Origin of the sequence: Amnibacterium endophyticum, from assembly GCF_042680685.1 — a bacterium.
Lineage (GTDB): Bacteria > Actinomycetota > Actinomycetes > Actinomycetales > Microbacteriaceae > Amnibacterium > Amnibacterium endophyticum.
Window position 1 is genome coordinate 57,672 of record NZ_JBHUEA010000006.1, and the last position, 56,999, is coordinate 114,670.

A 56,999-nucleotide genomic window follows, 5' to 3' on the forward strand; every position below is an offset into this window, starting at 1 on the left:
CGTCGCCGGCGGTGCGTCGGCGGCGAACGCCGCGGACGGCGTCGATGACGGCGCGGTCCTCAACTTCGCGCTCAACCTCGAGTACCTCGAGGCCGAGTTCTACCTCCGCGCCGTCACCGGCAAGGGCCTGAACATGTCCGACGCGGCCGGCTCCGACGGCAAGGCCGGCGCGGTCTACGGCGGCAAGGAGGTGCCCTGGAAGTCGAAGGCGCTGAAGATGTACGCCCGCGAAATCGCCCGCGACGAGCGCGAGCACGTCCGCTTCCTCCGCAAGAACCTCGCGAGCGCGGCCGTCGCCCGCCCCACCATCAACTTCGACAAGGCGTTCACCGCCGCCGCGACCGCGGCCGGCGTGATCAAGAAGGGGCAGAAGTTCGACGCGTTCGCGAACGAGACGAACTTCCTGCTCGCGGCCTTCCTGTTCGAGGACGTGGGCGTCACGGCCTACAAGGGCGCCGCCGGGTTCATCAAGAACAAGACCTACCTGGACGCCGCCGCCGGCATCCTCGCGGTCGAGGCGTACCACGCGGGCGCGGTGCGCACCATGCTCGCGCTCGAGGCCGAGAAGAACAACAAGATCTACGGCATCGTGCAGAAGCTGTCGAACGCCCGCGACCTGCTCGACGGCAAGGGCGACGACGACCAGGGCATCTACGACAGCAGCTACGGCGACAAGATGCCGATCAACCACGCGAACCTGACCCCGACGGACAAGAACGGCATCGCCTTCGGCCGCACGCCGGGCCAGGTCCTCAACATCGTGTACCTGAACACGAGCAAGGACTCGGTGAGCAAGGGCGGCTTCTACCCGAACGGCATCGGCGGCTACTTCACGAAGAGCGACGCGAAGTAGTCCGACCCGACGAGGGCCCCGTCGATCGCCTCCGCGGTCGACGGGGCCTTCCTCGTCCGCACCGGCGTGTCGGAGGCCGGACGTACCGTTGACTCCATGAAGACCACGCGCGCCGTCCGACCCTTCGAGGTGGTCAGCGAGTACACGCCGAGCGGCGACCAGCCCGCCGCCATCGCCGAGCTCGCGCAGCGCGTGAAGGCGGGGGAGCCGGACATCGTGCTGCTCGGCGCCACGGGCACCGGCAAGTCCGCCACGACGGCCTGGCTGATCGAGCAGGTGCAGCGGCCGACGCTGGTGCTGGCGCACAACAAGACCCTCGCGGCGCAGCTCGCGAACGAGTTCCGGCAGCTGCTGCCGAACAACGCGGTCGAGTACTTCGTCTCGTACTACGACTACTACCAGCCCGAGGCGTACGTGCCGCAGACGGACACGTTCATCGAGAAGGACTCCTCGATCAACTCGGAGGTCGAGCGGCTGCGCCACTCGACGACGAACTCGCTGCTGAGCCGGCGCGACGTCGTCGTCGTGTCGACCGTCTCGTGCATCTACGGCCTCGGCGCCGCGGAGGAGTACCTGGAGGCGATGGTCGCGCTGCACGTCGGCGACCGGATCACCCGTGACCAGCTGATCCGCGGCTTCATCGGGATGCAGTACCAGCGCAACGACTTCGACTTCTCGCGCGGCCGCTTCCGCGTGCGCGGCGACACGATCGAGATCATCCCGGTCTACGAGGAGCACGCCGTGCGCATCGAGATGTTCGGTGACGAGGTCGAGGCGCTCTACTCGCTGCACCCGCTGACCGGCGAGGTGATCAAGCGGCTCGACTCCGTCTCGGTGTTCCCGGCGACCCACTACGCGGCGAGCCCCGACACCATGCAGCGGGCGATGGGGACCATCCGGACGGAGCTCGACGACCGGCTCGGGGTGCTCAAGCGCGAGAGCAAGCTGCTCGAGGAGCAGCGCCTCCGGATGCGGACCTCCTTCGACCTCGAGATGATGGAGCAGATCGGCTTCTGCAACGGGATCGAGAACTACTCGCGGCACATCGACGGCCGCGCGCCCGGTGAGGCGCCGCACTGCCTGCTCGACTACTTCCCCGACGACTTCCTCACCGTCATCGACGAGTCGCACGTGACCGTGCCGCAGATCGGGGCGATGTACGAGGGGGACGCGAGCCGCAAGCGGGTGCTCGTGGAGCACGGCTTCCGGCTGCCCTCCGCGCTCGACAACCGGCCCCTGACCTGGGAGGAGTTCTCCGAGCGCGTCGGGCAGACGGTCTACCTGTCGGCGACGCCGGGGCGATACGAGCTGGGCATGGCGGACGGCGTCGTCGAGCAGATCATCCGGCCGACGGGGCTCGTCGACCCCGAGATCGTGATCAAGCCGTCGAAGGGCCGCGTCGACGACCTGCTCGAGGAGATCCGGGCGCGGGCGGAGCGCGACGAGCGCGTGCTCGTGACGACCCTGACCAAGAAGAGCGCCGAGGACCTGACCGACTTCCTGGGCGAGGCCGGGGTGCGGGTGCGCTACCTGCACGCCGACGTCGACACCCTGCGCCGCGTCGAGCTGCTGACCGAGCTGCGGCAGGGCGTCTTCGACGTCCTGATCGGCATCAACCTCCTCCGCGAGGGGCTCGACCTGCCGGAGGTGTCCCTGGTCGCGATCCTCGACGCGGACAAGGAGGGCTTCCTCAGGTCCTCCACGTCCCTGATCCAGACGATCGGGCGCGCGGCCCGCAACGTGTCGGGCCAGGTGCACATGTACGCCGACACGATCACCGACTCGATGGCGAAGGCGATCGACGAGACGAACCGGCGCCGCGAGAAGCAGGTCGCCTACAACCGCGAGCGCGGCATCGACCCGCAGCCGCTGCGGAAGCGGATCGCCGACATCACGGACCAGCTCGCCCGCGAGGCGGCGGACACCGACCGGATGCTGTCGAAGCGCAACGACGGCGGCGGCCGGCGCGCACCCGTCCCGAACCTGCGCAGGGAGGGGATCGCGGCCGGCGGCGCCGCCGAGCTGGAGGCGGTGATCGGCGACCTGAACCAGCAGATGCTGCAGGCGGCGAGCGAGCTGAAGTTCGAGCTGGCCGCGCGGCTCCGCGACGAGCTGTCCGAGCTGAAGGGCGAGCTGCGGCAGATGGAGAAGGCCGGCCACCTCGTCTGAGGAGGGGCGGCGCCCGCCGCCGACCTCGCGGCCGGGCCGCTGGATACAGTGATCGGATGCGACGGCTGCTGATCGACCTGCGCCGGCGCGCTCAGACGAACGTGCTTCGGGCGGCGCGCGGCAGCCGGTTCTTCCCGCGCACCCTCGTCGACCGGCAGGGCGACGACCTCGAGCTGCAGGACGCCTCGATCGACGCCGCCGTGATGGTGTACTTCCCCGGCGCGCTGGACACCCTGTACCAGATCACGCCCTGGCTGCCGACGTTCGAGGCGGTGCACGACGCGCACCGCGCGGTGATCGTCTGCCAGGACTCCCGGGTCGCCGCGCACCTGCGACGGACGTGCCGGGTCCCGGTGCTCACCGTCGCGCGCTACGGCACGCTCGACGGCCTGCTCTCGCGCAGCGACGTCGGCCTCGCGCTGTACGTCAGCCACCTGCCGCGCAACTTCGAGAACCTGCGCTTCTCCTCCCTGCTGCACGCCTACATCGGGCACGGCGACAGCGACAAGGGCGTGTCCGCGTCGAACCAGCTGAAGGCCTACGACTACTTCTTCGCGCCCGGCGCCGCCGCCGTCGAGCGGGTGGCCGCCCGGCTCATGCGCTTCGACGCCGAGGGGCGGGCCCTCGTCGTGGGCCAGCCCGTCACCCTGTCCGCGCCGCCCGCGGACGGACCGCCTCCCGCCGTGCGGTCGACCGTCCTCTACGCGCCGACCTGGGAGGGCGCGCAGCCGTCGGTCGCGTACAGCTCCGTGCTCAGCCACGGCGAGGCGATGGTCGGGGCGCTGCTCGCGGACGGGCGCTACCGCGTCCTCTACCGGCCGCACCCGCTCACCGGCGTCACCTCGCGCCTGTACGCGGTGGCGGACCGTGCGATCCGCGAGGCGATCGGCGCCGCGGGCGCGGATCACGAGGTGGTCGACGCCGACGCGGAGCCCGTGGAGGCGACGATGGCGCGTTCGCACCTGCTGGTCGCCGACGTGTCGGCGGTCACGACGGCCTGGCTGCCGTCGCTCCGGCCGCTGGTCGTCACGGAGGCGGGAGGGGGTGCGCAGAGCGCCGACTCCGGTCTGCTCGGCGCGGTGCCCCGGCTGCCCGCCGACCGGGCCTCCCGGGTCGCGGAGGTGCTCGCCGAGGCCGCCGCGGACGTCGGAGCGCGGGAGCGCCGTCGTCGGCTGGTGGAGCACTACCTGTCGCCGTACTGGCCGGAGGGGTGCGAGCACCGCTTCGTCGAGGTCGTCGGGCAGGTGCTCGAGGAGCGGGCGCGGCTCCGCGCGGTGCTCACGGCAGGGGGAGCGACGGGGGTCTGACCCGGGCCTCCCGGAAGCGGTCGACGACCTACCCGGTCGGCGACGCGCGGAGCTCCCATCGTCCCCGGCCGGCGAGCACCGGGTCGCGCTCGAGCTCGGCCGCCGACGCCGGATCGAGCTGCAGTCCGCTGCCGCGCACCTGCAGGTACGCCGCGCCGCTGTGCAGGTAGCGGACGGCGCGGCGCTGCCAGCGCGGGTCGTCCAGCCGGCCGCCCGGGACGTCCCTGCCGATCGCCAGCACGTAGCCGCTGCCGCTCAGATCGGACTGGAAGGGGCATCCGCGGGCGAGGTCGGACGAGAGCCGGTTCAGCACGATGAGGATCGTCGGGTCGTCCGCCACGACGCACCCGTCGACCGCGGCGGTCGCCTGACGCAGCTGCGCGATCGGCGGCCGCGCGTCGAAGCGGTGGGTGTTGGCGCCCGCGGACAGGCCCGCGACCGCGCCGACGACCAGCAGTGCGACCACGCCCTTCGGCAGCGGGCCGTCGACCCGGGCGAGCAGCGCACCGACGCCGGCGCCGACGACGAGCGCGAGCGGTGCGGCGGTGAGGCCCGCGTACTGGAGGAAGAACGAAGGCGTCAGCAGCAGCAGCGCGAGCTCGGCGGCGAGCAGTGCGACGAGCACGCGGGTGCGCTTCTCGAGCAGCGCCGCCACGGCGGCGCCGAGGACGGCGAGGGCGAGCAGCTCGGTCAGCGACCGGACCGGCACGCCCGGCAGCGGGTCGCCGTCGGGCGGCACGTTCACGCCCAGCAGCACCTCGAGCCGCATCCGCGTCCCGAGCGAGCTCGGCGGCCGCCCCAGCTGCGCCAGGACCACCTGCTCCCACATCCGGGCGGGCGCCGTGACGAAGAAGGGGACGTAGACCGCGAGCACCGCCGCGGTCGCGCCGACCGCGAAGCGGAGCCGCCCCCGGCGCGCGAACAGCAGCAGCACGAGCGCCGGCACGAGGTTCCAGATCTTCACGCCGATCGCACTGCCCGCGAGCAGGCCCGCGACGACCCACCAGCCCGGGCGGTGCCGCTCCGCGCGCTGCATCACGAGCAGCGCGAGCAGCACCGAGGTCGTGCCGAGCGGCTCGAGCAGCAGGGTGCGCGACACGTAGACGCCGGGGAAGAAGAGCGCGAAGACCCCGCCGCCGACGAGCGCCGCGGCGGTGCCGGAGCGCCTGAGCAGGAGGGCGACGAGCGCGGCGTCGAGCGCGCCGAGCAGGCAGAAGGCGATGCGGGCGAGCGCGAACGCGCGGGCGTCGCCCACCAGGTCGGTGAGGGCCGCGAACGGCGAGAGCGCGAGCAGCACCCCCGGCGGCTGCAGGAACAGCACGTCGCGGTAGGGCAGCCGCCCGTGCAGCAGCGCCACCGCGGTCGAGAAGTGGACGCCGTCGTCGTACGTGCCGACCGCGAGGTAGCCCATGCGGTGCAGCACGTCGAGCCGGAGCAGCGCGGCGGGCACGGCGACGGCGAGGCCGAGCAGGACGAGTCGCACCGGTCGAGCGGAGGCGACGCTGCGGAGGGTCGCGGTGCGCACGCTCCAAGGGTGTCGCATCGGCCGGGTCGGGATCGCGCGCAGCGCTGTCGGGGGCGCTCTCTACACTTCCCGGGTGCCGATCTCGCGGGTGGGGACCAACGCCAAGCTGAGCGTCAAGGGGGCCCGGGTCCACAACCTGCGGGACGTGGACGTCGAGATCCCGCGCGACTCGCTCGTGGTGTTCACGGGGCTGTCCGGCAGCGGCAAGTCGTCGCTCGCCTTCGACACGATCTTCGCCGAGGGGCAGCGGCGGTACGTCGAGTCGCTCTCGGCCTACGCGCGGCAGTTCCTCGGCCAGGTCGACCGGCCCGACGTCGACTTCATCGAGGGGCTGTCGCCGGCGGTGTCGATCGACCAGAAGTCGACGAACCGCAACCCGCGCTCGACCGTCGGCACGATCACCGAGATCTGGGACTACATGCGCCTGCTATGGGCGCGCATCGGGGTGCCGCACTGCCCGATCTGCGGCGAGGTGATCGCGAGCCAGACGGTGCAGCAGATCGCGGACCAGCTGATGGAGCTGCCCGAGCGCACGCGGTACCAGGTCGTCGCGCCGGTGGTGCAGCAGAAGAAGGGCGAGTTCGCCGACCTGTTCAAGGAGCTGACGGCGAAGGGGTTCGCCCGCGCCGTCGTCGACGGCGAGACGGTGCAGCTCGCCGACGCGAAGCCGCTGAAGAAGTCGTACAAGCACGACATCGCCGTGGTGGTCGACCGCCTCGTGGCGAGCCCGGACCTGCTGACCCGCCTCACCGACTCGCTGGAGACGGCGCTGTCGCTGACCGACGGCGTCGTGCAGGTGAACTTCGTGGACGAGGAGGGGCCGGCCGCGTGGCGCAGCTTCTCCGAGAAGCTCTCCTGCCCGAACAACCACCCGATCCAGCTGACCGACGTCGAGCCCCGCACGTTCTCGTTCAACGCGCCCTTCGGCGCGTGCCCGGAGTGCTCCGGGCTCGGCACGCGGATGGCGGTGGACGCCGACCTGCTGCTCGGCGATCCGAGCCTCTCCATCCGCGAGGGCGTGATCGTGCCGTGGAGCAACCAGGGCAAGCAGCTCTACAACTACTACGAGCGCATGCTCACGGGGCTCGCGCGCGACCTCGGCTTCGACCTCGACAGCCCCTGGGAGGCGCTGCCGGACGACGTGCGCGACGCGGTGCTGCACGGCAACAACTTCGAGGTCCGGGTGCGGTGGAAGAACCGGTACGGCCGCGAGATGACGTACAGCCAGGGCTTCGAGGGCGTGATCCCGTACCTGGAGCGCAACTGGCTGCAGGCCGAGACCGACGTGCAGCGCGCGAAGTGGGCGGAGTACCTCCGGGAGGTGCCGTGCGCGGTGTGCGGCGGCAAGCGGCTGAAGCCCGAGGTGCTGGCGGTGCTCGTCGACGAGCGCAGCATCGCGGACGTCGCGGACCTGTCGATCGCCGACGCGGCCGCCTTCATGGACACCGTTCGCCTCACCGAGCGACAGGCGCGGATCGCGGCGCAGGTGCTGCGCGAGATCCGGGTCCGGCTCGCCTTCCTCACCGAGGTCGGGCTGACGTACCTCACCCTGTCGCGCTCCGCCGGCACGCTCTCCGGCGGCGAGGCGCAGCGCATCCGGCTCGCGACCCAGATCGGCTCCGGGCTGACAGGGGTGCTCTACGTCCTCGACGAGCCGTCGATCGGCCTGCACCAGCGCGACAACCGGCGCCTGATCGACACGCTCGTGAAGCTGCGCGACCTCGGGAACACGCTGATCGTCGTCGAGCACGACGAGGACACCATCCGCACGGCCGACTGGATCGTCGACATCGGCCCCGGCGCCGGCGTGAACGGCGGACGGGTCGTGCACTCGGGCGACTACGACTCGCTGCTCGCCGACCGGGAGTCCGTCACCGGCGACTACCTCGCGGGCAGGCGCGCGATCGCGGTGCCGCACGCGCGCCGGAAGATCGACCGGAAGCGGCGGATCGAGGTCGTGGGCGCGTCCGCCAACAACCTAAAGAACGTGACCGTCGGGTTCCCGCTCGGCGTGATGACCGCGGTGACGGGCGTCAGCGGCAGCGGCAAGAGCTCGCTCGTGAACGACATCCTCTACCGGGTGCTCGCGAACCGGTTGAACGGGGCGCGGAAGGTGCCGGGCAGGCACCGCCGCGTCACCGGCACGGAGGAGCTGGACAAGGTCGTGCACGTCGACCAGGCGCCGATCGGCCGCACCCCCAGGTCGAACCCCGCCACCTACACCGGCGTCTTCGACCGCATCCGCACCCTGTTCAGCGAGACGGTCGAGGCGAAGGCGCGCGGGTACCTGCCGGGCCGCTTCAGCTTCAACGTCAAGGGCGGCCGCTGCGAGCACTGCCAGGGCGACGGCACCATCAAGATCGAGATGAACTTCCTGCCCGACGTGTACGTGCAGTGCGAGGTCTGCCACGGCGCGCGCTACAACCGCGACACCCTGGCCGTGCACTACAAGGGGCGCAGCATCGCCGAGGTGCTCGACATGCCGATCGCCGAGGCGGCGGAGTTCTTCGAGCCGATCACCGCGATCCACCGCTACCTGAAGACGCTCGTCGACGTGGGGCTCGGGTACGTGCGCCTCGGGCAGAGCGCGACCACGCTGTCCGGCGGTGAGGCGCAGCGGGTGAAGCTGGCGACCGAGCTGCAGCGCCGCACCAACGGCCGCAGCGTCTACGTGCTCGACGAGCCGACCACGGGCCTGCACTTCGAGGACGTGAACAAGCTGCTGCAGGTGCTGAACGGGCTGACCGACAAGGGCAACACGATCGTCGTCATCGAGCACAACCTCGACGTGATCAAGAGCGCGGACTGGATCGTCGACATGGGGCCGGAGGGCGGCGCGGGCGGCGGCACGGTCGTGGCAGAGGGCACGCCCGAGCAGGTCGCCGAGGTCGCGGAGAGCTTCACCGGCCGCTTCCTCGCCGAGGTCCTCCCGCAGCCGGCGCTGGCCGCCAGCGCCTGATGGCGGCGCCGAGGACGGGCGAGACCGTCGCCTGGCGGCCGAAGGCGGGGGAGATCCCCACCTCACCGGGCGTCTACCGGTTCCGCGACCCCCGGGGCCGCGTGCTCTACGTCGGCAAGGCGAAGAACCTCCGTGCACGCCTGACGAACTACTTCCAGCCGCTGCGCTCCCTGCACGAGCGCACCCGCCGAATGGTGCTGACGGCCGCGGGCGTCGAGTGGACCGTGGTCGGCACGGAGCTCGAGGCGCTGCAGCTCGAGTACAGCTGGATCAAGGAGTTCTCGCCGCCGTTCAACGTGCAGTTCCGGGACGACAAGTCCTACCCGTACCTCGCGATCACGCTCGGCGACGAGGTGCCCCGGGTGCTGATCACGCGGAACCGGCGGCTGAAGGGGGCCAAGTACTTCGGGCCCTACACGAAGGTGTGGGCGATCCGGGAGACGCTCGACCTGATGCTGAAGGTCTTCCCGGTGCGCAGCTGCTCGGACACCACCTACCGGCGGGCGGAGCTGACCGGGCGTCCCTGCCTGCTCGGCGACATCGGCAAGTGCGCGGCGCCGTGCGTCGGCCGGATCCCGCGTGCGGCGCACCAGGACCTCGCCCAGGACCTCGCGGCGTTCATGGGCGGCGGCGACCGCCGGTTCCGCGCCGACCTGACGAAGCGGATGCAGGAGGCGTCGGCGGCGCTCAACTTCGAGGAGGCCGCACGCGTGCGCGACGCCCTCGGCGCGATGGACGCGGCGCTCGCGAAGACGGCGGTGGTGCTCGGCGAGGACGTGGACACCGACGTCTTCGGCATCGCGGACGACGAGCTCGCCGCGAGCGTCGTGCAGTTCATCGTCCGCGGCGGCCGCATCCGCGGCACGCGCAGCTGGGTGGTCGACAAGGAGCTCGACGTCGCCCTGGGCGAGCTGGTCGAGACGGTGCTGCGGAACGCCTACGACGAGGACGCCTACCCGCCGCGCGAGGTGCTCGTGCCCGAGCTGCCCGACGACGCCGACGAGCTGGGCGTGTGGCTGTCGCAGCGGCGCGCCGAGGGACGCGAGGCGGAGGGGCTGCGCGGGAGCGGCCGCACCCGCCTGCACGTGGCGGAGCGAGGCGAGAAGGCGGCGCTCGCCGAGACGGCGTCGCGGAACGCCGCGCAGGCGCTGATGCTCTACAAGACCCGCCGCAGCGCCGACTTCACGGCGCGCTCGCAGGCGCTGGCCGAGCTGCAGGAGGCCCTCGGGCTCGACGAGGCGCCGCTGCGCATCGAGTGCTTCGACGTCTCGCACCTCGGCGGGACGAACGTCGTGGCCTCCATGGTGGTCTTCGAGGACGGGCTGCCCCGCAAGGGCCAGTACCGGCGGTTCAACGTGGCGAGCACCACCGACGACACCGACTCCATGCGCCAGGTGCTGAGCCGGCGCCTCGCCCACCTCGCCGACGAGGACGCGGCGCCCGCCGTGCAGGGCGAGCGCTTCGCCTACCGGCCGAACCTGCTGCTCGTGGACGGCGGGCAGCCGCAGGTCGCGGCGGCGAAGCGGGCGCTCGACGAGGCGGGCGTCACGGGGATCGCGCTCGCCGGCATCGCGAAGCGGCTCGAGGAGCTGTGGCGGCCCGACGACGACTTCCCCGTGATCCTGCCGCGCAACAGCGACGCGCTCTTCCTGGTCCAGCGGCTGCGGGACGAGGCGCACCGCTTCGCGATCACCCATCAGCGCACGCGGCGGAAGCGCGACATCGCCTCGCAGCTGGGCGAGATCCCGGGGCTGGGGGAGGCGAGGGTGCGGCAGCTGCTGCGGCACTTCGGCTCAGTGGCGCGGCTGCGCGCCGCGTCGGAGGACGACGTGGCCCAGGTGCCCGGGTTCGGCCGCGTCCTCGCGACGTCCGTCGTGCAGCGGCTGCGCGGCGCCGACCCGGAGGCCGACGTGATGGAGGCGGAACCCGACGTCGCGGAGGGCGGCCCGGACGGCCTGGTGCACGAGGCCGAGGGCGCGCCGGAGCCGGCCGCGACCGCCCGCTAGGCTTCAGGCGATCGCATCGCCGAACCCAGGAGCGCGCTCGAGATGGTGGACGCCGCGGAGGCACCGGTCACGACCGGGCAGGACGTCGCGCGCTCGGTGCTCGTCGTGACCGGCATGGCGGGGGCGGGGCGCTCGACCGTCAGCAACGCGCTCGAGGACCTCGGCTGGTACGTCGTCGACAACCTGCCGCCGCAGATGCTCCGGCCGCTCCTCGACCTCGCCGGCCACTCCGACGACCGCCTCGCGCGCGTGGCCGTCGTCGTCGACGTGCGCGGCGGACAGCTGCTGACCGAGCTGCAGGACGCGGGGGAGTCGCCGGGCCCGCGGCCCCAGCTGAAGCTCCTGTTCCTCGAGGCGAACGACGCGGCACTGGTGCGACGGTTCGAGGCGGTCCGCCGGCCGCACCCCCTGCAGGGCGACGGCACCATCCTCGACGGCATCACCGCGGAGCGGACGATGACCGCCGCGGTGCGCGAGCAGAGCGACATCATCATCGACACCTCCGAGCTGAACATCCACCAGCTCGCGAACCTCGTCAACGAGCTGTTCGCCGACGACGACCGGCCGGGCGTGCAGGTGACGCTGACCAGCTTCGGCTTCAAGTACGGGGTGCCCACGGACGCGGACATGGTCGCGGACGCCCGGTTCCTGCCGAACCCGTACTGGGTGCCGGAGCTCCGCCCGCACACGGGCCGCGACGCGGACGTGCGGGACTACGTGCTCGGGCAGCCGGGTGCGCTCGAGTTCGTCGAGCGGTACGCGGACGCGCTCGGGCCGGTGCTCGCCGGCTACCAGCGGGAGAACAAGAGCCACGCGACCATCGCGATCGGCTGCACCGGCGGCAAGCACCGCTCGGTCGCCGTCGTGGAGCGGATCGCGGACCTCATCGCCGCGCAGCCCGGCGTCGCGGTGCGCGTCAAGCACCGCGATCTCGGTCGCGAGTAGCACATCCTCCCGACCCCCGGCCGAGGGGCGCTCGGCGTGCAGCACCCCCGCTCGGATGCGACACTGGTGCGGTCATCGGACGCGCCAGGGGAGGCCGGTCGGGGACGAGACGGGGCAGAGACGGGGAGTCGCGAGCATTGGCACTGACCGCAGAGGTGAAGGACGAACTGACCCACGTCGACGTCGGCAAGACGTCGGTCCGGGCGGCTGAGCTGGCGACGATCCTGCGGTTCTCGGGCGGCCTGCACCTGATCTCCGGACGCATCGCCGTGGAGTCGGAGCTCGACACCCCGCTGCTCGCCAGGCGCGTGCGCCGCGACCTGCACGAGCTGTACGGCGTGCGCAGCGAGATGACCGTCCTCTCGGCGAGCGGGGTCCGGCGCGCGAACCACTACCTGGTGCGCGTCGTCGACGGCGGGGAGACCCTCGCCCGCCAGACCGGACTGCTCGACGCGAAGCGCCGGCCGATCCGCGGGCTGCCGAACCGGCTGACGACCGGGTCGCCCGACGAGATCGAGGCCGTGTGGCGCGGGGCGTTCCTCGCGCACGGGTCGCTCACGGACCCCGGGCGCTCGGCATCGCTCGAGGTCACGTGCCCGGGCAACGAGGCGGCGATGGCGCTCGTCGGCGCCGCCGGCCGTCTGCAGGTGCCCGCGAAGGCCCGCGAGGTGCGCGGCGTGCACCGCGTCGTCATCCGCGACGGCGAGGCCATCAGCGACATGCTCGGCCACATGGGCGCGCGACGCAGCGTGCAGAACTGGGAGGAGCTGCGCCAGCGCCGCGAGGTGCGGGCGAACACCAACCGCCTCGTCAACTTCGACGATGCGAACCTGCGCCGCAGCGCCCAGGCGGCGGTCGCCGCGTGCGCGCGCGTCGAGCGCGCGCTCGAGATCCTCGGCGACACCGTGCCGGACCACCTGCAGTACGCGGGCCGGCTGCGCCTCGACCACCGTGACGCGAGCCTCGACGAGCTTGGGCATCACGCGGACCCGCCGATGACGAAGGACGCGGTCGCGGGCCGCATCCGCCGCCTGCTGGCGCTCGCCGACAAGCGCGCGATCGAGCAGGGCATCCCGGGCACGGAGTCCGCGGTCCCGGCCGAGATCGAGGCCTGAGACCCCGCCGGTCGAGCGCCACCTCTCGCGCCTCGAGCCGGCGCGCGACGCCCCCGCGGGCGGGGGTGCAGCGCTGCGGCCCAGGGTCCTTCAGGGCGACGGGGCCACGATGGGTGCGACCCGTTCAGGAAGGACCACCATGGCCGTCTACACCCTGCCCGACCTGCCCTACGACTACGCGGCGCTGCAGCCGAGCATCAGCGCCCGCATCATGGAGCTGCACCACGACAAGCACCACCAGGCCTACGTGACCGGTGCGAACACGGCGCTCGAGCAGCTCGAGGAGGCCCGCGGCAGCGGGAACCTCGCGAACGTGAACAAGCTCACGCGCGACCTGGCCTTCAACCTCGCCGGCCACGTGAACCACTCCGTCTTCTGGACGAACATGTCCCCGGACGGCGGGGACAAGCCGACCGGCGACATCGCCTCGGCCATCGACGACTTCTTCGGCTCGTTCGACGCCTTCACCGCCCACTTCACGGCGGCCGCGATGGGCGTGCAGGGCTCCGGCTGGGCGGCGCTCGTCTACGACTCGATCGGCAAGCGGCCGATCATCGTGCAGTTCCACGACCAGCAGCAGGACTTCCCGGTCGGCGTCGTGCCGCTGCTGCTGCTCGACGTGTGGGAGCACGCCTACTACCTCGACTACGCCAACGTCCGGGCCGACTACGTGAAGGCCTTCTGGAACGTCGTGAACTGGCAGAACGTCGAGCAGCGCTTCCAGACCGCCCAGAAGCAGACCGAGGGCCTGCTGCTAGCGTGATCGGCGGCGCCGGCCGCCCTCCGCGGCGGCCGGCGCGACGACCATCTCCCGCCATCCGGCGCTCGTCAGACGGAGGACCCGTGACCACCCGCATCGGCATCAACGGCTTCGGCCGCATCGGCCGCAACTACTTCCGCGCCGCGCTCGCCAAGGGCAGCGACCTCGAGATCGTGGCGGTGAACGACCTCACGGACAACCGCGCGCTCGCCCACCTGCTGAAGCACGACTCGACCGCGGGCGCGCTGAAGGAGTCCGTCGAGGTCGACGGCGACCGCATCGTGGTCGACGGCAAGGCCGTGCAGGTGCTCGAGCAGCGCGACCCCGCCCAGCTCGGCTGGGGCGACCTAGGCGTCGACATCGTGATCGAGTCGACCGGCCGGTTCACCAAGGCGGACGACGCCCGCAAGCACCTCGAGGCCGGCGCCAAGAAGGTCATCATCTCCGCGCCGGCGACCGGCGAGGACGGCACGTTCGTGATGGGCGTCAACGAGGGCAGCTACGACCCGTCGTCGATGCACATCCTGTCGAACGCGTCGTGCACGACCAACTGCCTCGCCCCGCTCGCGAAGGTGTTCAACGACGCGTTCGGCATCGAGCGCGGGCTCATGACCACGACCCACGCGTACACGGCCGACCAGAACCTGCAGGACGGGCCGCACAACGACCTGCGCCGCGCCCGCGCCGCCGCCCTCAGCATCATCCCGACGTCGACCGGCGCGGCCAAGGCGATCGGCCTCGTGCTGCCGGAGCTGAAGGGCAAGCTCGACGGCTACTCGCTCCGCGTGCCGGTGCCGGTCGGCTCCATCACGGACCTGACCGTCGAGGCGTCCCGGACCGTGTCGATCGACGAGATCAACGCGGCGTACCAGGAGGCCGCCGAGGGCCCGATGCAGGGCATCCTCAAGTACTCGACCGAGCCGATCGTGTCCGCCGACATCGTCGGCGACCCGCACTCCTCGATCTACGACGCCCCGCTGACGAAGGTCATCGGCAACCAGGTCAAGCTCTACAGCTGGTACGACAACGAGTGGGGCTACTCGAGCCGGCTCGTCGACCTGACCGACTACGTCGCCGCGCGCCTCTGATCGATGGCGCTGCGCACCCTCGACTCGCTGGGTGACCTCGCCGGCCGCCGGGTCGTCGTCCGCTGCGATCTGAACGTCCCGCTCAGGGACGGCCGGATCACGGACGACGGCCGGGTCCGCGCGAGCCTCCCCACGCTCCGCCGCCTGCTCGACGCCGGCGCGACGGTCACCGTCGTCTCGCACCTCGGGCGGCCCGACGGCTCGCCGGACCCCCGCTACAGCCTCGAGCCGGTGGCCGCGCGCCTCGGCGAGCTGCTCGACCGGGAGGTCGGGTTCGTGCCCGGCGCCCCGGGCGATGCGCAGCCGGGCTCGGGCGCGGTGACGGTGCTCGAGAACCTGCGGTTCGACCCGCGGGAGACCAGCAAGAACGCGTCGGAGCGGCGGGCGTTCGCCGAGGCGCTCGCGCGGCACGGCGACGTCTTCGTCTCCGACGGCTTCGGGGTCGTGCACCGCAAGCAGGCGAGCGTGTACGAGCTCGCCGAGGTGCTGCCGAGCGCCGCGGGGCTGCTGATCGCGGACGAGCTCGAGGTGCTCGAGCGCCTGACAGAGCGGCCGGAGAAGCCGTACACGGTGGTCCTCGGCGGATCGAAGGTCAGCGACAAGCTGGGGGTCATCGACCACCTGCTGCCCCGGGTCGACACGCTGCTCATCGGCGGCGGGATGCTCTTCACCTTCCTGGCGGCGCAGGGCCACGCGGTGGGGAAGAGCCTGCTCGAGCAGGACCAGATCCCGACGGTCCGGGAGTACCTGGAGCGCGCCGAGCAGCTGGGCGTCACCCTGCTCGTGCCGACGGACGTGGTCGTCGCCTCGGGGTTCTCCGCGGACGCGGACCACGAGACGGTGGCGGCCGACGCGATCGAGTCGACGGCCTTCGGGGCCGACGGCATCGGCCTCGACATCGGGCCCGAGACGGCCGAGGCGTTCGCGGGACGCATCGCAGGCTCGCAGACCGTGTTCTGGAACGGGCCGATGGGCGTCTTCGAGTTCCCGGCCTTCGCGGCCGGCACCAAGCGGGTCGCGGAGGCGCTCACCGAGACGGCCGGGCTGTCGGTCGTGGGCGGCGGCGACTCCGCGGCCGCCGTCCGGGCGCTCGGGTTCGCCGACGACCGGTTCGGGCACATCTCGACGGGCGGCGGGGCGAGCCTCGAGTTCCTCGAGGGCAAGCGGCTGCCGGGCCTCGAGGTGCTCGGCCGGGAGGGGACGGCATGACCGGAGCGACGGAGCGGCGACCGCTGATCGCCGGCAACTGGAAGATGAACCTGGACCACCTCCAGGGCATCGCGCTCGTGCAGAAGCTCGCGTGGACGCTGAAGGACGCCGGCTTCGACTCCGGCGCCGTCGAGGTCGCGGTCTTCCCGCCCTTCACGGATCTCCGGAGCGTGCAGACGCTGATCGACGCGGACCGCTACGCGCTGGCCCTCGGCGCCCAGGACCTGTCCCCGCACGACTCGGGCGCGTACACGGGCGACGTGTCGGGTGCGTTCCTGAAGGCGCTCGACTGCGCCTACGTGCTGATCGGGCACTCCGAGCGGCGCACGGGTCACGGCGAGGGCGACGAGGTCGTGCGCGCCAAGGTGCAGGCCGCGGTGCGGCACGGCCTCGTGCCGGTGATCTGCGTCGGCGAGACGGAGGCGGAGCTCGAGGAGCACGGCACCAGCGCCGTCCCGGTCCGTCAGACGAAGGCCGCGCTCGAGGGCGTCGCCGCCGGCACGCCCGTGGTGATCGCCTACGAGCCCGTCTGGGCGATCGGCACCGGCAAGGTCGCCACCCCCGAGACGGCCCAGGAGGTCTGCTCGGCGATCCGGAACGCGGTCGCCGAGGCGCTCGGCGATGCAGACGCCGCGGCGACGCGCGTGCTGTACGGCGGTTCGGTGAAGAGCGGGAACATCGCCGGCTTCATGCGGCAGCCGGACGTCGACGGTGCCCTCGTCGGCGGCGCGAGCCTCGATGCGGCGGAGTTCGCGGGCATCGCCCGCTTCCGCGACCACGTCGGCGCCTGACGGCGCCCGCGGCGCCCCGCCCGTCCGCTCCTGCGGATCGGCGGGGCGCCGTTATACTTGTCGCTGCTGGGAACGCGCTGCGACACGGGAAGGAGACCGGCCATGGACATCCTGAGAGCCGTCATGCTCGTGATCCTCGCGGTCACTAGCGTGCTGCTGACGCTGCTGATCCTGCTGCACAAGGGGCGGGGCGGCGGTCTGTCCGACATGTTCGGCGGCGGCGTCACGAGCAACCTGGGCGCCTCGGGCGTCGCGGAGCGCAACCTCAACCGCATCACCGTCGGCCTCGGCCTCGTCTGGTTCGCCAGCGTCGTCGTCCTGGGGCTGATCACCCGCTTCACCGGCGTCTGAGCGCCGCACCGATTTCAGCAGGAGGCACACATGGCGTCTGGCGGCAGTGCGATCCGGGGTTCCCGGGTCGGCGCAGGACCGATGGGGGAGCAGGACCACGGGCACCACGCGGAGCGCGTGGCCGTGTCCTACTGGGACGCGCTCGGCAACGAGACCGTGCGCTACTTCGCGGCGAACCTGCCGGCCGATGAGATCCCGATGACGATCGACTCGCCGTCGAGCGGGCTGCCCGCCGGCCGCGACAAGGCGAACCCGCCCGCGATGCAGAAGACGGAGCCGTACAAGACGCACCTCGCCTACGTGAAGGAGCGTCGGACGGACGAGGAGGCCGCGGTCCTGCTCGAGGACGCGCTGAAGCAGCTGCGCATCCGCCGGGGCAAGATCTCCGCCGACAGCTGACACCGGTCCACGAAGGGCCCCGCGCACCGCGCGGGGCCCTTCGTGCGTCGCGGGCGCCCGCGCCCCGATGGTCGAGGTGCGACGAAGGAGCCTCGAGACCATCAGCACTCGCGGGATCAGCCGGCCTCGAGTCCCTCGGCCGGGAACACCGCCCGTGGGGCCCATCGCTACGGTCGCACCTCCACCAGCGGTGGTGCGGATGCGGGCAGGGGTGGTCTCGAGGCTCGCTACGGTCGCACCTCGACCAGCGGTGTGGCGCGAACGCGGCCGGGGTGGCCTCGAGTCCCTCGGCCGGGAACACCGTCCGTGGGGCCCATCGCTACGGTCGCACCTCGACCAGCGGTGTGGTGCGGATGCGGGTGGGCCGGCGCGGAGCGCTCGGCGCGGACGGGGCCTGCGCAGCAGGTCGCGGCCGCACCGCACAGCACCCGCGGAGGGCGCGAGCGCCCCGGCGGCTCATGCCGCCGAGAGCTCGGCGGAGCGGAGCGGAGCCGAAGCGTCGGTGCCGAGGCCGGCCGAGCGCAGCGAGGCCGGTCACGGCTCCGCCGCTCCGATGGACTCAGTACTGGCTGGCGATGAGGTCGGCGGGCACGTGGCTCGCGGCGTCGCCGTCGATGAAGAAGACGGTGCGGAGGCGGCCCTCGGCGCCGGCGACCGGGACCTCCTCGGGCGATGCTCCGGCGAGGGCGAGGCCGAGCGCCGACGCCTTCTCGGTGCCGGCGAGCACCATCCAGATCCGCTGCGAGCTGTTGATGACGGGAAGGGTCAGGCTGAGGCGGCGCGGGGGCGGCTTCGGGCTGTCCTCGTCTGACACGACGAGGTCCTGGCCGTCGCGGGTGACGCCGTGCTCGGGGAAGAGCGAGGCGATGTGCCCGTCGGGTCCGACGCCGAGGAAGGTGATGTCGAAGCGGGGCACCGGGAGGCGCAGCGCCGGGTCGGCGTGGTCGCGCAGCTCCTGCGCGTACGCCTCCGCGGCGGCGTCGATGTCCTCGATCTCGTCGGAGGCCGGGAACGGGTGGATGTGGTCCTCGGCGGTCGGCAGGTGCTGGAGCAGCGCCTCCCTGGCCTGCACCTCGTTGCGGTCGGGGTCGTCCTTCGGCACGAAGCGCTCGTCGCCCCACCAGAAGTGCACCCGGGTCCAGTCGATCGCGGAACGCATCGGCGACGTCGCGACGGCCTTCTGCACGGCCTCGCCGAGGGTGCCACCGGTGAGGACGACGTTCGCCTCGTGGTGCTCGTCGAGCAGGTCGGTCAGCTTGGTCAGGAACCGGGCCGAGACCGCGGCGACCAGCGCGTCTGCGTCCGGGTGCACGAGCACCCGTCGTTCGTTCGTCATGCTCCTCCTGCGCCCGTCGCCGGGCCTCGGTCGAGTGCGGCGAGCCCGCGGGTGAGCACGTCGCCGTACAGGTCGTCCGGCCCCTGCCTGCGCAGCTCCTCGGCCAGGCAGTCTCGCAGACTCCGCCTCGGCAGCGACACGTCGTGCACCGGCTGGTCGGGCTGCGTGAGGGTGGCGACGTCGGGCACGGCCCGCTCCAGGTGGATCTCGCCGCTCGCCCGCCGCATCCGGACGCCGTGGATGCCGCTCGAGCCGGTGGAGCGGTCGGACAGCACGACTGACACGGGCACCTGCAGCGCCAGGCCGAGCCAGGCGGCGAGCAGCTCCGTGGAGGCCGAGTCGACCGCGCCGGACACCTCGACCGACTCGACCGGCTCGTAGGGCGCCTGGTCGAGCGTGGCCGCGAGCACCGCGCGCCAGAGGGTGAGGCGCGTCCAGGCCAGGTCGGTGTCGCCCGGGCGATAGGTCTCGGCCAGGCGGTCGACGGTCTCCTGCGGGTCCGGATGCGCGGCGGCGTCCGTGATGCGCCGCTGCGCGATGCGGCCGAGCGGCGACTCGGCGACGACCGACGGCGTGTCCGTGCCGGGCCACCACGCCACGACCGGGGCGTCCGGCAGCAGCAGGCCGGTGACGAGCCCCTCCTCGTCGGCGCCGGCGGGCCCGGCGGCGCGCAGGACGATGACCTCGCTGGCGCCGGCGTCGCCCCCGACCCGGATCTGGGCGTCGAGGCGGGGCGCGCCAGCGGGGTCGTCCCGCACGACGGCGACGACCCGCATGGGGTGCTCGCGGGAGGCGTCGTTGGCGGCCTGGATGGCCTCCTCCTCGGTCCCGCTCGTCGTGCTGATGATGAGCGTGAGCACGCGCCCGAGGGCGACCGCGCCGCCCTCGTTCCGCACGTCGACGAGCGCGCGGCTCACCTCCGCGGTTGTGGTGTCGGGCAGGTCGACGATCACGGGCGCCTCCATTGCCGGCCGTCGCGGGCCATGAGGAGATCTGCGGACTCCGGCCCCCAGGTGCCCGGGCGGTACTGCTCGGGGCGACCGGCGGACGCCCAGTAGCGCTCCACCGGGTCGAGGATCTTCCAGGACAGCTCGACCTCCTCGTGCCGCGGGAACAGCGGCGGGTCGCCGAGCAGCACGTCGAGGATGAGCCGCTCGTACGCCTCCGGGCTCGCCTCGGTGAAGGCGTGGCCGTAGCCGAAGTCCATCGTGACGTCTCGGACCTGCATCCCCGCGCCCGGCACCTTGGAGCCGAACCGGATCGTCACGCCCTCGTCGGGCTGGACCCGGATGACGAGCGCGTTCTGCCCGAGCTGCGCGGTCTGGGCCTCGGCGAACAGCTGATGCGGGGCGCGCTTGAACATGACGGCGATCTCCGTCACGCGCCTGCCCAGCCGCTTCCCGGCGCGCAGGTAGAACGGCGCCCCTGCCCAGCGGCGCGTGCCGATGTCGAGCTTCAGCGCGGCGTAGGTCTCGGTGGTGGAGGCGGGGTTCATCCCGTCCTCCTCGAGGAACGCCTGCACGTGCCTGCCGCCCTGCCAGCCCGAGGAGTACTGCCCGCGGGCGGTCGCGGCGCCGAGGTCCTCCGGCAGCCGCACGGCCGACAGCACCTTCTCCTTCTCGGCCCGCAGGTGGGCCGCGTCGAAGGACACCGGCTCCTCCATCGCGGTCAGCGCGAGCAGCTGGAGGAGGTGGTTCTGGATGACGTCCCGGGCCGCGCCGATGCCGTCGTAGTAGCCGGCCCGGCCACCGACGCCGATGTCCTCGGCCATCGTGATCTGCACGTGGTCGACGTGGTTCGCGTTCCAGATCGGCTCGAAGAGCGTGTTGGCGAACCGGAGGGCGAGGAGGTTCTGGACCGTCTCCTTGCCGAGGTAGTGGTCGATGCGGAAGACGCTGTCGGGCGGGAAGACCCGCTCGACGACGTCGTTCAGCTCGCGCGCGGTCGTGAGGTCGGAGCCGAACGGCTTCTCGATGACGACGCGGCGCCAGTGCCCGGGGCGCTGCGTCGACAGCCCCGAGGCCTCCAGCTGCTGGGTCACCTGCGGGAAGTCGCGCGGCGGGATCGACAGGTAGAAGGCGGTGTTGCCCATCGTCCCGCGCGTGCGGTCGAGCTCGTCCAGGGTGTCCCGCAGCCGGTCGAAGGCGGCGGCGTCGTCGAACGTGCCCTGCACGAAGCGGACGCCCTGCAGGAGCTGCTGCCAGACCTCCTCGCGGAACGGGGTCCTCGCGTGCTCCTCGACGGCGTCGTGGACGACCTTCGCGAAGTCCTGGTCGTCCCAGTCGCGACGGGCGAAGCCGACGAGCGCGAACCCCGGTGGCAGCAGCCCGCGGTTGGCGAGGTCGTAGACCGCGGGCATCAGCTTCTTGCGGGCGAGGTCGCCCGTCACGCCGAAGATGACGAGGCAGGAGGGGCCGGCGATGCGGTTGAGCCGCCGGTCCTCGGGGGAGCGGAGCGGGTTGCGGCCGGGGCCGATCGGGACGCTCATGCGGGCACCGGGCAGAGGCCGGGCCCGGCCGGAGCCGGGCCCGGGGCGCTGTGCGGGACCACTCAGCCCTTGCCGAGGGCGCCGGCGACCGTGTCGCTCAGCTCGTGCCAGGACACGATGAACTTCTCGACGCCCTCGCGCTCGAGCTGCTCGGTGACCTCGTCGAGGTCGACGCCGGCCTCCTTCAGCTTCGCGAGGTCCTCGCGGGCCTCGTCGTACTTGTCGACGATCGTGTCGCCCTTGATGTCGCCGTGGTCGGCGACGGCGTCGAGGGTCTTCTCCGGCATCGTGTTGACGACGCCGTGGGTGACGAGGTCGACCACGTAGAACGTGTCGGGCAGGCTCGGGTCCTTCACGCCGGTCGAGGCCCACAGGGGCCGCTGACGGTTCGCGCCCTGCTCCTGCAGCTCGATCGCCCGCTCCGTGCCGAACGCCTCCACGAAGACCTCGTAGGCGAGCCGGGCGTTGGCCACGGCCGACTTCCCCTTCAACGCCTTCGCCTCGTCGGTGCCCGCGGCGTCCAGGCGCTTGTCGATCTCGGTGTCGACCCGGGACACGAAGAACGAGGCGACCGAGTGGATCGTCGAGAGGTCGATCCCCTTCGCGGCGGCCTGCTCGAGCCCGGTCAGGTAGGCGTCGATCACCTTGCGGTACCGGTCCAGCGAGAAGATCAGGGTGACGTTGACGCTGATGCCCTCGGCGATCACCGCCGTGATCGCCGGGAGACCCTCGACGGTCGCCGGGATCTTGATCATCACGTTCGGCTTGTCGATCGTCGACCACAGGCGCTTCGCCTCGGCGATGGTCGCGTCGGTGTCGTGCGCCAGCTCGGGCGAGACCTCGATGGAGACGCGCCCGTCGTAGCCGTGCGAGGCGGTGAAGACCTCGGTGAAGATCTCCGCCGCGTCGCGGACGTCGCGCGTGGTGATGTCGAAGATCGCCTGGTCGACGTCCCCGCCCTTCGCCTTGATCTCCTCGACCTGCTCGTCGTAGGACTCGCCCTTGGCGAGCGCGGCCGCGAAGATCGTCGGGTTGGTGGTCACGCCGACCACGTTCTTCTCGGCGATCAGCTGCTGCAGGTTGCCGCTGGTGATGCGCTCCCGCGACAGGTCGTCGAGCCAGATGCTCACGCCGGCGCGCGAGAGCGCGGCGGTGTTGGAGTCGGTTGCGGTGTCGCTCTCGGTGATGCTCATTCGTGCTCCTTGTCCGTCTGCTGGAACCGGCTCAGCGGCCCAGCGATTCCTTGGCCGCGGACACGACGTGCTCCGCGGTGATCCCGAACTCCTGCAGCAGGAAGTCGCCGTCCGCGCTGGCACCGAAGTGGTCGATGCCGACCGCACGGCCCTGCTGACCGATGTACTTGGCCCAGCCCAGGGTGGCGCCGGCCTCGACCGCGACGCGGGCGGTCACGGCCTTCGGCAGCACGTGCTCCTTGTACTCGTCGCTCTGCTCGTCGAACCACTCGAGGCAGGGGGCCGACACGACCTGCGCGTCGATGCCCTCGTCCGCGAGGCGCTGGCGCGCGTCGACGGCGACCTGCACCTCCGAGCCGGTGGCGATGAGGATGACGTCCGGCGTCCCGTTCTTCGCGGCGGCGAGGACGTAGGCGCCCTTCGCGACGCCGTCCGTCGACGCGAAGACGTCGCCGGAGGCCTCGCCGTCGCCGCGCTCGAACACCGGCAGGTTCTGGCGGCTGAGCGCGAGGCCCGCGGGCCCCATGCGGCGGGACATGACCTGCTTCCAGGCGGCCGCGGTCTCGTTCGCGTCGCCCGGGCGGATGACGTCGAGCTGCGGGATCATCCGGAGGCTCCAGAGTTGCTCGATCGGCTGGTGGGTCGGGCCGTCGCCGCCGAGCGCCACCGAGTCGTGCGTCCAGACGTAGATCGTCGGGGCCTTCATCAGGGCCGCGAGGCGGACCGCCGGGCGCATGTAGTCGCTGAAGATCAGGAACGTCGCGCCGAAGACGCGCGTGTTCCCGTGCAGCACGATCCCGTTCAGGATGTTGCCCATCGCGTGCTCGCGGATGCCGAAGTGGAGCACGCGGCCGTACGGGTCCGCCTTCCACATCGCCGTCCCGCGCTCGGGCGGCAGGAAGCTGCCGTAGCCCTCGATGGTCGAGTTGTTCGACTCGGCGAGGTCGGCCGAGCCGCCCCAGAACTCGGGCACCTTCGGCGCGATCGCGTTGATGACCTTGCCGGAGGCCACGCGGGTGGAGACCGCCTTGCCGGCCGGGAAGACGGGCAGCTCGTCGAACGCGTCCTCCGGCAGGTCGCCCGCGAGCACGCGGTCGAGCAGCGCCTTGCGCTCCGGGTTCGCGCCCGCCCACGCGTCGAAGCCCTGCTGCCACTCGGCGTGCTGCTGCTGCCCGCGCTCGACCGCCTTGCGCGCGTGCTCGAGCACCTCGGGCTCGACGTGGAACGACTGCTCCGGGTCGAGCTCCAGCGCCTCCTTCAGGCCCTTGATCTCGGCGTCGCCCATGGCGGAGCCGTGGATCTTGCCCGTGTTGCGGAGCGTCGGGGAGGGCCAGCCGATGATCGTCTTCAGCACGATGATCGACGGCTTGTCGGTGACCCGCTGCGCCTCGAGGGTGGCGGCGTGGAGCGCCTCGACGTCCTCGTGGTACTCCTCGCCGGCCTTCCAGTCGACGACCTGCACGTGCCAGCCGAGCGCCTCGTAGCGCAGGGCGACGTCCTCCGACAGGGCGATGTTGGTGTCGTCCTCGATGGAGATCTGGTTGTCGTCGTAGAACAGGATCAGGTTGCCGAGCTGCTGCGTGCCGGCGAGCGAGGAGGCCTCGTTGGTGACGCCCTCCTCGATGTCGCCGTCACCGGCGATCACGTAGACGTAGTGGTCGAAGGGGCTCTCGCCCGCCGCGGCGTCCGGGTCGAAGAGCCCGCGCTCGAAGCGGGACGCGTACGCGAAGCCGACCGCCGCGGCGAGGCCCGAGCCGAGCGGGCCGGTGGTGATCTCGATCCCGTCGGTGTGGCCGTACTCCGGGTGGCCCGGCGTCTTCGAGCCGTACTGGCGCAGCTGCTGCAGGTCCTCGATCTCGAGGCCGTAGCCGCCGAGGAAGAACTGGATGTACTGCGTCAGCGACGAGTGGCCGTTCGACAGGATGAAGCGGTCGCGCCCGAGCCAGGTGGAGTCGGACGGGTCGCGGCGCATCACCTTCTGGAACAGCAGGTAGGCGAGCGGCGCGAGGCTGATGGCGGTGCCGGGGTGGCCGTTGCCGGCCTTCTGCACGGCGTCCGCGGCGAGTGCCCGCGTCGTGTCGACCGCCTTGCGGTCGAGCTCCGTCCATTCGAGGGTGCCTTCACGCGTCTGCAGGTCGGTCACGACGATCCTTCCGTCGGTGGATACGTAAGCGGTGGCTGAGCGAGCGCCGAACACCGAGTCTATTGATGGCGTGACGCTGCCGAACGACCACTCGATGGTGTCCCCTCCGCTTGTGCGCCCGCTTCGAGGCCCGCCCGATTCCCATAGAATTGCCACCAGTGAGCACCGCAGTCGAGGCGTCGGAGGGGCAGGTCGCCAACGGCGACGGGTCCCGCTCCGTGCCGTTCCGTCGTCAGGTCCGCGGCTACGTCGCGCTGATGAAGCTGCGGGTGGTGGAGCTGCTGCTGGTCACCACGGTGCCCGTGATGCTGCTCGCCGCCGGCGGCGTCCCCGACCTGCGCGTCGTCGCGGCGACGCTCGTCGGCGGCACGCTCTCGGCGGGTGCGGCGAACGCGTTCAACATGGTCATCGACCGCGACATCGACCGCGTGATGCACCGGACCCGGCACCGGCCGCTCGTCACGGGCGACCTGACGCCGCGGCAGGCCGTGGTCTTCGCGACGCTGCTCACCGTCGCCTCGACCCTGCTGCTCGGCTTCGGCGGCACGTGGCTCGCGGCCGCGCTCTCGGTCGGCGCGATCGCCTTCTACGTCGTCGTCTACACGATGTGGCTCAAGCGCCGCACGAGCCAGAACATCGTCTGGGGCGGCCTCGCCGGCTGCTTCCCGGTGCTGATCGGCTGGGCCGCGGTCACCGGGTCCCTGTCGCCGGCGGCCTGGGTGCTGTTCGCGGTGATCTTCCTGTGGACCCCGCCCCACTACTGGCCGCTGTCGATGCGGTACCGGGAGGACTACTCCTCGGTCGACGTGCCGATGCTCGGCGCGGTGCGCACCCCCGCGCAGGTCGGACTCCAGACGGTCCTGTACGCCTGGGCGACGCTGGCCTGCTCGCTGCTGCTGATCCCGGTCGCCGGGATGGGGCCGCTCTACGCGGTGGTCGCGCTCGCGGCCGGCGGGTGGTTCGTGCTCGAGACCCACCGGCTCTACGCGAGGGCCGTGGCCGGCGAGCGCGTCGCGCCGATGCGGGTCTTCCACGCGAGCATCGGATCGCTCTCGCTGCTCTTCATCGGCATCGCGGTCGACGCCCTGCTCCACTGAGCCGCGCCCGCGTCCGGGCGTCGACGGCGGGTCCGGGCGTCAGTGGCGGATCCGGGCGCGATCGGACAGCCGTTCTCGCCCGGATGTGCCGATGCCGCCCCATCCGCGCCCGGCTCCTTGCGCGGGCGGCTTCCGACCGCCCGGGCGGCTGGATGCGCCCGTCCTGTCGCAGCTCGCCCGGCCGGCGGGTGAGCGGGCGCCTGGAAGTCCTGTGGGTCGCCTTCCCGTGCCCCGGCTGACCGCGGACGACCGCGGGCCGGGGCGGTCTCGAGGCTCCGCTGCGCTCCGCACCTCGACCAGCGGGGGTGCGCGCCCGCCCGGCGCGGGAGCGGTCCGACCGGGCTGGGCGGCGCGTCAGGCCTCGATGCGCTCCGGGCGCTCCTCGAAGACGTCCGCGACGGGGCGCCGCAGGTGCACCACGACGTTCGCGGCGGCGGCGGTCAGGCACGCTGCGAGGAAGACGTGCACGATCACGACGCCCGCGTTCCAGTCGAGCGCGACCTGCGTCACCCCGACGGCGATCTGCAGGGCCTCGACGGTGAGCAGCAGCGTCGCCGGGCGCTGCAGCGGGAGGCGCCGCGCGGTGCTCCAGACGACGAGCGCCGCCGTCAGCGCGAACAGCACCCACGCCGAGGTCTCGTGGACCCCGACCAGCACCGTCGCGTCGAGGCCGTTACGGGCGGACGCCGCGTCGCCGGCGTGCGGGCCGGAGCCCGTCGTCAGGATCCCGAGCAGCACCACCACGGCGGTCACGGGGGCGATCGCGACCCCGAGGGCGGCGAGCGGAGCGGGCACGGCGAGCACCCGCTCGCCCGGGCCGGTGCGCACCCGGTGCAGGAAGACCGTCATCACCACGACGAGCGCGAGGGAGATCAGCAGGTGGGCGGCGACGGTCCACGGGTTGAGCCCCGTCCAGACCGTGATGCCGCCGAGGACGGCCTGCGCCGGGATGCTCAGCAGCTGCACGAGGGCCGGCCACCAGAGGTCGCGGCGGCGCTTCCGCATCCGCCACACGGCGGCCAGCGTGAGCACGGCGACCGCGACGAGCGCGAAGGTGAGCAGCCGGTTGCCGAACTCGATGACACCGTGCACGCCCATCTCCGGCGTGGTCGTGAAGGAGTCCGCGGTGCAGCGGGGCCAGGTCGGGCAGCCGAGTCCGGAGCCCGTCAGCCGGACCGCCGCGCCCGTGCCCACGATCAGGATCTCGGCGACGAGGGACGCGACGGCGGCGACGAGCACCCGCCGTCCCGTGCCCTCGGGCAGGGGGCGGCGGCGAGGGGGTGCGGCTGGGCTGGTGAACACGGGCGGGGACGCCTCCGGGAGGTCGCACGGCGGTAGAGTCGGCGGTCGGCCGGCACCGGTCCTGGAGCCGATCCGGGTCCGCCGGCCGCGAGCCCGACCGGGTGCGGCCTGGGCTGCGACACGAATCGTACGGCCGCGCCGGCGATGGAATGCGCTCGGCGTCCGCCGGGTTCACCTGAAGCGACGAGAGGAGCACCGACGTGTCAGACGTGCTGATCGACCGCCCAGAGCTGGAGGGCCTCGGGGTCTACGAGTTCGGCTGGGCCGACTCCGACTCCGCCGGGGCCTCCGCGAAGCGCGGACTCTCCTCCGCCGTCGTGGAGGACATCTCGCGCCGCAAGGCCGAGCCCGAGTGGATGCTGAAGAACCGGCTCAAGGGGCTCTCGATGTTCGAGCGCAAGCCCATGCCGACCTGGGGCGCCGACCTGTCCGGCATCGACTTCGACAACATTAAGTACTTCGTCCGCTCCACCGAGCGCCAGGCGCAGACGTGGGAGGACCTGCCGGAGGACATCCGGAAGACCTACGAGCGGCTCGGCATCCCCGAGGCCGAGCGCCAGCGCCTCGTCGCGGGCGTCGCCGCGCAGTACGAGTCCGAGGTCGTCTACCACCAGATCCAGGAGGAGCTGGAGGCCAAGGGCGTCATCTTCATGGACACCGACACGGCCCTGCGCGAGCACCCCGAGTTCTTCACGGAGTACTTCGGCACCGTGATCCCCGCGGGCGACAACAAGTTCGCGTCGCTGAACACGGCGGTCTGGTCGGGCGGCTCCTTCGTCTACGTGCCGAAGGGCGTGCACGTCGACATCCCGCTGCAGGCCTACTTCCGCATCAACACCGAGAACATGGGCCAGTTCGAGCGGACGCTGATCATCGCCGACGAGGGCTCGTACGTGCACTACATCGAGGGCTGCACGGCGCCGATCTACAAGAGCGACTCGCTGCACTCCGCGGTCGTCGAGATCGTCGTGAAGAAGGACGCCCGCGTCCGCTACACGACCATCCAGAACTGGTCGAACAACGTCTACAACCTCGTCACCAAGCGCGCGATCGCGCACGAGGGCGCGACGATGGAGTGGGTCGACGGCAACATCGGCTCCAAGGTCACGATGAAGTACCCGTCGATCTACCTGGTGGGCGAGCACGCCAAGGGCGAGACCCTCTCGGTCGCCTTCGCCGGGCCCGGCCAGCACCAGGACGCCGGCGCGAAGATGGTCCACATGGCGCCGCACACGCAGTCGTCGATCGTGTCGAAGTCGATCGCGCGCGGCGGCGGCCGGGCGGGCTACCGGGGCGAGGTGCGGGTCGACCCGAACGCGCACCACTCCGCGAACACCGTCCGCTGCGACGCGCTGCTCGTCGACACGATCAGCCGCTCCGACACGTACCCGGCCATCGACATCCGCGTCGACGACGTGCAGCTCGGCCACGAGGCGACGGTCTCGAAGGTGTCCGAGGAGCAGCTCTTCTACCTGATGAGCCGCGGCATGCCGGAGGACGAGGCGATGGCGATGATCGTCCGCGGCTTCATCGAGCCGATCGCGCGCGAGCTGCCGATGGAGTACGCGCTCGAGCTGAACAAACTGATCGAGATGGGCATGGAAGGGAGCGTCGGCTAGATGGCGCGGACCCCAGCGAAGGACGCGGAGTCCACCGACGTCGTCGACTCGCTGTCGACCGACCCGGTGCACCCCGCGACCGGCGACGACATCGAGGACGTCACCGGCACGGGCGGCCGTCCGGCGATCGTCGCGGACGCGACGTCCGGCCACGGCGTCGTGCCGGTGCAGACGCGCAACGCGCGCTTCAGCTCCACCGACGTCGCCGACTTCCCGGCCGTCACCGGCCGCGAGGCGGTCTGGAAGCTGACGCCGGTCGCGGAGCTGCAGGACCTGATCGACGGCGACCTCGACGGCGGCCGCTACGACGTCGAGACGACCGCCGACGGCGGCGCCTCCGTGTCCTGGGTCGGCCGGGACGACGAGCGCATCGGCACGGCGGGCATCCCGGAGGACCGGGCCGCGGCGAACGCCTGGTCGTCCTTCGAGGAGGCGCTGGTCGTCGAGGTCCGCGGCGAGGAGCCCTCGGCCGCGACGGTCCGACGGGCCGCGCTCGGTGCGGCGCCCCGCGCCGCGCACACGATCGTCGACGCGGCGCGGTTCTCGAAGTCGGTCGTGGTGCTCGACAACGCGGGCGACGCGCGGCTCGCGGAGAACGTCGAGATCCTCGTGCGCGACGGCGCCGACCTCACCGTCGTCACGGTGCAGGACTGGGACGACGACGCGCGCCACGTGGCGAACCACTTCGCCCGGGTGGGCCGCGACGCGCGCCTGAAGCACGTCGTGGTCTCCTTCGGCGGCGGCGTCGTGCGCGTGAACCCCTCCGTGACGCTCGCCGGCTCCGGCGCCGACGGCGAGCTGCTCGGCGTCTACTTCGCCGATGCGGGACAGCACCTGGAGAGCCAGGTCTTCCTGTTCCACCAGGCGGACCACACGAAGGGCCGGGTCGAGTACCGGGGCGCGCTGCAGGGCGAGGGTGCGCACACGGTGTGGATCGGGGACGTGCTGATCGGCCCCGACGCGACCGGCACCGACTCGTACGAGCAGAACCGCAACCTGGTGCTCACCGAGGGCACGCGCGCCGACTCGATCCCGAACCTCGAGATCGAGACGGGCGACATCGAGGGCGCCGGGCACGCCTCGGCGACCGGTCGCTTCGACGACGAGCAGCTCTTCTACCTGCAGGCGCGCGGAATCCCGGAGGACCAGGCGCGCCGGCTCGTGGTCCGCGGCTTCCTCGCCTCCATCGTGCAGAAGATCGGCGTGCCCGAGCTGCAGGAGCGGCTGCAGGAGGCCGTCGAGGCGGAGCTGGCCGGCGAGGCCCGCCCGTGACCGCCGAGCGCGTCTGCGGGGTGGACGACCTGGAGCAGGACACCGCCCTGCGGGTCGTCGTCGGCGGCGTGCCCGTCGCCGTCGTGAAGGACGGCAGCGGGAACGTCTTCGCGATCGGCGACACCTGCACGCACGGTGACATCTCGCTGTCCGAGGGCTTCGTCGAGGCCGACACCCTCGAGTGCTGGGCCCACGGCTCCAAGTTCTCCCTCACGAGCGGGCGCCCGCTCACCCTGCCGGCCTACCAGCCGGTACCCGTCTTCCGAGTCACCGTGGAGGGCGGCGACGTGCTCGTCGACCCCACCCCGGTGCCCGCCTCCTCGCTGCCCGAATAGGGCAGCGATCACCACAGCGCCCTCCTGACGGAAGGAACCCGATGTCCACCCTCGAGATCCGCGACCTGCACGTCTCCATCGAGACCGAGCAGGGCACGAAGCCGATCCTCCGCGGCGTCGACCTGACGATCCGCACCGGCGAGACCCACGCCGTGATGGGCCCGAACGGCTCCGGCAAGTCGACGCTCGCCTACACGATCGCGGGCCACCCGCGGTACCAGGTCGACTCCGGGTCGATCACGCTCGACGGCGAGGACGTCCTCGCGATGAGCGTCGACGAGCGCGCCCGCGCCGGCCTCTTCCTCGCGATGCAGTACCCGGTCGAGATCCCCGGCGTCACCGTGAGCAACTTCCTGCGCACCGCGAAGACCGCGATCGACGGGCAGGCGCCCGCCATCCGCGGCTGGGTGAAGGACGTCCGCGAGTCGATGGACAACCTGCGCATGGACCAGGCCTTCGCGGAGCGCAACGTCAACGAGGGCTTCTCCGGTGGCGAGAAGAAGCGCCACGAGATCCTCCAGCTCGAGCTGCTGAAGCCGCGCATCGCCGTGCTCGACGAGACCGACTCCGGGCTCGACGTCGACGCGCTGAAGATCGTGTCCGAGGGCGTGAACCGGGCGAAGTCCTCGTCCGACCTCGGCGTCCTCCTGATCACGCACTACACGCGGATCCTGCGCTACATCCGCCCCGACTTCGTGCACGTCTTCGTGAACGGCCGGGTCGCGGAGGAGGGCGGCGCCGAGCTCGCCGACCGGCTCGAGGACGAGGGCTACGACCGCTACCTCACCGCCGCGGCGACGGCCTGACGATGGCCACGCCGCTCGCGCCCGAGCGCTTCGACGAGCTGCAGGAGGCGCTGAAGGACGTCGTCGACCCCGAGCTCGGGGTGAACGTCGTCGACCTCGGCCTGATCTACGACCTCGGCTGGGACGACGAGAACGACGCGCTCGTCATCAACATGACGCTCACCTCGGCCGGCTGCCCGCTGACGGACGTCATCGAGGACGAGACCGCGCAGGCGCTCGACGGGCACGTCGAGCGGTTCCGCATCAACTGGGTCTGGATGCCGCCGTGGGGCCCGGAGCGGATGACGGACGACGGCAAGGACATGATGCGGGCGATCGGCTTCCAGATCTGACCCCTGCTCGACCCGCAGGCGCCTGCTCGATCGGTGTCCGTGCTGCTCCGACGACGTCGGAGCAGCACGAGCACCGACCGATGCGATCAGCCGCGGAGGCGGGTCGCCCCGCGCCAGGCGAGCGGCAGCAGCAGGCCGGCCGCGACCGCCTTCACCAGGTCGCCCGCGAGGAACGGCACGAAGCCGGCGCCCCACACCGCGGCGGCGAGCGAGTCGTAGCCGAGCGCCCCGTGCCACACGGACGGGCCGAGCCGGCCGAGCACCGCCGCGAGCCAGGGCAGGCCGAAGGCGTACATCACGGCGGTGCCGGCGAGGAACGAGACGACCGTGCCGACGACGCGGCGGTCCCACGCGCGTCGCGCGAGCCCGCCGACCAGCGCCGCCGCGACCACGAAGCCCACGACGTAGCCGCCCGAGGTGAGGGCGAAGAGGCTGCCCGAGGCGCCCCCGGCGAAGACCGGCAGCCCCAGGACGCCGACCGCCAGGTAGAGCGCCATCGAGAGCGCCCCGCGCAGCGGTCCGAGCACCGTGCCGACGAGCAGCACCCCGAACGTCTGCCCCGTCATCGGCACCGGCCACATCGGCACCGTCAGCTGCGCGAGCCCCGCGGTGAGCGCCGCGCCGGCCACCACCAGCGCGGCGTCGACGGCGAGCGAGCGGGGCAGCACGCGGTCGACGAGGACCGGGCGCACAAGGGCGGGCGAGAACGACGACACGGGGCTCCTGACCGGGCGCGGCGGAAGGAGGCCGGCCCCGACCTAAACTAGGGAGTCCGCCGCCACGCGCTCCTGTGCCCGTCGCACACGCCTCCGGCGGAATCGTCGTCGATCCCCTCCAAGGAGCTCGCTCTGCTCGCCGTGCATGATCTCGAGATCACCGTCGGCGCCCGCCGGCTGATGGCGGACGTCGAGTTCCGCGTCTCCGCGGGGGACAAGGTCGGGCTGGTCGGCCGCAACGGCGCTGGCAAGACCACCCTGACGAAGACCCTCGCGGGGGAGACGCAGCCGACCGCGGGCCGGATCGAGCGGTCGGGGGAGATCGGCTACCTGCCGCAGGACCCGCGGGCCGGCGACCCGGAGCAGCTCGCCCGCACCCGGATCCTCGACGCCCGCGGGCTCGGCTCGCTGCAGCTGCAGATGGCCGAGGCGACCGAGCGGATGGGCTCCGACGACCAGGCGGTCGCGCAGAAGGCGATCAACCGCTACGCGCGGCTGGAGGAGGAGTTCACCGCGAAGGGCGGGTACGCCGCGGAGGCCGAGGCCGCCTCCATCTCGTCGAACCTCGCCCTGCCGGACCGGATCCTCGACCAGCCGCTCCGCACCCTCTCCGGCGGCCAGCGCCGGCGCATCGAGCTCGCGCGGATCCTGTTCAGCGACGCCGGCACCCTGATCCTCGACGAGCCGACGAACCACCTCGACGCCGACTCGATCATCTGGCTGCGCGAGTTCCTGAAGACCTATCGCGGCGGCGTCATCGTGATCAGCCACGACGTCGACCTCGTCGGCGAGGTCGTCAACCGGGTGTTCTACCTCGACGCGAACCGGCAGGTGCTCGACGTCTACAACATGGGCTGGAAGCAGTACCTGCGCCAGCGGGAGACGGACGAGCAGCGTCGCAAGCGGGAGCGGCAGAACGCGGAGAAGAAGGCGTCCGCCCTGCAGCTGCAGGCCGCCAAGATGGGCGCGAAGGCGACGAAGGCCGTCGCCGCGCAGAACATGGTGCGCCGCGCGGAGCGGCTGCTCTCCGGCCTCGAGGAGGTCCGCCAGGTCGAGCGGGTGGCGAAGCTGCGCTTCCCCGACCCGGCGCCGTCGGGGAAGACGCCGCTGATGGCGAGCGACCTGTCCAAGTCCTACGGCTCGCTCGAGATCTTCTCCGCGGTCGACCTCGCGATCGACCGCGGCAGCAAGGTGGTGGTGCTCGGGCTGAACGGCGCCGGCAAGACGACGCTGCTGCGCATCCTCGCGGGGGTCGACCGGCCCGACACCGGCCAAGTGGAGCCCGGGTACGGCCTGCGCATCGGCTACTACGCGCAGGAGCACGAGACCATCGACGTCGCGCGGTCGGTGCTCGAGAACATGCTGTCCGCCGCGCCCGCGCTGTCGGCGACGGAGGCCCGCCGGGTGCTCGGCTCGTTCCTGTTCACCGGGGACGACGGCGACAAGCCAGCGGGCGTCCTGTCCGGCGGCGAGAAGACGCGGCTCGCGCTCGCGATGCTCGTGGTGTCGGCAGCGAACGTGCTGCTGCTCGACGAGCCGACGAACAACCTCGACCCCGCCAGCCGCGAGGAGATCCTCGGGGCGCTCGCGAACTACAGCGGCGCGGTGGTGCTCGTCAGCCACGACGAGGGGGCCGTGGAGGCGCTGAACCCGGAGCGCGTGCTGATCATGCCCGACGGCACGGAGGACCACTTCAACGCGGACTACCTGGACCTGATCTCGGTCAGCTGACCGGCCTGCGGCGGTCCTCCCCGCCGACGGGCAGCTCCTCCAGGGCGTCCTCGACGGCCTCGTCGGAGGGCGCGCGGCGGGACCGGCGCACGGCGGCCCGCGCGTCCGCCGCGAGGATGACCTCGTCGCCGGCGTCCTGCAGCTCGCGGCGCACGGACCACGCGAGGGCGAGGAAGCCGAGCATCGCGAAGAGGATCCACTGGATCGCGTAGGAGAGGTGCGTGCCCTCGTCCACGCCGGTCTGGGTGTCCGGAACGATCCGCGACGGCACCTCGGCCGGCTGGGGGGACTCGGACGCGACCTGGCCGTACGCGCCCGTGTAGGTCGGAGCGCCGACGTCGCGGGCGACCTGCTGCAGGTCGATGGACGGGATCTGCCCCGCCGGAGCGGTGCGGCCCGCGAGCGGCCCCTCGTCGCCCTGCAGGCGCGCGTCCACGACGACCCGGCCGGACGGCGGCGCGGGCACGCTGTCCGGCGCGTCCTGCGTCGTGCCGACCGACACCCAGCCGCGGTCGAGGACGAGGACGTCCCCATCGTCGAGGCGGAACGGGGTCAGCACCTCGAACCCCGGGTTCCCGTCCTGCACCCGGTTGCGCACGAGCAGCTGCCGGTCGGTGAGGTACTCGCCCGAGACGCGCACGGTCCGCCAGCGCTCGCCGGGGTCCCATGCCGTCAGCGACGGCAGGAGCTCGGCGAGCGTCGCGGGAGGAGCGGTCGTGTTCGCGGCGATCAGCGCGCTCGCCTGCGCGGTCTCCTCGCGCCGCGCGAACTGCCACCACGACAGCAGCCCGCAGCCGATCGCGAAGCCGATGACGAGCGCGAGCGAGCGCCGCCACCGGCCGTTCGAGACCAGGGCGGCCGCGATCCTGCCGACCTGCCGCACGAGTCGGTCAGCGTACCGGCTCGACCGGACGCACCTGCAGCGGGAAGGCGCGGGCGCGCAGGAAGTCGGTGAGGAAGGGGACGTGCTCCTCGCACGCGAGCCACGTCTTGCTGCGGTCGCCCGTGTGGATCCGAGGGTTCCGCCAGTCGATCGCGGTGGAGGCCTGCTGCCGGCAGCCGGCGCGCGAGCAGGTGCGGCGCTCCTCCGTCACTCCTGGCGCTGCCACTGCGGCTGCGCCGCACCCGGCGCGGCCTCGGGCTCGGTCGTCGACCACGCCCGAGCGTCGTCCTGCGACGTCCATCCGGTCCCGTCCGAGGGGGAGGACCAGGAGGGCTGGGCGCGCTCCTCGAGCGCGAGCCGGCCCTGCTGCAGCCCGGGGCTGATCGGCGACGTCCCCGCCGCCGACCCCGCGTTGGCGAGGATCACCGCGATGTAGGGCAGCACGACCGCGCCGATGCCGAACACGAGCTTCCACCAGCCCGGCACGAAGAAGACGAGGACGAAGCACGCCGTGCGGATCGACATGGCCGTCGTGTACGCGCGCATGCGCTTCTTGCGGTCCTCGGCGGGGGAGAGGTGGAGGGCAGTCGCGGACTGCACGGCGTTGCGAGTCACAGTGGGGACAACGTACGCCGCCCGGCCGGTGTTCCTCACCGGATCTGTAGGCTCCCGGGAGCCTTCCGGAAGGAGACGCCCCCGTGACCGATGACCCTCAGGCGCCCGCAGGCCGCGTCGTGCTCGTGACCGGCGGCAACCGCGGCATCGGCCGCGCGATCGCCGTCGCGTTCGGCGCAGCCGGCTACCGCGTCGCGATCACCTCGCGCGACGGGTCCGGCCCCGCCGGCGTGCTCGCGGTGCAGGCGGACGTCACCGATGCCGTCGCCCTCGACGCGGCCTTCCGCGTGGTCGAGGCGGAGCTCGGCCCCGTCGAGGTGGTCGTCGCGAACGCCGGCATCACCCGCGACACGCTGCTGCTGCGGATGTCCGAGGACGACTTCGACGACGTGGTCGCCACGAACCTCGGCGGCGCCTTCCGGGTCGTGAAGCGCGCCTCGAAGGGGATGCTGCGCGCCCGCTTCGGGCGCGTGATCCTGATCTCCAGCGTCGTCGGCATGCTCGGCTCCGCAGGCCAGGTGAACTACGCCGCGTCGAAGTCCGCGCTCGTCGGCTTCGCGCGCTCGTTGACCCGCGAGCTCGGCGCCCGCGGGATCACGGCCAACGTCATCGCTCCGGGCTTCATCGAGACGGACATGACGGCCGCCCTGCCGGAAGCGACGCAGACCGAGTACAAGGGCCGGATCCCCGCCAGGCGGTTCGGCACGGTCGACGAGGTCGCGCGGACCGCCGTCTGGCTCGCCTCCGACGACGCCGCCTACATCTCCGGTGCCGTCATCCCCGTCGACGGCGGCCTCGGCATGGGCCACTGACGGCTTCTATATCGCGATAGCTGCCGCCTCGACGTCGTCGAGGCGGCAACTATCGCGATACGAGCGCTTGGTCGACGCCCAGGAGGGCGAGCACCGGACGCATCGACGGGCCGGGCAGCACGACGTCCGCCCGCGCGCGGACCGCGGGCTTCGCCGCGAAGGCGATCGACAGGTCCGCAGCGCCCATCATGAGCAGGTCGTTCGCGCCGTCGCCGATCGCGACCGTCGTCCGCGCCCCGAGCTCGGCCGCCCACTCCTCGAGCGCCGCCCGCTTCGCCTCAGCGTCGATCACCGGCCCCTCGACACGACCCGTCAGCCGCCCCCGATCGACGCCGAGGTCGTTCGCGCGCCAGCGGTCGAGGCCGAGCCGCCGCGCCAGCGGGTCGAGCACCTGACGGAAGCCGCCGGAGACCGCGGCGACCGCGCCGCCGGCGCCGTGCACCGCGGCGATCAGCTCGGGCACGCCGGGGGTGACCGTGATGCGCGCGCCGACCTCCTCGAACACGGAGTCCGGGAGCCCCTCGAGCAGCGCGACCCGGCGGGCGAGGCTCGCGGCGAAGTCCAGCTCGCCGCGCATGGCGGACTCGGTCACCGCGGCGACCTGCGCGCCGACCCCGGCGTGCTCGGCGAGCAGGTCGACGACCTCCTGCTGGATCAGCGTCGAGTCGACGTCGAGCACCACGATCACGCGCGTCACGCGCCCCATGCTGCCAGGGACGTCGATGCCGGGGCCGTCGCGGTCAGGGGAGGACGCGGACGCCCTTCCCGACCACGGTGATCCCGCTGTCGGTCACCGTGAAGCCGCGCTCGCGGTCCCGCTCGTGCTCGACCCCGACCCGGGCGCCCTCGCAGACAACGACGTTCTTGTCGAGGATCGCGCGCTGCACCACCGCGTTCGCGGCCACGCGCACGCGGTCGAACAGCACCGAGTCGATCACCGACGCGTTCGACTCCACGCTGGCCCACGGCCCGAGCACGCTGTTCTGGATGCGCGAGCCGGAGAACAGGGAGCCGGGCGACACGATCGAGTCGTGCACCACGGTGTTGTTGCCGTAGGCGTCGCGGTTGAACTTCGCGGGCGGCGAGTTCAGCGTCTGCGTGTAGATCGGCCAGGACCGGTTGTAGAGGTTGAACACCGGCAGCGCGGACACGAGGTCCATGTGGGCGTCGTAGAACGACTCGATCGTCCCGACGTCCCGCCAGTAGAAGCGGTCGCGGTCGGTCGAGCCCGGCACCTCGTTGCGGTTCAGGTCGTAGACCCCGGCCTCGCCCTTCTCCACGAAGGCGGGGACGATGTCGCCGCCCATGTCGTGGTCGGAGCCGGGGCGATCGGCGTCCTCGAAGAGCTGCTCCACGAGCGCGTCCGCGTCGAAGACGTAGTTGCCCATGGAGGCGAGCACCTCGCCCGGACTGTCCGGCAGCCCCTCCGGGTCCTTCGGCTTCTCGAGGAACTCGCGGATGACCGTCGGGTCGGCCGGGTCCACGTCGATGACGCCGAAGCTGCTCGCGAGCTCGATCGGCTGCCGGATCGCCGCGACGGTCGCCTTCTTGCCCGACGCGATGTGCGCGTCGATCATCTGGCTGAAGTCCATCCGGTACACGTGGTCGGCGCCGACCACGACCACGATGTCGGGGCGCTCGTCGCCGATCAGGTTGAGGCTCTGGAAGATCGCGTCGCCGCTGCCGAGGTACCAGCGCTTGCCGAGGCGCTGCTGCGCCGGCACCGACGCCACGTAGGCGTTCAGCAGGCCCGACAGCCGCCAGGTCTCCGCGACATGGCGGTCGAGGCTGTGCGACTTGTACTGGGTCAGCACGACGATCTGCGTCAGCCCCGAGTTGATGAGGTTCGACAGCGCGAAGTCGATCAGCCGGTACGCACCCCCGAACGGCACCGCGGGCTTGGCGCGGTCCTCCGTCAGCGGCATGAGGCGCTTGCCCTCGCCGCCCGCGAGCACGATGCCGAAAATCTTCTTCGATGGCATGGCGCACACCGTAGTCCCAACGAACGTCCACGTTTCCAGGGAAATCCCCTGTCACGGGCCCCTCTTCGGGTCTGGGGCCGAGGGCTAGGGTGGCGCCGTGCGCGTCGATCTGCTGACGAAGGAGTACCCGCCGGACATCTACGGGGGAGCGGGGGTGCACGCGGCCGAGCTGGTGAAGGCCCTCCGCAGCCGCATGGAGGTGCAGGTGCGCTGCTGGGGCGCGCCGCGCGACGAGGCCGACGTCACCGCCTACCGGACGCCCGGTGAGCTCGCCGGGGCGAACGGGTCGCTCGCGACGCTCGGGGTCGACCTGCAGATGGCGCAGGACGTCGGCGGCGCCGACGTCGTGCACTCCCACACCTGGTACGCGAACGCCGGCGGGCACCTCGCGAAGCTGCTGCACGGGGTGCCGCACGTCGTCACGGCGCACAGCCTCGAGCCCCTGCGGCCCTGGAAGGCCGAGCAGCTGGGCGGCGGCTACCGCATCTCGAGCGAGATCGAGCGCACCGCCTACGAGGCCGCGGACGCCGTCATCGCCGTCAGCCGCGGCATGGGCGACGACATCCTGCGCAGCTACCCGGCCGTCGACCCGGCACGCCTGCACGTCGTCTACAACGGCATCGACCTGTCCGCCTGGAAGCCGAACGACGACCTGGACGTCGTGCGCTCCTTCGGGGTCGACCCCGACCGCCCCACGGTGATCTTCGTCGGCCGCATCACGCGCCAGAAGGGGCTGCCGTTCCTGCTGCGGGCCGTCGCCCAGCTGCCCCCCGAGGTGCAGGTGGTGCTCTGCGCCGGCGCGCCCGACACCCCCGAGATCATGGCCGAGGTCTCCGGCCTCGTCGCCGCCCTCCAGGAGGAGCGCAGCGGGATCGTCTGGATTGAGCGGATGCTGCCGCGCGACCAGCTGACCGCGCTGCTGACCGCGGCCGACGTCTTCGTCTGCCCCTCCGTCTACGAGCCGCTCGGCATCGTGAACCTCGAGGCGATGGCCTGCGGCACCGCGGTGGTCGGCACCGCGACCGGCGGCATCCCCGAGGTCGTCGTGGACGGGGAGACCGGCCGGATCGTGCCGATCGACCAGGTGCAGGACGGGACCGGCACGCCGACCGACCCGGAGCGCTTCGTCGCCGACCTGGCGCGGATCCTGACCGACACGGTGCTCGACCGGGAGACCGCGCGCCGCTACGGCGAGGCGGGCCGCGAGCGGGCCAGGACCGTCTTCGACTGGGACGCGATCGGGGCGCAGACGGAGGAGATCTACCGGTCGCTGATCGCGTAGGCGGCGCGGGCCCGGCGTCCGCCTCGGGCCCTAGGGTGGCCGTATGCCTGTGGTGCTGCAGTTCGACGACGTCTCGCTCACCAGGAACGGCACCACGATCCTCGACCACGTGTCGTGGGCGGTGGACAGCGCCGAGCGCTGGGTGATCCTCGGGCCGAACGGCGCGGGCAAGACCTCGCTGCTGCAGCTCGCGGCCGCGCAGACCCACCCGAGCCGCGGCACCGTGACGGTGCTCGAGGCCGAGATCGGCCGCGTCGACGTGTTCGAGGTGCGGCCGCGCATCGGCTTCGCCTCGAGCGCCATGGCGCGGCGGATCCCCGCGTCGGAGACCGTGCTCGACGTGGTGCTGACGGCGGCGTACTCCGTGACGGGGCGCTGGAGCGAGCAGTACGAGGACATCGACCTGCGGCGCGCGAACCGGGTGCTCGCCGAGTGGCGCCTCGACCACCTGACCGACCGCCGCTTCGGCGACCTGTCGGACGGCGAGCAGAAGCGGGTGCAGATCGCGCGCTCCGTGATGACGGACCCGGAGCTGCTGCTGCTCGACGAGCCGGCGGCGAGCCTCGACCTCGGCGCGCGCGAGGAGCTGCTGCAGCTGCTCGGCGGGTACGCAAGCGCGCCGGCCGCGCCCGGCATGGTGATGGTCACCCACCACGTCGAGGAGATCCCGGTCGGCTTCACGCATGCGCTGCTGCTGCGCCGCGGTGCCGTCGTCGCCGCGGGCCCGATCGCCGAGACGATCACGGCCGAGCGCATCGAGGAGACGTTCGGGCTGCCGGTGGAGATCACCGAGCGCGACGGCCGCTACGCCGCCCGCGCAGTCGTCGAGGTCTGAGCTCCTCCTTCCCGGAGCGCGCGGCCCGCGACCGGCTTCGCCGGCCCCGTCCCGCGTGCTTCGCCTCCGCTGCGCTGCGGCGGGCTCTCGGCGGCGGAGGCGGAGTCCGTCAGCAGGAACGGTCACCGTCAGCAGGAGGAGCGGGGCTGCTGGTTCCTGCTGGACGTCGTCGTTCCTGCTGTCGGGGTCGGTGCTGCCGCCTCGAGCTCGACGGGCGGAGCGCCCCGGCCACTGCTGCGTCGCTCTGGTAGCATCGACGGTCGGCCGCCAGGCGGCCCTCCGCCGCGGCTCCGCCCGGCCACCGACTCGTTCTCGATCCGAAGAGGTCCAACGCCATGAAGTCCGGCATCCACCCCGAGTACCGCCCCGTCGTCTTCCGCGACCTCGCCAGCGGCGAGACGTTCCTCACGAGGTCGACGGCCGGCAGCGGCAAGACGATCGAGCTGGACGGCGAGACCTACCCGGTCATCGACGTCGAGATCTCGTCCGCGTCGCACCCCTTCTACACGGGCAAGCAGCGCATCCTCGACAGCGCCGGCCGCGTCGAGAAGTTCAACCAGCGCTTCAAGAACTTCGGTCGCTGACCCGAGCGTTCGTCCGAAGGGCCCCGGTCGTCGACCGGGGCCCTTCGTCGTCCGGGGCCCATCCCGACCGGCTCCATCCGCGGGCGGGGCACTCGGCTCCGATCGACGGATGCGTCAGCGGTGGGGCCAGGCGCCGCTCGTGGTGAACGAGGGGTCGCGCTTCTCGCGCATGTAGGTCTGGAATCGCTCCGCCTGCTCGGCGCACCACCCGATCTGCGCCTCGTGGAGGTCGGCCGCCGACATCGAGAGCTCCGGGCCGAAGCGCCGGGCCATCGCCTGCGCCACGCGTCCCGCCGCGATCGCGTCGGCGCCCGCGTCGTGCGCGTCCGTCAGCGCGACCCCGTACGCCGCCGAGGTCGCCGACAGCGTCCGCTTGCCCTTCCGGTAGCGGTCCAGCGCCTTGTCGATGACGAGCGGGTCCACGACGGGCGCCGCGGTGGAGAGCGGCTCGACCCCGTGGCGCCGCGCCTCGGCCGTGAGCAGGGTCAGGTCGTACGGCGCGTTGTAGACGACGAGCGGGAACCCGCGCGCGAAGACGCTGCGGATCACCGCGAGGATCTCCGGCACCACCTCGCCGGGCGGGCGGCCGAAGCGCCTGGCGCGCTCGGTCGAGACGCCGTGCACCGCGGTCGCCGCGTCCGGGATGTCGACCCCGGGGTCGACGATCCACTCGTGGCGCTCGACGACCTGCCCGAACTCGTCGAGCACTCCTACATGCGCCGTCACGATCCGGGCCGTGCCCGTGTCCACCCCGGTCGTCTCGAGGTCGAAGACCCCCAGCGCCGCCGCCCAGCCGGGCGCCGGCGCCACCTCCTCCACCAGCTCCTCGAGCTCGAAGAGCACGGCGTCCGCCCCCACGTCCGTCACGCGCCGCACGTTAGGGCGCCCCTCCGACAGCCGTCGGACGCCGTGCGCGAGCAGCCCGGCCGTGGCGCCGAGCAGCACGGGCACCGCCACGTCGCGCAGCCGGTCGAGCCTCATGCCGCCAGGGTGCCGCGGGGGTGCGACAGCGGCCGGTTCCTAGACTCGGCCGCGATGAAGATCGTCCCCTCGCCCTACGCGGCGCGTCTCACCCGCACGCCGGTCGTCCAGCACGAGACGGCGGTGGACGGCGTCCGCGCCTCCTGGTGGGAGTACGGCCTGCCGGGGGAGGGCCCGGCCCTGCTGCTCGTCCACGGCTTCCGCGGCGACCACCACGGCCTCGAGCCGGTCGTGGCGTTCCTGCCGGGCGCCCACGTCGTGGCCCCGGACCTGCCGGGGTTCGGCGCCTCCGAGCCGCTGCCCGGCACGCACTCCATCGACGGGTACGCGGCCTGGCTGGCCCGCTTCGCCGCCGAGGTCGGGCTTGGCCCGGAGACCGTCGTCCTCGGGCACTCGTTCGGCTCGATCGTCGTCGCGAAGGCGCTCGCGGACGGGCTGCCCGCCGCCCGGGCCATCCTCGTGAACCCCATCGCCGCCCCCGCGCTCGCGGGCCCGAACGCGGTCGGGACGCGGCTCGCCTCCCTGTACTACGCGATCGGCGAGCGGCTGCCGGAGCGACCCGGCCGCGCGCTGCTCGACCACCCGGCGATCGTCCGCGGCGCCGGCGCCTTCCTGGCCAAGACCAAGGACCGGGCGCTCCGACGCTGGATCCACGACCAGCACGACCGCTACTTCTCCGGCTACGCGAGCCGCCGCGTCGTGCTCGAGGCCTACACGGCGTCCGTCACCCACGACGTGTCCGAGTGGCGCGACGCCCTGACCCTGCCGGTGCACCTGATCGCGGGGGAGCACGACGACATCACCGCGCTCGCCGACGTCCAGGCGCTCGCCGCCGCGCTGCCCGACGCGACGATCGCCGTGATCCGGGACGTCGGGCACCTGATCCACTACGAGACGCCCGAGCAGGCGGCGCGCGAGGTGGCGGCCTTCGCCGGGATCCCGGCCTCGTGAGGCTCGTCGTCGACTGCCGGTACGTCCGGCGCGACGGCCGGCACGACGGCATCAGCCGGTACAGCGCCGGGATCACCGCCGCGCTCGGCCGGCTCGTGCCCCTGACGATGCTGATCGACGACGAGCGGCAGCTGCGGCTGCTGCCCGACCTGCCCTGGCACCGGATCGCGCCGCCCACCCGTCTCGGCGAGCCGTGGATCCCGCGCGCCGTGAACCGGCTGCGACCCGACGTCGTCTTCTGCCCGCTGCAGACCTCCGGCTCGATCGGCCGCCGGTACGGGCTCGTGCTGACGCTGCACGACCTCATCTACTACCGCCATCGCACCCCGCCCGCCGAGTTCTCCTGGTGGGTCCGGCTCGGGTGGCGGCTGCTGTACCTGTCCTACCTGCCGCAGCGGCTGCTGCTGCGCCGTGCCGACGAGGTCGTGACCGTCTCGGCGACGGTGGAGGGGGAGATCCGCGAGCACCGGCTGTTCCGCGGGCGGGTGACGGTGGTGCCGAACGCCGCCGACGCCCCGCCGATGGCGGCGGCCGCTCCCGGCCCCCGGGAGCGCTCCATCGTCTACATGGGCGCCTTCATCGCCTACAAGGACGTCCCGACCCTGGTGCGCGCGGCGGCGCTGCTGCCCGGCTGGACGCTGCACCTCGCCAGCCGGATCGGCGCCGGGGAGCGGGCGGCGCTCGAGCAGCACGCCGCCGGGGCCCGGCTCGTGTTCCACGACGGCGTCGACGAGGCGGAGTACGCCGCGCTGCTCGACCGCGCCACGGCGCTCGTCAGCGCGTCCCGGGACGAGGGCTTCGGGCTGCCGGTCGTCGAGGCGATGGCGCGGGGCGTGCCGGTCGTGCTGACGGACGTGCCCATCTTCCGCGAGGTCGGGGGCGCGGCCGCGCTGTTCGCCCCCGCGGGCGACGCCGGCGCCTTCGCCGCCGCGATCGCGGGGCTCGAGGATCCGGAGGAGTGGGCCCGCCGCTCGGCCGCCTCGCTCGAGCAGGCGGGGCGGTACGGGTGGGACGCCTCCGCGCGCCGGCTCCTGCCCGTCCTCGAGCGGGTCGCCGCCCGCCGCCGCTGACCGGAGCAGGTCAGTCGGCGGTGCGGACCGGCTCCTCGGACGGCAGGAGCGCGTCGCTCCAGGCCCGGCCGGCGGAGCTGACGAGCGTGAGCACGCCGTCCTCGACCCGGAACACGTGGTCGCTGCCGTTCTCGATCCGGACCCCGTGCTCGGGCCACGCCCACCGGGTCGCGTGCCGCACCAGCGAGCCGATGACGCCGCCGTGCGACACCACCAGCACCCGCTGGCCGGGGTGGCGGCGGGCCAGGTCGAGGAGCGCGGGGAGCACCCGCTCGACGGTCTGCTCGCGGGACTCGCGGGCGAGCAGGTGCCCGGCGAAGGCGGCGTCGATCTCAGCCCCGGTCATGCCCTCCGCGTCGCCGTAGTCCCGCTCGACGAGCGCGTCGACGAGCTCGACGTCGTCGCTCGCGCCGATCTCGCGGGCGATGATGCGGGCCGTCTCGGCGGCGCGGCTCAGCGGGCTCGCCACCACGGCGTCGAACGCGTCGTCGGCGAGCCTGCGGCCCGCCTCCCGCGCCTGCGCCCGGCCGGTGTCGTTCAGGGGGATGTCCGTGCGGCCCTGCACGCGACCCGTGCGGTTCCACTCGGTCTCGCCGTGGCGCACGAGGACGAGGTCGGTCACGCGGCTCCAGTCGGCCCGGGTCGGAAGGGCCGCAGCAGCCTACCGGCGCGCCCGGCCGGACTCCTGCGGTCCTCAGGTGCAGATGCGGCCGCACGGGGCGCCGCAACTGCACCTGACGGCCGCACGAGTCCCTCGGCAGCGGGCGCTCAGCCGGTGCCGAGCGCCCGGTCGACCGCCCGGCGGGCGTCGGCGGGCGCGACCCCGAGGGCCCGTGCGCGCTCGGCGAAGTCCGCCGCGGCCTGCTGCAGGCGCCGCTCGCCCTCGTCGGGCGACCAGGCCACGACGGTGCCGGCGCGACCGCGCGTCTCGACGAGCCCCTCCGCCTCGAGCTCGCGGTAGGTGCGCGCCACGGTGTTCACGGCGAGCCCGAGGTCCTCCGCGAGCCGTCGCACCGTCGGCAGGCGGGAGCCCGCGGCGAGGTCGCCGGAGCGGATCCGCTCCGCGAGCTGCGCCCGCGCCTGCTCGAACGGCGGCACGGGGGAGTCGGGGTCGAGCGCGATCACGACGCGAGCAGCCGGTCCTGGAGCGCCGTCAGCGTCTCGCTCGTGCCCGCGTCGAGCTTCAGCGTCGCGGTGCGGTCCGCCTTCGTCGAGCCGCGGTTCACCACGACGATCGGGATCCGCTTGCGGCGGGCCCGCTCGATCAGCCGGATGCCGCTGTTCACGGCGAGCGAGGAGCCCGCCACCAGCAGGGCGTCGGCACGCTCGACGACCGCTGCGGCCTCCACGAAGCGCTCCCGCGGCACGAACTCGCCGAAGAACACGACCTCCGGCTTCAGCATCCCGCCGCACACCGAGCAGTCGGGGACGACGAACGCGGAGACGTCGCCGACGTCCGCGTCGCCGTCCGGGTTCAGCGTCACCGACGAGCCCGCGGTGAACCAGGCGTTGTCCGCCTCGATGCGCTCGGCGATCGAGGCTCGGGCGAACAGCTGGCCGCAGACGAGGCAGACGACCCGGTCGACGGAGCCGTGCACCTCGACCACGTGCCGGCTGCCGGCGCGGCCGTGCAGCCCGTCGACGTTCTGCGTGACGACGCCGAGGACGCGGCCCGCCTGCTCCAGCTCCGCGAGCGCGCGGTGCCCGGCGTTCGGCCGGGCCGCGGTGAAGCGCGCCCAGCCGAGGTAGCTGCCGGCCCAGTAGCGCTGGCGGAACGACTCCGCGGACCGGAACTGCTGGATCGTCATCGGCGAGCGCTTCGGCGCGCCCTGCCCCCGGTAGTCGGGGATGCCGGAGTCCGTGCTGATGCCCGCGCCGGTCAGCACCGCGATCCGACCCGCGAGCAGGTCCACCGCCTCGTCGATCGCGGTGGTGGTGCGCACCGCGGCCGCCTCCCCGCCCATGGTCTGGAATCGTACCGACGGTCGCACGAGCGGGAGGAGCGGACGATGCGGGTGCTGCCCCTCGACGAGCACGGCCTCGACGCGCCGGAGCTGAAGGACTTCACGCGGCTGACCGACGTCGCGCTGCGCCGCCTGCTCGAACCCGCCGGCGGTCTGTACCTCGCCGAGTCGACGAAGGTCATCGAGCGCGCGATCGCCGCCGGGCACGCGCCGCGGGCGGTGCTGACCCGGGCGGAGTGGCTGCCGGTGCTCGAGCCGCTGCTCGCCGGATTCCCGGACGTGCCCGTGCACGTCGGGGAGGACCGCGTGCTCGAGGCGCTGACCGGGTTCCACCTGCACCGCGGCGCGCTGGCGTCCATGCACCGGCCCCCGCTGCCCGACCCGGCCGCGCTGCTCGCCGGCGCGCGCCGGGTGGTCGTGCTGGAGGACGTCGTGGACCACACGAACGTCGGCTCGGTCTTCCGCAGCGCCGCGGCGCTCGGGGCCGACGCGGTGCTCGTCACGCCCCGGTGCGCGGACCCGCTGTACCGCCGCAGCGTCCGCGTCAGCATGGGGACGGTGCTGCAGGTGCCGTGGACGCGGCTGCCGGGGTGGCGCGAGGCCGGGCCCCTGCTGCGGGAGGCCGGCTTCCGCGTCGCGGCGCTCGCCCTCGCGGACGACGCGGTCGACCTCGACGCGCTCGCCGCCGACCCGCCGGATCGGCTCGCGCTCGTGCTCGGCGCGGAGGGCGACGGGCTGAGCCGTGCCGCGCTGGCGGTCGCCGACACCGTGGTCACGATCCCCATGGCGCACGGCGTCGACTCGTTGAACGTCGCGGCGGCCGCCGCGGTCGCCATGTGGAGCGTCCGCGTCCGCTGACGACACCCCGCCCCCCGGACGGGGGTGGTCGCGGCGCCGCCTCTACACTCGCCGCGTGCCGCGGACGGAGACCCCTCGCTACGGGCTCCGCAGGGCGGTCGCCGCCGTGCTCGGCGTGTTCATCCTGGTCGTCGGGGTCGGCGTGCCCGTCGCCATCGTCTCGCCCGTGCCGGCCGCGGTCGCGCACGTGTCGGCGGCGGAGCTGGAGGACACGCGGGCGGCCGATCCCGCGCTGCCCTCCTTCGGCTCCGCCGGCATCGGCGCGGTCGGGCTGCCGGGACTGCTCGCGAAGTCCGGGCCGCAGCGCCCGCGGACGATGGCGAGCATCACGAAGATCGTCACGGCGCTCGTCGTGCTCGAGGCGAAGCCGCTCGGGCCGAAGGAGCAGGGCCCGACCATCACGTTCACGCAGCGCGACGTGTCGATCCTCTCCGACGTCATCGCCCGTAACGGGTCGTGGCAGGAGGTGCGGGCGGGCTGGCGCACCAGCGAGCGCGCCGCGCTGGAGACGATGCTGATCCCGTCGGCGAACAACTACGCCACCTCGCTCGCGGTGTGGGCCTACGGCTCGGAGGGGGCGTACCTGAAGGCGGCGCGCGCCTGGCTCGGGCAGCACCACCTCGACGACACGACGGTGTTCGACGCGAACGGCCTGGACGAGGACAACAGGAGCACCCCCGCGGACCTCGTCGAGCTGGGGCGGCTCGCGCTCGCCGACCCCGTCGTGGCGTCGATCGTCCGGAAGCCGTCCGCGCAGGAGCCGAACGTCGGCGGGCTCGAGAACACGAACGAGCTGCTCGGCGACGACGGGATCGACGGCATCAAGACGGGCACGTACACGACCGGCGCGAACCTGCTGTTCAGCGCCGACGTGACGGTCGGCTCCCGCACGGTGCAGCTGGTCGGGGTGATCCTCGGCGCGAGGACGCACCCGGAGCTCGACGCGAAGGTCCCGGCGCTGCTGCGGAGCGTGCGGAAGGGCCTGCACGACGTCGAGCTGACGACGAGGGGGGAGTCCTTCGCGACCTATCGCATGCACTGGGGCGGGGTCGCCCATGCGGTGCCGAAGCGCTCGGAGTCGATGCTCGTATGGGGGCGGGTGCGCGTCGAGCGGCACGCGGACGTGAAGCGGATCACCGGCGGCCGGAAGGGCGAGCGGGTGGGGTCGGTGACCTACTCGGTCGGGAAGCGGACCGTGTCGGTGCCGCTCGTGCTCGACCGCGACGTGCTCGCCGCGCCCGTCTGGTGGCGGCTCACCCACCCCGTGCGCTGAGCGCCGCTCAGAAGCCGGGGCGCTTCGGCGGCACGTGGTCGCCCGAGGAGACGCCGCGGATGCGGCGGCCGACCCACGGCATCAGGTGCTGGCGCGTCCAGACGAGGTCCTCGGCCCTCGCCTCCCGCCAGGTGCGCGGCGGCAGCGGTGCGGGGGAGGACGGCTGCAGGTCGTTGTCCACCCCGAGCGTCGCGAGGACCATCCGCGCGACCTCGTGGTGCCCGAACGCGTTCAGGTGCAGCCGGTCCGCGCACCACAGGTCCGCGCGCTGGATCGCCTTCAGGCTCCACTGGTCCGCCACGAGCGCGCCGTGCCGGGCGGCGATGCCGCGAAGCAGCTCGTTGTAGACCGCGACCCGCCCGCGGATGTGCCGGAAGACGGGGGAGAAGGCGACGTCGACGCCCGTGAAGAGCACGACCGTCGCCCCGGAGCCCGCGAGCCGCGCCATGCCCTCGTCGAGGCGGGCCGCGAGGCGGTCGGGGTCCGCGCCGGGCCGGATCACGTCGTTGCCGCCCGCCGAGATCGTGATCAGGTCGGGCTGGAGCGCGAGGGCGGGCTCGACCTGCTCGTCGAGGATCCGCTCGAGGAGGCGGCCGCGCACCGCGAGGTTCGCGTACGAGAAGCCGTCCGTCGTGGCGCCGAGCACGTCGGCCACGCGGTCCGCCCAGCCGCGCAGGCCGCCGGGGCTGGCGGGGTCCGGGTCGCCGTAGCCCTCGGTGAAGGAGTCGCCGATCGCGACGAACCGGTGCCAGGGGTGCTGCATCACCGCTCCATGATCCTCCTGCGGTCGCTGAGGGCTGTCCGCGGGCCGGGTGGTCTCGAGGCTCCTTCGTCGCACCTCGACCGGCGGAGGCGTCGCACCTCGACCGGTGGATTCAGGGGCGCGGCGGCGCGCCCGGTGGGCGGGGCGCTCGGCGTGCCGGGGAGGCGGCGGTTAGCGTGGACGACCGCATGAGCACCCACCTCTTCGACGCGGCGCCCGGGGCACAGCAGGCGGCCGCGCTGTCGCCCGCCTTCCCCGACCGCGCCGCCCGCGGCACGGGCCCCAAGCTGCGGCGCTGGCAGGAGGAGGCGCTCGCCGCCTACTTCGAGCGCGAGCCGCGCGACTTCCTCGTCGCCGCCACCCCCGGCGCCGGCAAGACCACCTTCGCCCTGCGCCTCGCGAAGGAGCTGCTCGCGCGCGGCGAGGTCGACCGCGTCACCGTCGTCGCGCCGACCGACCACCTCAAGCGGCAGTGGGCCGAGTCGGCCGAGCGCGTCGCGATCCACCTGAACCCGGTCTTCCGGAACTCCGACGGCTGGCTCGGCAAGCACTGGCACGGCGCCGCGCTGACCTACGCCCAGGTCGGGGTCGACGCGGCCGTGCACAAGCGGCTCACCGAGGGAGCGCGCACCCTGGTGATCCTCGACGAGGTGCACCACGGCGGCGACGCCCTCTCCTGGGGCGACGCGATGCGCGAGGCCTTCGGCGGCGCGACCCGCCGGCTGTCCCTGTCGGGCACCCCGTTCCGCAGCGACACCGCCGCGATCCCCTTCGTCGAGTACGCCCCCGACCAGCACGGCATCCGGACGTCGCTCACGGACTACGCCTACGGCTACCGCCGCGCGCTCGAGGACGGCGTCGTCCGCCCCGTGCTGTTCATGGTCTACTCCGGCGCGATGCGCTGGCGCACCAGCGCCGGCGACGAGGTCAGCGCCCGCCTCGGCGAGCCGCTGACGAAGGACATCACGGCCCAGGCCTGGCGGACGGCGCTGTCGCCGGAGGGCGAGTGGATCCCCGCCGTCTTGAAGGCCGCCGACCAGCGGCTCACCGAGGTGCGGCGTCACGTCCCGGACGCCGGCGGCCTCGTGATCGCCTCGGACAAGACCGTCGCGCGTGCCTACGCGAAGCAGCTGAAGGAGCTGACCGGGCAGGCGGCGACCGTCGTGCTCTCGGACGAGAAGGAGGCGAGCGACCGGATCGCCGCGTTCTCCGCCGGCACCGACCGCTGGCTCGTCGCCGTGCGGATGGTCTCGGAGGGCGTCGACGTGCCGCGCCTGTCGGTCGGGGTCTACGCGACGAACGCCTCCACCCCGCTGTTCTTCGCGCAGGCGATCGGGCGCTTCGTGCGGGCGCGGAAGCGCGGCGAGACCGCGTCGGTCTTCCTGCCGAACGTGCCGGTGCTGCTGAAGCTCGCGGAGCAGCTCGAGCTCGAGCGGGACCACGCCCTCGACCGGCCGGAGGCCGAGGCGGGCGACCCGATGGCCTCCGGGCTCGACGACGCGGCGCTCGACGCGGCGAACCGCTCGGAGAAGGCGTCGGAGGCGATGACGGCCCTCGGTGCCTTCCAGGCGCTCGGCAGCGACGCCGCCTTTGACCGCGTGCTCTACGACGGCGGCGAGTTCGGCTTCGAGGCGGAGGTCGGCAGCGAGGAGGAGCTCGACTTCCTCGGGCTGCCCGGGCTGCTCGAGCCCGACCAGGTGCGGGACCTGCTGCAGCACCGCCAGGCGAAGCAGCAGCGCCGCGGGAAGAAGGCGCCGGTCGCGGCACCGGCCCCCGCGCCGCTCGCGGACATCCCGCTGCACCGACGGATCAAGGAGCAGCGGCAGCTGCTGAACGACCTCGTCGGGCTCTGGTCCCACCGCACGAACGCCCCGCACGGCGCCATCCACAGCGAGCTGCGCCGCACCTGCGGCGGGCCGGCGGTCGCGCAGGCGAGCCCGGAGCAGCTGGAGGCGCGGATCGCGCTGCTGCGCAAGCGGATCAACGGCTGACGCTCGCCAGCTGGAGCAGGTGAGGTTAGCCTTACCTGCATGACCCTCGTCGCGCCGTCCAGCGTCGACACCCAGGACCCGCAGCAGCCGTTCCTGCTGCACCGGGTGCGGGTGGCGCGCCGCCTCCGCGTCTCCGAGGGCTTCATGCGGATCACCTTCGCCGGCCCCACGCTCGACCGCTTCGCCGATCCAGGACTGGACCAGCGCATCAAGCTGATCCTCCCTGCCGCCGACGGCAGCCTCGACGCGATGCCCTTCGCCGCCGACTGGTACGCCGCCTGGCGCGCGCTGCCCGACGAGCGGCGGCCGGTCGTGCGGACCTACACGACCCGAGCGGTGCGCCCGGAGGCGCGGGAGGTCGACGTCGACCTCGTGCTGCACGAGCCGTGCGGGCCGGCCGGCCGCTTCGCCGCGGGGTGCGCCGAGGGCGACGAGGTGGTGCTGCTCGGGCCGAACCGCGGCTGCCCGGGCGGCGCCGGGGGCGTCGACTTCCGCCTGCCCGCCGCCGCACGATCGGTGCTCGTCGCGGGCGACGAGACGGCGCTGCCCGCCATCGCCCGCATCCTGGGCGGGCTGCCCTCGGAGATCACCGGACGGGTCCTGCTCGAGGTGCCCCACGCGGCCGACGCGGCGCAGCTGCCCGCCCACCCGGGGGTGACGGTGACCGTGCTCGAGCGCGGCGACGCCCGGGTGGGCTCGCGCCTGCTCGACGCCGTGCGCGTCGCCGCCTCGGCGCTCACCACGCCGCACCCCGGCGTCGAGCCCGAGGACGTCGACATCGACTCCGCCGAGGGGATGCTCTGGGAGGTCCCGGGCGAGGCGGCGCCGGCGGACGCGCAGGCGCCCCTCTACGCCTGGCTCGCGGGCGAGGCCGGCGTCATCAAGGCGCTGCGTCGCGTGCTCGTCGGCGAGCTCGGCGTCGACCGCCGCTCGGTCGCCTTCATGGGCTACTGGCGGGCCGGTCGCTCCGAGGGGACCTGACCGGGGCGCAAGTAGGGTCGGTCCGGCCATGCAGACCTTCCTGCCCTCCGCCGACTTCGCCGAGAGCGCGGCCTCCCTCGATTCCGCGCGGCTCGGCAAGCAGCGCGTCGAGACGCTGCAGATCCTCCGCGCGCTCGTGCTGCCGACGTACGGCTGGCAGCGGCACCCGGCGGTCACCATGTGGCGCGGACACGTGCCTGCCCTGACCGCCTACGGTCTCGCCGTCGTCGACGAGTGGCGCGAGCGCGGCAACGCGGACGCGGTGCGCGAGCAGCTGCTCGAGTTCGCGCCCGAGGTCGCGGGGCGCTCGCAGCAGCGGCTCGCCGTCGAGGGGCTCATGCCGGACTGGCTCGGGGACTTCGCCGTGCACGAGAGCCACCGCTCCAAGCTGATCGCGAAGGACCCCGGGTTCTACCTGCCGCGCTTCCCGGGCACGCCGCTCGGACTCGACTACGTGTGGCCGGAGGGCGTCGGGACGCACGAGGCGGAGGACGCGCACGAGCTGTGGGTGCTGCGGGTGCCCTTCCTCGAGCCGTGGCGGGCGATCGGGATGCTTGGGCTGCCGGACGCGGGCCCGCGCGGCGCGACCGCGGCGTGGCGGACGCAGCTGCGGTCGTTCGAGGACGAGCTGGTGCCCGGGGTGGTGCTCGGCGTCTCCGCGGAGGACGACGCCCGGCGCGTGCACCTGGCCGAGGTCGCCGGCCCCGCCGCTCCCGCCACGATCGACGGCACCGGCTACACCGCCGTCGCGGCGGAGTTCACCGGGCTCGCCGTGCAGCGCCGCGCGCTGCCGACGCCCGCTGCCCTGCAGAACCCCCGCCGCTTCTTCCGCGTCCCGCTGCCGGTGCCGGTGGGCGACCTCGTCACGCATGCGGAAGACTTGACGGAGTGACGTCCCCGAGCCGCGAGCAGATCCGCCGCTGGCGCGGCTACCTCGCCGACGAGCGCGCCGAGGCCGCCGTCTACCGGGACCTCGCGACCCGGCGCACCGGCGCCGACCGCGAGATCCTCCTCGAGCTCGCCGAGGCGGAGCGCCGCCACGAGCAGCACTGGCTGGACCTGCTCGGACCCGAGGGGGATCGTCCGACCCGGGTCGGGCTGCGCACCCGCGTGCTCGGCCTGCTCGCACGCCGCTTCGGCTCGGTGTTCGTGCTCGCGCTGCTGCAGCGCGCCGAGGCCGGATCCCCCTACGAGGAGGACCGCGACGCCACGAGCCGGATGGCCGCCGACGAGCGCATCCACGAGGAGGTCGTGCGATCGCTCGCCATGCGCGGCCGCGCCCGGATCTCCGGCACCTTCCGCGCGGCCGTCTTCGGCGCGAACGACGGCCTCGTGAGCAACCTCGCGCTCGTGCTCGGGGTCGGGGCGGCGGGTGCGGGGAACGGTCTCGTGCTGGCGACGGGCGTCGCCGGGCTGCTCGCCGGTGCGCTGTCGATGGGGGCCGGGGAGTACGTCAGCGTCTCGTCGCAGCGCGAGCTGCTCGAGGCGTCCCGCCCGTCCCCGGAGTCGGGCCGCGCGCTCACGCGGATCGACCTCGACGCGAACGAGGTCGCGCTGGTCTTCCGGGCGCGCGGCATGGACGAGGACGAGGCAGCGGCGCAGGCGGCGCTCGTGCTCGGGGAGCGGGAGCGGGAGCGGCCGACGCTGCCGTCGCTCGACGTCGACGTGGAGGCCGTGGGCACCCCGATCGGTGTCGCCGCCTCGAGCTTCGGGTTCTTCGCCACGGGTGCGCTGGTGCCGATCGTGCCCTACCTGCTCGGCCTTTCCGGAGGAATCGCGGTCGCCGTCGCCTGCGTGCTCGTCGGCATCGCGCTGATCGGCACCGGGGCCGTGGTCGGGCTGCTGTCGGGCGCGTCGATGGTGAAGCGCGCAGGCCGGCAGCTCGCGATCGGGTTCGGCGCCGCAGCGGTGACCTACGCGCTCGGGCTCGCCTTCAACGCCGCCGGGATCTGACGGGCCTTCCAAGCGAGCCGGGGCAGGCTGTGCCCATGACGGACGAGCGGACCGACGGCTGGCTGCTCGGCGACCGGCGTGTGCCGCGGGTCGGCCTCGGCGCGATGCGGCTGCCCGGCGACGGCGTGCTCGGGCCGCCGAAGGATCGCGACGAGGCGCTCGCCGTGCTCCGGACCGCCGTCGAGCTCGGCGTGCGGCACATCGACACCGCGGACTTCTACGGCCCCCACGTCGCGAACGAGCTGATCCGGGAGGCGCTGTCGCCGTACCCCGAGGACCTCGTCATCGCGACGAAGGTCGGCGTCGTGCGCACGGCGCGCGGCGGCTGGCCGAACGCCGATCGACCGGAGCAGCTGCGGGAGCAGGTCCACGAGAACCTCCGCACCCTCGGTGTGGACATGCTCGACGTGGTGAACCTCCGCAACCGCACCGCCGCCGACCGGGTCACGAGCGAGCCGGGATCGATCGCCGAGCGGTTCGAGGCGCTCGCCGACCTGCAGCAGGAGGGCCTGATCCGCCACCTCGGGGTCAGCGCCGTCGACGCGCAGCAGATCGCCGAGGCGCGCACGATCGCCCCGGTCGTCTGCGTGCAGAACGTCTACAACCTGGGGAGCCGCGGCGACGACGACCTGGTGTCGCAGCTCGCCGACGACGAGATCGCCTACGTGCCGTACTTCCCTCTCGGCGGCTTCAGCCCGCTGCGGTCCGACGCGCTCGACCGCGTCGCCGCCGATCTCGGCGCGACGCCGATGCAGGTCGCGCAGGCGTGGCTGCTGCAGCGGTCGCCGAACGTGCTGCTGATCCCGGGGACGTCATCGGTCGCGCACCTGCGCGAGAACGTCGCCGCGGGCTCGCTCGAGCTGCCGCCCGACGCGGTCGCCGAGCTCGACGCGATCGCCGGCTGATTCCGTTTCGAAGGTGATCCGGCGCCGCCGGATCACCTTCGAAACGGAATCAGCGGACCATGCGGATCTCGGGCTGGCTCCCGAGGTCGGGGCCGAAGACGTGGCGGGCGCCGTCGGGGGCGAAGCCGTGCTTCGCGTAGAAGCCGCGGGCCCGGGGATTCGCCTCGAACACCCAGAGCTCGGCGGGGCCGGGCGGCAGGACCGCGTCGAGCAGCAGGCTCGCGAGCCCCGACCCGTACTCCGAGGCGCGGACGTACAGCGCCCACAGCTCGCGGTCGCGCGCGGGCTCGCCCGCCGAGGCGTTCGGGCGTGCGGGCCCGGCCGACGCGAAGCCGAGCACCGTGCCGTCGCGGACCGCGATCCTGCTCGCCACGCCGCCGTCGGCGGGCTCGGCGAGGTTCGCCGTCCACCGCTCGACCCAGCCCTGCTCGGTGGCGTGGTCCCAGAACTCCGCGGGCAGCAGGGGGCTGTACGCCTCGCGCCACGACGCGTGGTGCATGCGCCCGAGCGCCTCGGCGTCCTCGGGTCTCGGCTCCCGGATCTCCATGCCTTCATCTTGTAGGCGGATCTCGCCGGCGGTCCGAGATCCGCCTACAAGATGGAAGACGCGTGGTCAGCGGAAGTCTCGGGAGACGTGGCGGGCGCCGATCGGCAGCGGTTCGAAGCGGTCGGCGACGACGTTGATCACGCCCTCGGGGGAGCGCTCGAGGATGCCCCGCACGATCATCGCGGGCGCCTCTCGGGCGACCCGGCGGTAGCGCTGCCACACCCCGACCGAGGCGATCACGTTGATCATCCCGGTCTCGTCCTCGATGTTGAGGAAGGTGATCCCAGAGGCGGTCGCGGGCCGCTGCCGGTGCGTCACGACCCCGCCGATCTCGACCCGTCGGCCCGACTCCGCGCTGCGCAGCGCGGCCCCGCTCAGCACGCCGCGCCGCGTCAGGTCGCCGCGCACGTGCGCGACGGGGTGGGAGTCCGGCGAGATCCCGGTCGCCCACAGGTCCGCGGCGACCCGGTCCATGCCCGTGGACTCCGGCAGCAGCGGCGGCTGCACGACGATCGAGGTGTGCGGCAGCGTGTCCGGCCGCTCCTCCGACGCGGGTCCCGCCGCCCACAGCGCCTCCCGGACCGTCATCCCGAAGCCCTCGAACGCGCCGGCGGTCGCGAGCGCCTCGGTCTGCGGGGCGGTCAGCCCGATCCGGCGGGTGAGGTCGCGGATGTCGCGGTAGGGCCCGTGCGCGGTGCGCTCCGCGACGACGCGCGCCGCGAGCCTCGCGCCGATGCCGGTGATCGCGGCGAGCCCGAGGCGGACCGCGTGGTCGCCGTCGCGCCGGTGCACGCGGTGGTCGGGGGCGGCCGGGTCGAACACCGGCGGCACCTCCGGCTGCTCCTCCTCCAGGCACTCGGGGCGGCCGCGGGCGGGGGTGGTCTCGAGGTTCGCTGCGCTCGCACCTCGACCAGCGGGTGGGTTCGCTGCGCTCGTGTCCCGGGACCCGGTCGCGATCGGCTCGAGGGTCGCGTCGGCGAGGGAGAGGTTGATGTCGGGCCGACGGACGACGACGCCGTGCCGGCGGGCGTCCGCCGTGAGCGACGCGGGGGAGTAGAAGCCCATCGGCTGCGCCCGCAGCAGCGCCGCGAGGAAGACGCCCGGGTAGTGCAGCCGCATCCACGTGGAGGCGTAGACCAGCAGCGCGAACGACAGCGAGTGGCTCTCCGCGAAGCCGAAGCTCGCGAACGCCTGGATCTTCTTGTAGATCTCGTCGGCCGCGTCGCCCGTGATGCCGTTGCCCGCCATCCCCGCGTACAGCTTCTCCCTGAGCGACTCGATCCGCTCGATCCCGCGCTTGCTGCCCATCGCCCGCCGCAGCAGGTCCGCGTCCTCGCCCGTGCAGCCGCCGACCGCCATCGCGATCTGCATCAGCTGCTCCTGGAAGATCGGCACCCCGAGCGTGCGGGCCAGCACCGGCTCGAGCAGCGGGTGCAGGTACGTCACCGGCTCCTCGCCGCTGCGGCGGCGCACGATCGGGTGCACGGCGCCGCCCTGGATCGGTCCGGGCCGGATCAGCGCCACCTCGATCGCCAGGTCGTAGAACCGGCGCGGCAGGAAGCGGGGCAGCAGCCCGAGCTGCGCCCGCGACTCCACCTGGAAGACCCCGACCGCGTCGGCGCGGCACAGCTGGTCGTAGACGCCCGGCTCCTCCTTCGGGATTGACTCGAGCGTCCACCGCTCGCCCGTGTGCTCGGCCGCGAGGTCGAACGCGTACTGCAGCGCGGCGAGCATGCCGAGGCCGAGCAGGTCGAACTTCACGAGCCCCATGTACGCGCAGTCGTCCTTGTCCCACTGCAGCACCGTGCGCCCCTCCATGCGGGCGTGCTCGATCGGCACCACGTCGCCGACGGGCCGGTCGGTCAGCACCATGCCGCCGGAGTGGATGCCGAGGTGCCGCGGGGCGCGCAGCACCTGCTCCG

53 protein-coding genes (2 of these 53 cut by a window edge) are annotated in these 56,999 nt (G+C 73.0%); 33 read left to right on the forward strand and 20 right to left on the reverse strand.

Features of this window, described 5'->3' with window-relative positions; genetic code table 11:
• From ACFSBI_RS05500 to ACFSBI_RS05510, 3 genes are all read left to right on the forward strand, one after another.
• Positions 1-853 carry the 3' portion of a ferritin-like domain-containing protein gene (locus tag ACFSBI_RS05500; protein WP_377932841.1) on the forward strand. The gene continues 116 nt to the left of window position 1, outside the view, so the window shows 853 of its 969 coding nt (coding positions 117-969); its start codon lies off the left edge, out of view; its stop codon occupies positions 851-853.
• Between the two features lie 96 nt (positions 854-949).
• The gene (gene uvrB / locus ACFSBI_RS05505; protein WP_377932843.1) at positions 950-3,022 is read left to right on the forward strand and encodes an excinuclease ABC subunit UvrB; all 2,073 of its coding nucleotides are present in this window, start codon (positions 950-952) and stop codon (positions 3,020-3,022) included.
• A 56-nt stretch (positions 3,023-3,078) separates the two neighbouring features.
• A complete protein-coding gene (locus ACFSBI_RS05510) occupies positions 3,079-4,329 on the forward strand; it encodes a glycosyl transferase (protein ID WP_377932845.1) in 1,251 nt (416 codons plus the stop codon).
• A gap of 28 nt (positions 4,330-4,357) precedes the next feature.
• On the opposite strand, the gene ACFSBI_RS05515 is transcribed toward ACFSBI_RS05510, so the two are convergent.
• Positions 4,358-5,854, reverse strand: coding sequence for a glycosyltransferase family 39 protein (locus tag ACFSBI_RS05515; RefSeq protein WP_377932847.1), 1,497 nt, complete (start codon positions 5,852-5,854; stop codon positions 4,358-4,360).
• A 73-nt stretch (positions 5,855-5,927) separates the two neighbouring features.
• Here ACFSBI_RS05515 and uvrA point away from each other — a divergent pair, with 73 nt between their 5' ends.
• From uvrA to ACFSBI_RS05565, 10 genes are all read left to right on the forward strand, one after another.
• Positions 5,928-8,813, forward strand: a complete 2,886-nt coding sequence (gene uvrA / locus ACFSBI_RS05520) for an excinuclease ABC subunit UvrA (protein WP_377932849.1) — start codon at positions 5,928-5,930, stop codon at positions 8,811-8,813.
• Positions 8,813-10,819, forward strand: coding sequence for an excinuclease ABC subunit UvrC (uvrC, locus tag ACFSBI_RS05525; protein WP_377932851.1), 2,007 nt, complete (start codon positions 8,813-8,815; stop codon positions 10,817-10,819). The genes uvrA and uvrC overlap by 1 nt, the downstream gene beginning before the upstream one ends.
• Before the next feature lie 42 nt (positions 10,820-10,861).
• Positions 10,862-11,764, forward strand: a complete 903-nt coding sequence (gene rapZ / locus ACFSBI_RS05530; protein ID WP_377932853.1) for an RNase adapter RapZ — start codon at positions 10,862-10,864, stop codon at positions 11,762-11,764.
• Positions 11,765-11,901: 137 nt separating this feature from the next.
• Positions 11,902-12,879 carry a DNA-binding protein WhiA gene (whiA, locus tag ACFSBI_RS05535; protein WP_377932854.1) on the forward strand — a complete coding sequence of 326 codons (978 nt, stop codon included), beginning with the start codon at positions 11,902-11,904 and terminating at the stop codon, positions 12,877-12,879.
• Between the two features lie 139 nt (positions 12,880-13,018).
• Positions 13,019-13,642, forward strand: coding sequence for a superoxide dismutase (locus tag ACFSBI_RS05540; RefSeq protein ID WP_377932856.1), 624 nt, complete (start codon positions 13,019-13,021; stop codon positions 13,640-13,642).
• Positions 13,643-13,722: 80 nt separating this feature from the next.
• On the forward strand, positions 13,723-14,727 hold the full coding sequence (gap, locus tag ACFSBI_RS05545; protein ID WP_377932858.1) for a type I glyceraldehyde-3-phosphate dehydrogenase: 1,005 nt from the start codon (positions 13,723-13,725) through the stop codon (positions 14,725-14,727).
• A gap of 3 nt (positions 14,728-14,730) precedes the next feature.
• Positions 14,731-15,936 (forward strand): phosphoglycerate kinase, encoded by a 1,206-nt coding sequence (locus ACFSBI_RS05550; RefSeq protein WP_377932860.1) that lies wholly within the window; start codon positions 14,731-14,733, stop codon positions 15,934-15,936.
• Entirely contained in the window at positions 15,933-16,727 is a 795-nt protein-coding gene (tpiA, locus tag ACFSBI_RS05555) for a triose-phosphate isomerase (protein WP_377932862.1), read from the forward strand. The genes ACFSBI_RS05550 and tpiA overlap by 4 nt, the downstream gene beginning before the upstream one ends.
• A 102-nt stretch (positions 16,728-16,829) precedes the next feature.
• On the forward strand, positions 16,830-17,078 hold the full coding sequence (gene secG, locus ACFSBI_RS05560) for a preprotein translocase subunit SecG (protein WP_377932864.1): 249 nt from the start codon (positions 16,830-16,832) through the stop codon (positions 17,076-17,078).
• Positions 17,079-17,108: 30 nt separating this feature from the next.
• Positions 17,109-17,477 (forward strand): RNA polymerase-binding protein RbpA, encoded by a 369-nt coding sequence (locus ACFSBI_RS05565; RefSeq protein WP_377932866.1) that lies wholly within the window; start codon positions 17,109-17,111, stop codon positions 17,475-17,477.
• 559 nt (positions 17,478-18,036) lie between these two features.
• On the opposite strand, the gene pgl is transcribed toward ACFSBI_RS05565, so the two are convergent.
• From pgl to tkt, 5 genes are all read right to left on the reverse strand, one after another.
• A complete protein-coding gene (gene pgl / locus ACFSBI_RS05570; protein WP_377932867.1) occupies positions 18,037-18,813 on the reverse strand; it encodes a 6-phosphogluconolactonase in 777 nt (258 codons plus the stop codon).
• Complete coding sequence (locus ACFSBI_RS05575; RefSeq protein ID WP_377932869.1) at positions 18,810-19,766, reverse strand: glucose-6-phosphate dehydrogenase assembly protein OpcA; 957 nt, start codon at positions 19,764-19,766, stop codon at positions 18,810-18,812. The genes pgl and ACFSBI_RS05575 overlap by 4 nt, the downstream gene beginning before the upstream one ends.
• On the reverse strand, positions 19,763-21,301 hold the full coding sequence (gene zwf, locus ACFSBI_RS05580; protein WP_377932871.1) for a glucose-6-phosphate dehydrogenase: 1,539 nt from the start codon (positions 21,299-21,301) through the stop codon (positions 19,763-19,765). Before zwf ends, ACFSBI_RS05575 begins: the two co-directional genes overlap by 4 nt.
• A gap of 62 nt (positions 21,302-21,363) precedes the next feature.
• Complete coding sequence (tal, locus tag ACFSBI_RS05585; protein WP_377932873.1) at positions 21,364-22,494, reverse strand: transaldolase; 1,131 nt, start codon at positions 22,492-22,494, stop codon at positions 21,364-21,366.
• A gap of 31 nt (positions 22,495-22,525) precedes the next feature.
• Positions 22,526-24,637 carry a transketolase gene (gene tkt / locus ACFSBI_RS05590; RefSeq protein WP_377932875.1) on the reverse strand — a complete coding sequence of 704 codons (2,112 nt, stop codon included), beginning with the start codon at positions 24,635-24,637 and terminating at the stop codon, positions 22,526-22,528.
• A 158-nt stretch (positions 24,638-24,795) separates the two neighbouring features.
• Between tkt and ACFSBI_RS05595 the strand changes: the two genes are divergently transcribed.
• Positions 24,796-25,734 carry a heme o synthase gene (locus ACFSBI_RS05595; protein WP_377932877.1) on the forward strand — a complete coding sequence of 313 codons (939 nt, stop codon included), beginning with the start codon at positions 24,796-24,798 and terminating at the stop codon, positions 25,732-25,734.
• Between the two features lie 354 nt (positions 25,735-26,088).
• Here ACFSBI_RS05595 and ACFSBI_RS05600 read toward each other — a convergent pair whose 3' ends face one another.
• Entirely contained in the window at positions 26,089-27,036 is a 948-nt protein-coding gene (locus ACFSBI_RS05600) for a COX15/CtaA family protein (RefSeq protein WP_377932879.1), read from the reverse strand.
• Positions 27,037-27,236: 200 nt separating this feature from the next.
• Here ACFSBI_RS05600 and sufB point away from each other — a divergent pair, with 200 nt between their 5' ends.
• Genes sufB through ACFSBI_RS05625 form a run of 5 tightly spaced genes read left to right on the forward strand, consistent with a single transcriptional unit; the run spans position 27,237 to position 31,400 of the window.
• Positions 27,237-28,655, forward strand: coding sequence for a Fe-S cluster assembly protein SufB (sufB, locus tag ACFSBI_RS05605; RefSeq protein ID WP_377932881.1), 1,419 nt, complete (start codon positions 27,237-27,239; stop codon positions 28,653-28,655).
• Positions 28,656-29,927 (forward strand): Fe-S cluster assembly protein SufD, encoded by a 1,272-nt coding sequence (sufD, locus tag ACFSBI_RS05610; protein ID WP_377932883.1) that lies wholly within the window; start codon positions 28,656-28,658, stop codon positions 29,925-29,927. It abuts the gene before it with no gap.
• On the forward strand, positions 29,924-30,262 hold the full coding sequence (locus ACFSBI_RS05615; RefSeq protein WP_377932885.1) for a non-heme iron oxygenase ferredoxin subunit: 339 nt from the start codon (positions 29,924-29,926) through the stop codon (positions 30,260-30,262). Before sufD ends, ACFSBI_RS05615 begins: the two co-directional genes overlap by 4 nt.
• A gap of 41 nt (positions 30,263-30,303) precedes the next feature.
• Positions 30,304-31,068, forward strand: coding sequence for a Fe-S cluster assembly ATPase SufC (gene sufC, locus ACFSBI_RS05620; RefSeq protein ID WP_377932886.1), 765 nt, complete (start codon positions 30,304-30,306; stop codon positions 31,066-31,068).
• 2 nt (positions 31,069-31,070) lie between these two features.
• Entirely contained in the window at positions 31,071-31,400 is a 330-nt protein-coding gene (locus tag ACFSBI_RS05625; RefSeq protein WP_377932888.1) for a metal-sulfur cluster assembly factor, read from the forward strand.
• Between the two features lie 86 nt (positions 31,401-31,486).
• On the opposite strand, the gene ACFSBI_RS05630 is transcribed toward ACFSBI_RS05625, so the two are convergent.
• Positions 31,487-32,116 (reverse strand): biotin transporter BioY, encoded by a 630-nt coding sequence (locus tag ACFSBI_RS05630; protein WP_377932890.1) that lies wholly within the window; start codon positions 32,114-32,116, stop codon positions 31,487-31,489.
• 132 nt (positions 32,117-32,248) lie between these two features.
• Between ACFSBI_RS05630 and ACFSBI_RS05635 the strand changes: the two genes are divergently transcribed.
• Positions 32,249-33,847 (forward strand): ABC-F family ATP-binding cassette domain-containing protein, encoded by a 1,599-nt coding sequence (locus ACFSBI_RS05635; protein WP_377932977.1) that lies wholly within the window; start codon positions 32,249-32,251, stop codon positions 33,845-33,847.
• Here the strand turns inward: ACFSBI_RS05635 and ACFSBI_RS05640 are convergent.
• The 3 genes from ACFSBI_RS05640 to ACFSBI_RS05650 are packed head-to-tail and all read right to left on the reverse strand — an operon-like array spanning position 33,840 to position 35,345.
• Positions 33,840-34,730, reverse strand: coding sequence for an SURF1 family cytochrome oxidase biogenesis protein (locus ACFSBI_RS05640; protein ID WP_377932892.1), 891 nt, complete (start codon positions 34,728-34,730; stop codon positions 33,840-33,842). The genes ACFSBI_RS05635 and ACFSBI_RS05640 overlap by 8 nt on opposite strands.
• A 7-nt stretch (positions 34,731-34,737) precedes the next feature.
• The gene (locus ACFSBI_RS05645; RefSeq protein WP_377932894.1) at positions 34,738-34,941 is read right to left on the reverse strand and encodes a hypothetical protein; all 204 of its coding nucleotides are present in this window, start codon (positions 34,939-34,941) and stop codon (positions 34,738-34,740) included.
• A complete protein-coding gene (locus ACFSBI_RS05650) occupies positions 34,938-35,345 on the reverse strand; it encodes a DUF3099 domain-containing protein (RefSeq protein WP_377932896.1) in 408 nt (135 codons plus the stop codon). The genes ACFSBI_RS05645 and ACFSBI_RS05650 overlap by 4 nt, the downstream gene beginning before the upstream one ends.
• An 83-nt stretch (positions 35,346-35,428) precedes the next feature.
• Between ACFSBI_RS05650 and fabG the strand changes: the two genes are divergently transcribed.
• Positions 35,429-36,157, forward strand: coding sequence for a 3-oxoacyl-ACP reductase FabG (fabG, locus tag ACFSBI_RS05655; protein WP_377932897.1), 729 nt, complete (start codon positions 35,429-35,431; stop codon positions 36,155-36,157).
• Between the two features lie 49 nt (positions 36,158-36,206).
• Here the strand turns inward: fabG and serB are convergent, their stop codons facing one another.
• Both serB and glgC read right to left on the reverse strand, forming a co-directional pair.
• The gene (serB, locus tag ACFSBI_RS05660) at positions 36,207-36,863 is read right to left on the reverse strand and encodes a phosphoserine phosphatase SerB (RefSeq protein WP_377932898.1); all 657 of its coding nucleotides are present in this window, start codon (positions 36,861-36,863) and stop codon (positions 36,207-36,209) included.
• 34 nt (positions 36,864-36,897) lie between these two features.
• Positions 36,898-38,139 (reverse strand): glucose-1-phosphate adenylyltransferase, encoded by a 1,242-nt coding sequence (gene glgC / locus ACFSBI_RS05665; protein WP_377932900.1) that lies wholly within the window; start codon positions 38,137-38,139, stop codon positions 36,898-36,900.
• A gap of 97 nt (positions 38,140-38,236) precedes the next feature.
• Here glgC and glgA point away from each other — a divergent pair, with 97 nt between their 5' ends.
• The 3 genes from glgA to ACFSBI_RS05680 all read left to right on the forward strand — a co-directional run bounded on the left by glgA (position 38,237) and on the right by ACFSBI_RS05680 (position 40,840).
• The gene (glgA, locus tag ACFSBI_RS05670) at positions 38,237-39,421 is read left to right on the forward strand and encodes a glycogen synthase (protein ID WP_377932901.1); all 1,185 of its coding nucleotides are present in this window, start codon (positions 38,237-38,239) and stop codon (positions 39,419-39,421) included.
• A 43-nt stretch (positions 39,422-39,464) separates the two neighbouring features.
• A complete protein-coding gene (locus ACFSBI_RS05675) occupies positions 39,465-40,256 on the forward strand; it encodes an ABC transporter ATP-binding protein (protein ID WP_377932903.1) in 792 nt (263 codons plus the stop codon).
• Positions 40,257-40,591: 335 nt separating this feature from the next.
• Positions 40,592-40,840 (forward strand): type B 50S ribosomal protein L31, encoded by a 249-nt coding sequence (locus ACFSBI_RS05680; RefSeq protein WP_377932905.1) that lies wholly within the window; start codon positions 40,592-40,594, stop codon positions 40,838-40,840.
• A gap of 114 nt (positions 40,841-40,954) precedes the next feature.
• Here the strand turns inward: ACFSBI_RS05680 and ACFSBI_RS05685 are convergent, their stop codons facing one another.
• Positions 40,955-41,821, reverse strand: a complete 867-nt coding sequence (locus ACFSBI_RS05685) for an exonuclease domain-containing protein (protein WP_377932907.1) — start codon at positions 41,819-41,821, stop codon at positions 40,955-40,957.
• A gap of 54 nt (positions 41,822-41,875) precedes the next feature.
• On the opposite strand from ACFSBI_RS05685, the gene ACFSBI_RS05690 reads away from it, so the two are divergent.
• Both ACFSBI_RS05690 and ACFSBI_RS05695 read left to right on the forward strand, forming a co-directional pair.
• Positions 41,876-42,772 (forward strand): alpha/beta fold hydrolase, encoded by an 897-nt coding sequence (locus ACFSBI_RS05690; RefSeq protein WP_377932909.1) that lies wholly within the window; start codon positions 41,876-41,878, stop codon positions 42,770-42,772.
• A complete protein-coding gene (locus ACFSBI_RS05695) occupies positions 42,769-43,842 on the forward strand; it encodes a glycosyltransferase family 4 protein (protein WP_377932911.1) in 1,074 nt (357 codons plus the stop codon). Before ACFSBI_RS05690 ends, ACFSBI_RS05695 begins: the two co-directional genes overlap by 4 nt.
• A gap of 10 nt (positions 43,843-43,852) precedes the next feature.
• Here the strand turns inward: ACFSBI_RS05695 and ACFSBI_RS05700 are convergent, their stop codons facing one another.
• The 3 genes from ACFSBI_RS05700 to ACFSBI_RS05710 form a co-directional block, all read right to left on the reverse strand.
• Complete coding sequence (locus ACFSBI_RS05700) at positions 43,853-44,464, reverse strand: histidine phosphatase family protein (RefSeq protein WP_377932913.1); 612 nt, start codon at positions 44,462-44,464, stop codon at positions 43,853-43,855.
• Positions 44,465-44,610: 146 nt separating this feature from the next.
• Positions 44,611-44,967 (reverse strand): GntR family transcriptional regulator, encoded by a 357-nt coding sequence (locus tag ACFSBI_RS05705; protein WP_377932915.1) that lies wholly within the window; start codon positions 44,965-44,967, stop codon positions 44,611-44,613.
• Positions 44,964-45,806, reverse strand: coding sequence for an NAD-dependent protein deacetylase (locus ACFSBI_RS05710; RefSeq protein WP_377932917.1), 843 nt, complete (start codon positions 45,804-45,806; stop codon positions 44,964-44,966). Before ACFSBI_RS05710 ends, ACFSBI_RS05705 begins: the two co-directional genes overlap by 4 nt.
• Before the next feature lie 45 nt (positions 45,807-45,851).
• Here ACFSBI_RS05710 and ACFSBI_RS05715 point away from each other — a divergent pair, with 45 nt between their 5' ends.
• Both ACFSBI_RS05715 and ACFSBI_RS05720 read left to right on the forward strand, forming a co-directional pair.
• The gene (locus tag ACFSBI_RS05715) at positions 45,852-46,664 is read left to right on the forward strand and encodes a TrmH family RNA methyltransferase (protein ID WP_377932919.1); all 813 of its coding nucleotides are present in this window, start codon (positions 45,852-45,854) and stop codon (positions 46,662-46,664) included.
• 55 nt (positions 46,665-46,719) lie between these two features.
• Positions 46,720-47,937, forward strand: coding sequence for a D-alanyl-D-alanine carboxypeptidase family protein (locus ACFSBI_RS05720; RefSeq protein ID WP_377932921.1), 1,218 nt, complete (start codon positions 46,720-46,722; stop codon positions 47,935-47,937).
• 7 nt (positions 47,938-47,944) lie between these two features.
• Here ACFSBI_RS05720 and ACFSBI_RS05725 read toward each other — a convergent pair whose 3' ends face one another.
• Positions 47,945-48,700 carry an SGNH/GDSL hydrolase family protein gene (locus tag ACFSBI_RS05725; protein ID WP_377932979.1) on the reverse strand — a complete coding sequence of 252 codons (756 nt, stop codon included), beginning with the start codon at positions 48,698-48,700 and terminating at the stop codon, positions 47,945-47,947.
• Between the two features lie 188 nt (positions 48,701-48,888).
• Here ACFSBI_RS05725 and ACFSBI_RS05730 point away from each other — a divergent pair, with 188 nt between their 5' ends.
• The 5 genes from ACFSBI_RS05730 to ACFSBI_RS05750 are packed head-to-tail and all read left to right on the forward strand — an operon-like array spanning position 48,889 to position 54,530.
• On the forward strand, positions 48,889-50,691 hold the full coding sequence (locus tag ACFSBI_RS05730) for a DEAD/DEAH box helicase (RefSeq protein WP_377932923.1): 1,803 nt from the start codon (positions 48,889-48,891) through the stop codon (positions 50,689-50,691).
• A 39-nt stretch (positions 50,692-50,730) separates the two neighbouring features.
• Positions 50,731-51,672, forward strand: a complete 942-nt coding sequence (locus ACFSBI_RS05735) for a siderophore-interacting protein (protein WP_377932925.1) — start codon at positions 50,731-50,733, stop codon at positions 51,670-51,672.
• Positions 51,673-51,700: 28 nt separating this feature from the next.
• Positions 51,701-52,564 carry an MSMEG_6728 family protein gene (locus ACFSBI_RS05740; RefSeq protein WP_377932927.1) on the forward strand — a complete coding sequence of 288 codons (864 nt, stop codon included), beginning with the start codon at positions 51,701-51,703 and terminating at the stop codon, positions 52,562-52,564.
• On the forward strand, positions 52,561-53,625 hold the full coding sequence (locus ACFSBI_RS05745) for a VIT1/CCC1 transporter family protein (RefSeq protein ID WP_377932929.1): 1,065 nt from the start codon (positions 52,561-52,563) through the stop codon (positions 53,623-53,625). Before ACFSBI_RS05740 ends, ACFSBI_RS05745 begins: the two co-directional genes overlap by 4 nt.
• A 35-nt stretch (positions 53,626-53,660) precedes the next feature.
• Positions 53,661-54,530, forward strand: a complete 870-nt coding sequence (locus ACFSBI_RS05750) for an oxidoreductase (RefSeq protein ID WP_377932931.1) — start codon at positions 53,661-53,663, stop codon at positions 54,528-54,530.
• Positions 54,531-54,579: 49 nt separating this feature from the next.
• Here ACFSBI_RS05750 and ACFSBI_RS05755 read toward each other — a convergent pair whose 3' ends face one another.
• Positions 54,580-55,077: a GNAT family N-acetyltransferase gene (locus ACFSBI_RS05755; RefSeq protein WP_377932933.1), complete on the reverse strand. Its 498-nt coding sequence runs from the start codon at positions 55,075-55,077 to the stop codon at positions 54,580-54,582.
• Positions 55,078-55,143: 66 nt separating this feature from the next.
• Positions 55,144-56,999 carry the 3' portion of an error-prone DNA polymerase gene (locus tag ACFSBI_RS05760; protein WP_377932934.1) on the reverse strand. Its footprint extends 1,618 nt past the window's final position, so the window shows 1,856 of its 3,474 coding nt (coding positions 1,619-3,474); its start codon lies beyond the right edge, outside the window — the gene reads right to left on this strand; it ends in the stop codon at positions 55,144-55,146.

Coding starts and splice junctions, on each gene's coding strand:
- ACFSBI_RS05690 (WP_377932909.1), top strand. CDS start 41,876: ATGAAGATCGTCCCCTCGCCCTACGCGGCGCGTCTCACCCGCACGCCG.
- ACFSBI_RS05675 (WP_377932903.1), top strand. CDS start 39,465: ATGCCTGTGGTGCTGCAGTTCGACGACGTCTCGCTCACCAGGAACGGC.
- zwf (WP_377932871.1), bottom strand. CDS start 21,301: ATGAGCGTCCCGATCGGCCCCGGCCGCAACCCGCTCCGCTCCCCCGAG.
- serB (WP_377932898.1), bottom strand. CDS start 36,863: ATGGGGCGCGTGACGCGCGTGATCGTGGTGCTCGACGTCGACTCGACG.
- ACFSBI_RS05625 (WP_377932888.1), top strand. CDS start 31,071: ATGGCCACGCCGCTCGCGCCCGAGCGCTTCGACGAGCTGCAGGAGGCG.
- ACFSBI_RS05710 (WP_377932917.1), bottom strand. CDS start 45,806: ATGGGCGGGGAGGCGGCCGCGGTGCGCACCACCACCGCGATCGACGAG.
- uvrC (WP_377932851.1), top strand. CDS start 8,813: ATGGCGGCGCCGAGGACGGGCGAGACCGTCGCCTGGCGGCCGAAGGCG.
- ACFSBI_RS05685 (WP_377932907.1), bottom strand. CDS start 41,821: ATGAGGCTCGACCGGCTGCGCGACGTGGCGGTGCCCGTGCTGCTCGGC.
- ACFSBI_RS05510 (WP_377932845.1), top strand. CDS start 3,079: ATGCGACGGCTGCTGATCGACCTGCGCCGGCGCGCTCAGACGAACGTG.
- ACFSBI_RS05735 (WP_377932925.1), top strand. CDS start 50,731: ATGACCCTCGTCGCGCCGTCCAGCGTCGACACCCAGGACCCGCAGCAG.
- ACFSBI_RS05740 (WP_377932927.1), top strand. CDS start 51,701: ATGCAGACCTTCCTGCCCTCCGCCGACTTCGCCGAGAGCGCGGCCTCC.
- ACFSBI_RS05750 (WP_377932931.1), top strand. CDS start 53,661: ATGACGGACGAGCGGACCGACGGCTGGCTGCTCGGCGACCGGCGTGTG.
- ACFSBI_RS05725 (WP_377932979.1), bottom strand. CDS start 48,700: ATGCAGCACCCCTGGCACCGGTTCGTCGCGATCGGCGACTCCTTCACC.
- ACFSBI_RS05565 (WP_377932866.1), top strand. CDS start 17,109: ATGGCGTCTGGCGGCAGTGCGATCCGGGGTTCCCGGGTCGGCGCAGGA.
- tal (WP_377932873.1), bottom strand. CDS start 22,494: ATGAGCATCACCGAGAGCGACACCGCAACCGACTCCAACACCGCCGCG.
- sufC (WP_377932886.1), top strand. CDS start 30,304: ATGTCCACCCTCGAGATCCGCGACCTGCACGTCTCCATCGAGACCGAG.
- tpiA (WP_377932862.1), top strand. CDS start 15,933: ATGACCGGAGCGACGGAGCGGCGACCGCTGATCGCCGGCAACTGGAAG.
- secG (WP_377932864.1), top strand. CDS start 16,830: ATGGACATCCTGAGAGCCGTCATGCTCGTGATCCTCGCGGTCACTAGC.
- ACFSBI_RS05755 (WP_377932933.1), bottom strand. CDS start 55,077: ATGGAGATCCGGGAGCCGAGACCCGAGGACGCCGAGGCGCTCGGGCGC.
- rapZ (WP_377932853.1), top strand. CDS start 10,862: ATGGTGGACGCCGCGGAGGCACCGGTCACGACCGGGCAGGACGTCGCG.
- ACFSBI_RS05550 (WP_377932860.1), top strand. CDS start 14,731: ATGGCGCTGCGCACCCTCGACTCGCTGGGTGACCTCGCCGGCCGCCGG.
- ACFSBI_RS05540 (WP_377932856.1), top strand. CDS start 13,019: ATGGCCGTCTACACCCTGCCCGACCTGCCCTACGACTACGCGGCGCTG.
- ACFSBI_RS05730 (WP_377932923.1), top strand. CDS start 48,889: ATGAGCACCCACCTCTTCGACGCGGCGCCCGGGGCACAGCAGGCGGCC.
- pgl (WP_377932867.1), bottom strand. CDS start 18,813: ATGACGAACGAACGACGGGTGCTCGTGCACCCGGACGCAGACGCGCTG.
- ACFSBI_RS05680 (WP_377932905.1), top strand. CDS start 40,592: ATGAAGTCCGGCATCCACCCCGAGTACCGCCCCGTCGTCTTCCGCGAC.
- ACFSBI_RS05715 (WP_377932919.1), top strand. CDS start 45,852: ATGCGGGTGCTGCCCCTCGACGAGCACGGCCTCGACGCGCCGGAGCTG.
- uvrB (WP_377932843.1), top strand. CDS start 950: ATGAAGACCACGCGCGCCGTCCGACCCTTCGAGGTGGTCAGCGAGTAC.
- sufD (WP_377932883.1), top strand. CDS start 28,656: ATGGCGCGGACCCCAGCGAAGGACGCGGAGTCCACCGACGTCGTCGAC.
- glgC (WP_377932900.1), bottom strand. CDS start 38,139: ATGCCATCGAAGAAGATTTTCGGCATCGTGCTCGCGGGCGGCGAGGGC.